Raw genomic sequence first — 56,972 nt, forward strand, 5'->3', positions numbered from 1 at the left:
CGCTCGACTTGCATGTATTAGGCACGCCGCCAGCGTTCGTCCTGAGCCAGGATCAAACTCTCCATTAAAGACCAACCGAAGCTGGTTTATCGAAAGAGCGATTAGCTCATTTTGAAACTGACGAGATAAAATATCTCAATGTTGATTTTGCGAACAAAATCATTTACTCACTCGTTGTTCAGTTTTCAAAGATCAAACCTTTATTATCTCTTACTTTGTTCCATCACCGCATCTCAGCGGCGACTTTTATAATATATCATCTCTTTTTGAATTTTGCAAGAGTTTTTTTAAGATTCTTTTTTTCGAGCAAATCCTTCAAAAAGGAACGAAAGTTAATTTACCATGAATACTAAATAGAGTCAATACTTTTTTTGATATCAGAAAGTATGTTTACTTCCTGATATCTTTGTCTGATATATTTCTTCTTCATTTTTTTCATTGCTTGGTTTGTGGGACACGCCCTCTGCGTGCATACTTGGATAATTCCTTGGCGGGTGCAAAACGGGCATACATGCGGAAAACTGTTTTATATCGAAGTGCTATAGCATAACGGATATCCTGATCCAATCGGGTATCGCTCATGTCAAGCAGCATTTCATCAAGTTCCTTACGAAGAACGTAATCAAGTTCCTTGCATTCTTTTTCGTTAAACAGCATTCCCAACATATGACCATACTCCCTTATCAGCAGATTATATAGTACTTATATTTGCTCATCTAATTGTTCCAAACTTTACCTGTTTTTAAACTCAACTGCTAAGGTTTCAAACTTACTCCGATTCATCTTTACCGCATTTCTTTACGCTCTCCCCTTTGTTATGTTCAATTTTCAAGAAATATATAAATAATTAGCCATATTATTTTAATGTGACAATAGACGATAAGTTATGCCGCTCTCAATTGCAGCTGCTATAAGCAGAAAAATGACAGACCATATGGACACGGTCAATGTTTGTTTCAAGAAAACTTTCCACGAAGGGCCAGTACCTTTGCGTTTTAGCCCTAAGCTTGTACCTAAGGTAGACATTATATTAACCCCAAACTTCAAACCAAAGGCACAGGCGACAATCAACACAGGCAATTCAATCACACCGTGAGGCAATAATCCTTTTACGACAATTTCATACATACTTCTTCCCATATCTGCCTGCAGGTGTACTACAAAGCCTAAAACCATTCCATTCACAATCAGAAATATAAACGGTACGATTCCAAAAAGAGCCCCAGCAAATATAACCAGCACACATTTGATTGCATTATTGAAAAAGATAAAGACAAAAAAACTCCATTGAGGATGCTCAGAGCTCTGTAAGCGTTGCGACACTTCCCCTAGCCCCTCCATTTGTTGTACCAACATAGCTTGAATAATACCTGTACTAAACCATCCCACAACAATACTTGCGCAGAAAAAAAGGGCAGAAATCAAAATTAACCGTCTTGCAGTGCATAAATCTTGAAAAAATGCTCTTAGTCCCATTTGTTGAATCCTCCTATGAGTCCAATGGAATAATTGACAACCCCTGGCATAGCCTTAAGTAAACAAGCACTTCTAGGATGAAAGGGGCATTAACCATGAATTCTTTTTTCTATGTTTTGAACGGCAAAAAAATCAAACGATTCCTGATTGTAATAGCTGCAGCCGTCTTTACTGCTGGAGTCATTTATGTAGAAACCGATAATGTTACGGTTTTTTCCGAGGAAGCGCCAACTGCCATTTACAGTGTGCCTACAGATAAAAAGCTGATCGCTCTCACCTTTGACATTAGTTGGGGCGATAAGCGTACTTCCCCTATTTTAAAAGTCCTCGAAGACAAAAAAGTGACCAAGTCCACCTTTTTCCTCTCTGCACCTTGGAGTAAAACACATCCAGAACTTGTGAACCAAATTAAAGACAGCGGATTTGAGATTGGCAGTCATGGCCATAAGCACGAAAATTATAGCAGCTTAAGCGATGAAGAGATTCGTAAGCAGATTTCAACAGCTCATACCACATTAACCGAGCTAACTGGTCAATCCCCGAAGCTAATCCGTATGCCTAATGGCGACTTTGATAAGAGAGTTCTCCAGGTTGCCCGTACTTTAGGCTATAAAACCATTCAATGGGATACCGACTCCCTGGACTGGAAAAACCCTGGTACGCAGGTCATAATCGATCGTGTTGTAAATAAAGCACATCCCGGGGACATTGTCCTTCTTCATGCCAGTGATTCTTGTAAACAAACTCATGAAGCGTTGCCCGTCATTATCGACAAGTTGCGCGCGAAAGGCTATGAATTCGTGACTGTATCCGAACTGCTTCAACAGGGTACAGTAAAAGGTAAAGAGGTTCGCGATCAAGCTCTGGGTCTTTAAGGAGTTATTTTACATCGTTCTCAGCTAAAAACCAAAAGTAACTCGACATATTTCTCCCCAATCATCCGCATACTATCCACATTCATGATGAAGGAGGAATACGGCCATGAATTGGACTCGTTTGCGATTTGTTAGTATGGTATGTGTACTGGGCGTTGCACTGAGCGGCTGCGGCTCGGATCAGGCACCTCCCCAGAACAGTTATAAAGAGATGAAAACGATGGTTGTCGATATCCTGAAAAGCGATGACGGGAAAAAAGCAGTAGAAGAAGCTCTTACCGGGGAAAAAGAGGGGAAATCAGGTCAAAGCGGTGAAGAAGGCGGAAGTGGAGGTGGATCTGGCGGCAGCGTGGGAATGAAAATGCTTATGACCACGCAATCGGCAGAACAGATGAAAATCGCTGTAAAAGATACCTTGGTCTCGCCTGAATATAAAAAGGAAATCGAAAAAATTATGACTGATCCACGTTTTGCCGGAGAATTTGCCAAAGCCATCAATAGTCAAAACAAACAACTTCATATGCAGCTTATAAAAGACCCTACTTACCAAAAATCAATTGAGGCGATGCTAAAGTCGCCAGAAATAACCAAGATGTACATGGAATTAACTAAAACACCCGAATATCGAAAACAATCTATGACAGTCATGCATGATGCGATGCAGAACCCCATTTTTCGGCTTGAGGTCATGAATTTACTCAAAACGGTTGTACAAGAGGAACTTCAACCTAAGGTTGAGAAAAAAGGCGGCGAGCAAGGTGGCTCTAAGGATCAAAAGCAAGGTGGTGGTGAAGGAGAACAAGGCGGTGGTGAAGGAGGGCAAGGAGCAGGTCAGTAAAAAAAGGCTGGTTAACAACCAGCCTTTTTTATTTATTCAGATTCCATGTGCAACCTCGTAATTTGAGCGGCTATATCATTATAAATCGCTCCTGTCGCTGACTCGGATTTATATACGGATGGAGAAAAATCAGGCTCTGACGGATGATTGTCTGGAATACCCAGCGGAATTTGTGCCAGAAGTTTCGTGTGAAGTGTATCAGCTAACATAGCCCCGCCTCCCCGTCCAAAAACATAGTCTTTTTCTCCGGTGGAAGACACATAATAGGACATGTTCTCCACGACTCCTATGACTTTGTGATCTGTTTGAAGAGCCATTGCCCCTGCACGTGCAGCTACAAAAGCTGCCGTCGCATGTGGAGTAGTGACAATGATTTCTTCACTCTGAGGGATCATTTGATGCACATCTAGCGCTACATCGCCAGTACCCGGAGGTAAATCGAGTATCATGTAATCCAGCTTGCCCCATTCAACATCACTAAAAAACTGCCTAAGCATTCTCCCCAGCATGGGACCTCTCCAAATGACCGGGTTGTTTTCTCTAACAAAGAAGCCCATGGACATGATTTTGATGCCAAATCGCTCCACTGGCTGAATGATACCATCTTCTACCGAAGGTACATCCTCTACCCCAATCATATCCGGCACACTGAATCCATAGATATCAGCATCAATTAAACCCACACGCTTTCCCTGTCTAGCAAGAGCTGCCGCCAAATTCACAGATACTGTCGATTTTCCGACACCACCTTTTCCGCTCGCAATAGCAATAAATCGTACGCCAGATGCTGGATCAAGTAGCTCATGTTCTTCCATGCCGACAGCATGTCCTTTGGTCAATACCGGATCAGCTATCTCCTCAGGATCCTCTCCATTGTGAATGGCTGACTTTTCAGAATCGGAAGCCTCACGAATACGAATATGGACGTGACTTATGCCCGCTTCTTCTAATGTCTGCCGGATTTCCCGATCCAGTTCTATCCTCGTCTCTTCCTGTCCATTCAGGGTAATAGCAGTCAATGATACCCGATCCTCTTTAACAACCACATCCCGAATAAAATGGAGGTCAACCAAACGGTGTCCCGTTTGAGGCTCTCGCACTTGCTGAAGCAGCTCTATAACTTGCTCTCTCGATTGCATGAATAATCAGCACCTCTGCTTTATTGATTTACGTAGTGGTAAACACTTACAGTATACCACTATCTGACTTCAGGTGCTGATGAGATCCCCTTTTCCCCGGCGCTGTAACGCAAAACCCCTTTATATATAGACGCAGCCACTTGTCTTTGATAGTTCTCATCACTGAGTCGTCTGGCTTCCTCTGGATGGGACAAAAATCCGACTTCTACAAGAACAGCTGGCATTTTGAGTGCCTTTAATAAATAGACTGTGTTCACGGTCTTAGCTACTCTATCCGTATTTTCCAAGTTGCGCTTAATTTCATCCTGAATTAAAGACGCCAAATTCGCGTTATCCGCATGATTAGGAACAAAAAAGGTCTGGGCTCCACTCCATCGGCTCGACGGGATACTGTTCATATGAATACTTAAAAAGAGGTCAGCTTTCTGTTCCTCAATCATACGTACACGTTGCTTTAGGTCCTCCGTCTTTCTTCTGGCATAGCCTTTTGTTTCTTGCTGCGCCAGATCGCGGTCATCCTCACGTGTCATGACGACAACAGCTCCTGCTTGCTGCAAATAATCACGCAAATAAAAAGCAATCGCCAGATTAATATCCTTTTCAATGACACCCTCTTTGCTAACTGCTCCTCCATCAGGCCCTCCGTGTCCAGCATCTATGGCGATTACCTTACCCGTAAGTGGTAGACTCCAATGAATCCAGGCTCTTGAAGCAGGTATCTCATACAATGTCAGCATGATAAATAGAACGGCGAGACAACAACCTAACAATATTTTTTTCAGCGTCCGATAACGAATCCATAGTGTAATCTCGGGTTTACGATTATTTTTTTGCATAACAAAACGCCTCCGTCCTATACAGATACTAATAATCTATATGGGACGAGGCGTGTAGTTAGTACAACTCAGGCATGAACAAATTCTTTCATACCTTCAATCAGCACTTGAGCGACCTCCGGTCTTGTAAATTCAGGTGGGGGACAAACCCCCGAGCGCAACAATTCGCGCACCTTGGTACCCGAAAGCGTCAAATGATGATCCTTGGGATGTGGGCATGTTTTGCTTGAGGCCATATTTCCACATCGGGTGCAGTAAAAGCTGTGTTCAAAGAACAATGGTATAATCCCCAACTCTTCAGGTGTAAATTGTCTGAAAATTTCCTGTGCTTCATAGGTGCCGTAATAGTCCCCTACACCGGCATGATCCCTTCCAACAATAAAATGGGTACAGCCATAGTTCTTTCGCACAATAGCATGGAAAATAGCCTCTCTGGGACCAGCGTATCGCATGGCAGCAGGAAACACCCCTAGAAAGGCCCGATCAGCCGGATAATAGTTGTCCAGTAACACCAGATAGCTCTTCATACGTACATCTGCTGGAACATCATCTGACTTAGTCTCTCCAACGAGTGGATTTAGAAATAAAGCATCCACAATTTCCATCGCACTCTTTTGAATGTACTCATGTGCCCGGTGCACTGGGTTTCGCGTTTGAAAACCGACCACAGTCTTCCAGCCCTTTTCGGCAAAAAGGTTGCGCGTCTCTGCTGGTGTGTAATAAAATTCGCTAAAACGGATAGGTTCAGGTCGTTTCAGCACTTGCACGCTTCCTCCTACATAAGTAGCAGGTCGGGTTAATAGTTTGTTTACACCAGGGTGGGCCGGGTCATCCGTCTTGAATACACATCTGGCTTCCTCAGTCTGGTCAACACGATAAATACTCTCAATATCGAGTACAGCATAGATAACACCATCTGCTTCTCCCACCAAGGCTACCTGCTGGCCTAATTTCAATTCACTAGCTACACTTTCTTCAATTGCAAGAGTAATGGGAATACTCCAGACCGTACCATCGGCAAGACGCATATCCGCTACCACCGATCGATAATCTGACTCATTCATAAAACCCGTCAATGGAGAGAAAGCCCCCACTCCAATTAAATCCAGATCGGAAATGGTCCAAGAGTTTACAAGGATAGGAAACAATTCACCTGCAGCCTGCAACAATGCTTCTTGCTCCGGGCCTGTAATGTTTCTATTAACCAGCGTTCCGCCGTGCGGAAGAATTGCAGTCATAATGTACTTCCTTTCTATTCATAAATAAGGATCATAGCTACCCATATACCATTTTATTGATGGAGTCCACACTCTGTTTTCTCATTGCCTGACCAGCGGCCCGCACGAGGGTCCTCACCTGGCAGGACTTCACGTGTGCACTGCTCACAGCCAATACTGGGATAATTACGATCATGCAATGGATTATACAGCACCTCATGAGTGCGAATATAGTTCCAGACATCCTCGGATGTCCAACTCGCCAAGGGGTTGAATTTAACGAGGCCAAACTTTTCATCATACTCTACTTTTTTGGCATTCGCACGTGTAGGGGCCTGATCACGGCGGATACCAGTAATCCATGCATCATACTGAGACAGAATGCGTGTCAGTGGCTCAACTTTGCGTATACCACAGCATGCATTAGGATCTGATTTCCACAGCTCCTCTCCATGCTTGGCAGCTTGCTCTTCGGGAGTGATTAAGGGAGAGACTCTAACAAAATCCAAGTTGTATCTAGCCTGCATCTGATCACGCGTATCGTAAGTTTCTTGAAAATGAAAGTCAGTATCCAAGTAAAAAATGTCGGTAGAAGGGCTAATTCTTTGAAGCATATCTACGAGTACTACATCTTCTGCTCCAAAGCTACAAGCAAAGGTAATGTTGGGGAATGTTTGAACTGCATACTGGATAATTTCTTCAGGCGTAGCCTTTTCCAGCTCACTTGCTTTGACTCGAATCAATGCTTCTTTCTCCAATAAGTTCATTATCAATGCGCCTCCACATGAAGATTCATAAATAAGTAATACTCCAATGCCGACTAAACTAATAAGAATAAGTAAAGTATAGAACTTTCATAATCATTGTCAATCCAAGAAAAAACGTCATGATGTAAACATATAACTACTCGCTATATGCAGGAACGTTGTTCTGCCAGCATTTTTAGAGGCACTTTTGCATTTCCAACCAAGTTCATTGGCTTTATATAAAATATTCTTATACCGAACATTTGAAAATTGCCTCTAGGTTGCTTAGCGTCACAAGCAACTAGTCCATAATTATTCCTTGGATTTAACCGAGGAAAGATATTTAGGAATCCGATGAACTTTTTACATTTGCTTTCATAGAAAGATGAAGTGTATATGGCCAGGATCAGTTCAAGGTAACCCGTTCTGAGCACAAAGTTTATACCCAACGAAACCCACTACCCAATCGAGAGTTCTGTTGCTAATCGTGCTTCTATTGAGGAAAAATTAAAAAGATGGCAACCACATAGAACGCATTAAGCTCCTATAGCGCTCATAGCGTCTCTGCCTGAGGGATTAATGATTGGACACCAATAAGGCCCACATCGAACTGAAGACCTGCTTAAAGTCGATCTCAGTGGCTAAAAAAGCTCACATCATTATTGTAATTTTTTTTAACCCAGGAGACAGGCAGTAGTAAGCTAAAGATGCTCTGAGCTAATAGCGCAAGCTAACTGATGTATTCCTTACTGTATCCTAGAAGTCAACAAAACCAATATATAGGATAGAATAGCCATCGATCAGCCAGAAGAGATCCATAAGTTTTTGTCAAATCGGGAATGACAACAAATTCCCCTGATTTTATTACTTAGTCACAGGTTATGAACATTAGAGGATAAAGAACGTTATCATAGCAAACTGTATTTGTGTATAACAATAACGAATTTAATTACATCGTGGATAACTTACACATCGGATAGTGCCAATAGGAATATATGTATCCACAGCGATAGATGGAGCCAGAAATTCTGGGGTAGATTTATTTATCCACATAGTAATTAGCAGCAAGTGATCTAAATAAAAAAAGAACCTTTTCCATAAGGAAAAGGTTCTTCTGCATTCGAAATATTAACGTTTCGAGAACTGTGGAGCACGACGAGCGGCTTTGAGGCCGTATTTTTTACGTTCTTTCATACGTGGGTCACGAGTCAAGAAGCCTGCTTTTTTCAAAGCTGGACGGAATTCTGGATCTGCTTTCAACAGAGCACGGGAAATACCGTGGCGAATTGCGCCTGCTTGACCAGAGATACCACCACCATGAGCGATAACGAGTACGTCATAGCTACCAAGTGTTTCTGTCAGATTCAATGGTTGTTTTACGATCAGTTTGAGAGTTTCCAAACCGAAATATTCATTAATATCACGCTTATTGATGACAATGCGTCCTTCACCCGGTACGAGACGAACACGAGCTACCGAATGTTTACGACGACCTGTCCCATAGTATTGTACTTGTGCCATGAAACTGTCCTCCCTTTTAATTATCCGCGAAGTTCGTAAACTTCAGGTTTTTGTGCTGCATGTGGATGCTCTGTACCTCTGTAAGCTTTAAGTCTCAGCTTCATTTTGTCGCCTTGACGAGTTTTAGGAAGCATACCGTGAACAGCCAACTCCAACATACGTTCAGGTTTGTTCTTAACCATATCTTGTGCAACCGTTACTTTCAGACCACCTGGATGCAGGGAGTGACGATAGTATTTCTTGTTCTCCATTTTTTTACCGGTCAATACGATTTTTTCCGCATTGATTACAACAACAAAATCACCTGTGTCCACATGTGGTGTAAACTGTGGCTTGTGTTTGCCGCGAATCAACGCAGCCGCTTCGCTTGCCAGACGGCCGAGCGTTTTGCCTTCGGCATCAATGATGTGCCAATTGCGCTCAACTTCATTTGGCTTAGCCATATACGTAGTACGCATGAAAAGTATCCTCCTTAAATTCGTTAACAGAAATCATCATTTATCTTCGTTCGTTAAGTTGCTGCATTATTGATGGATTAGTTGTTGCTTTAAAGTGATTATCTTAATTGGGGCTGTGGGAAAGCCATTAAGAAAACACAACTTTTATATTACAGGATAATCATCAATTCTGCAAGGGAAAAATCAATGTTTTTTGATGTTTTATTCGTACTCTACATTCCAGAGCGTTAAAGCGTGTCCAACGGCAGTAGGCCCCGCCTTTGAACGGTTTTTTGCTTCCAAAATGGAGGGAATATCATCCGGCGATTTTTTGCCTTCTCCCACTTCTAGCAAAGTCCCCATAATAATCCGAACCATGTGCTGCAAAAATCCGTTACCTGTAATATAAGTATGAATAATTCCCTGATCATCCGATCCTGGACGCGAAAAGGAATGGTCTACCATTATATAGGCTTCGTAAATAGTGCGAACATGATTCGTCTTTTGGGAACGTCGAGATGCGAACGAAGTATAGTCAAAGGTGCCCACTAAATGAGCCAATCCTTTTTCCATCGCTCTTATATCTAGACTCGTAGGATGATGGGCCTGTGTACGGCGGTGAAAGATGTCTGGAAACCGGTTCGCATTTATACTATACCGATACGTCTTCCGCTTCGCCATGCGGCGTGCATGAAAGGACAGTGGCACCTCTCTCGCATCCGTAACGATGATATCACGAGGCAGCCAGGCATTAAGTGCCAGACACCAGCGATGTATCGGAATCGGCGATTCAGTATGAAAATTGAATACCTGCCCGTATGCATGCACACCTGCATCTGTACGTCCTGAACCCGTAATTTTAAGACGTTCGCCCGTCAATGAGTATATAGCATTTTCAAGGCAGTCCTGAATAGTGTTGCCACTAGGCTGCGTCTGAAAGCCATCATAGTGGGTCCCATCATAGTTCACCTTCATGCACAAGTTCCGCATGCTTCTCACACCTTTGCAGGGGTATTCTCTGGTCTTGCAGGAAATAACCGAACATAACAAAGGAGAAGCCCCTCAAGGACTCCTCCAAGAGAAAAAAAGGGTTGTTCAGAATCAAGCCGATTCTGTCCACCCTTCCCTCATCTTCGCCTGTTTACGCGCGGTCAACCAATTCCAGATATACCATTGGAGCGGCGTCGCCACGACGAGGTCCCAGTTTCAAGATACGAGTGTATCCACCTGGACGCTCATTGTAACGTGTAGCCAATTCGCTAAACAGCTTTTGGATTGCATCCTGCTCACCATCCAAAGTTTCACGGCGAACGAACGCAGCCACTTGACGACGTGCGTGCAGATCTCCTTTTTTCGCTTTGGTGATCAGTTTTTCAGCAATAGAACGAACTTCTTTCGCTTTAGCCTCAGTAGTTTGGATACGCTCATACAAGAACAGATCGGTTACCAAATCACGAAACAAAGCTTTACGGGCACTGGAATTACGGCCCAATTTTTGGTATGCCATGTATTTTCCCCTCCTTCACAAAAACGTTGCTGTGCTATTCTTCCGTACGAAGTCCTAAACCAAGTTCCTCGAGCTTCTCTTGTACTTCTTCCAAAGATTTGCGACCCAAGTTGCGGACCTTCATCATATCTTCTTCAGATTTAGTCGTGAGTTCTTGTACCGTATTGATACCAGCGCGCTTAAGGCAGTTATAGGAACGGACGGAGAGATCCAGCTCTTCGATCGTCATTTCAAGAACTTTTTCTTTCTTGTCTTCTTCTTTTTCGACCATAATTTCTGCATCTTTTGCTTCATCCGTGAGACCCACGAATAACATCACATGCTCGGTCAAAATTTTGGCTCCAAGGCTCACAGCTTCTTCAGGACGAATAGTTCCGTCTGTCCAAACTTCAAGTGTCAGCTTGTCATAATTCGTAACCTGGCCGACACGCGTATTTTCTACGCCGTAGTTCACGCGTGCAATCGGAGTGTAGATGGAGTCGACGGGAATGACGCCGATCGGCTGGTCATCACGTTTATTCCGATCCTGCTTAACGTAACCGCGACCGCGATTGGCAAAAATACGCATGTGAAGTCTCGAACCCGGTCCGAGCGTTGCAATGTGAAGATCCGGATTAAGAATTTCCACATCACTATCCGCACGGATATCACCTGCCGTTACAACTCCTTCGCCTTCCGCATCGATTTCGAGTACTTTCTCTTCATCTGAGTGGATTTTAAGCGATAAAGCTTTCAAGTTCAGAATGATCTCCGTTACGTCTTCCTTCACACCGGGAACCGTTGCAAACTCGTGCAGAACCCCATCGATCTGAACCGATGTGACTGCTGCCCCCGGCAACGAGGATAACAGAATACGACGAAGCGAGTTCCCAAGCGTCGTACCGTATCCGCGTTCCAGCGGTTCTACTACGAATTTTCCATAGGTGCCATCATCATTGACGTCAACCGTCTCAATTTTCGGCTTTTCGATTTCTATCACTGCAATATCCCTCCTTCAAAACGTCGCTCCTATATGAAACATTCACCTTATCCATAGTCTATCATGTAGTACACCTAAACATCCATTCTTGGCAGTTTGTGCCGGATCTATACTACACGCAGAGGAGAAATCTCATTAGACGCGACGACGTTTTGGAGGACGGCATCCGTTATGAGGTACCGGAGTTACGTCTTTGATCAGGTTAACTTCCAGACCAGCAGCTTGCAAAGAGCGAATTGCTGCTTCACGACCTGCACCAGGTCCTTTAACCATGACTTCGACAGTCTTCATGCCGTGTTCCATAGCAGCTTTAGCAGCAGTTTCTGCGGCCATTTGAGCTGCGAATGGAGTAGATTTACGGGAACCACGGAATCCCATGCCGCCTGAGCTGGCCCAAGAGATTGCGTTACCGTGTGGATCTGTGATCGTAACGATCGTGTTGTTGAACGTGGAACGGATGTGTGCCACGCCACTCTCGATATTTTTACGGTCACGGCGTTTTGTGCGTACAACTTTTTTCGGTTTAGCCATTGAATGTTATCCTCCCTTCTTATTTCTTCTTGTTCGCTACAGTCCGACGAGGACCTTTACGGGTACGAGCATTAGTTTTAGTACGTTGTCCGCGAACAGGCAATCCACGACGGTGACGAACACCACGGTAGCAGCCAATCTCAGTCAGACGTTTAATATTTAAGGAAATTTCACGACGCAGATCGCCTTCTACTTTAACTTCTTTGTCGATCGTTTCACGTAATTTGCTCACTTCATCTTCAGTCAAATCACGAACACGCGTGTTTGCACTGATGCCTGTTTCCTTCAAAATTTTCTGAGAAGTCGTCTTACCGATTCCGAAAATGTAAGTCAAGGCGATCTCAACGCGTTTGTCACGTGGCAAATCCACACCAGCTATACGAGCCATTTTACGCTACACCCCCTTCTATTAACCTTGTTTTTGTTTGTGTTTCGGATTTTCGCAAATAACCATTACATTCCCTTTGCGGCGAATGACTTTGCATTTCTCGCAAATAGGTTTTACAGAAGGTCTTACCTTCATGTTGATTACCTCCTCCAAGCTTTACCCTGGTAAAACTCGCTTCGTGAACATTCACATCGTTTTGCCGAGCAAAACAAGTTTTTTTAAATGACGTACGTTTAATAAAAACCTGCATGAATTACTTGCGGTACGTTATACGGCCTTTGGTTAAATCGTAAGGCGATAACTGTACAACCACCTTGTCGCCTGTCAAAATACGGATAAAGTGCATCCGCAGCTTTCCGGAAACATGAGCAAGAATTTGATGACCGTTCTCCAGCTCTACCTTGAACGTAGCGTTCGGTAGTGGCTCGATTACCGTACCTTCAACCTCAATGACATCTTCTTTGGCCAAAGTCAGTCTCCTTTCTCTTCAGCTTGGTATTCGGACGATTCCAGGAAAGTTTTCACTGCATGCCGCAGTTTTCCGTTCGTCACCCGACCGCTTTCGTTTAAACTATTTACAATCTCGCTACTAATCTTTGGCTGAGGCACCAAATGAAGAATATTTTTCTTCTTCGCTTGATCAAACTTTCGTTTATCCCCATCCGCAATATACACAAACCTGCTATCTGCTATTGAAACGACAACCGCAATCTGTCCGGCACCTCTGCCCTTCAGAATCTTCACCAGCTGACCGATTTGCAGGTTTCCTTGCTGATTCATTCCAATCACCTACGCACTCAGTTTCGTGAAAATGTCCATGTCGTCCGCTTCATCCGCCACCACTTGCTCAAAACAAGCACAAGAGATTACGTTCATCGTAACGACCGTCCAGTTGTCTTCCAGCGTCCCTACAAGGTGAGCGCCTATTGGAATCATTGATTCAATAGCCAGCACAATGCCGGTTTTCAGCCTCGGCCCCTGCTCGGAAATACCACGGTTTGGATTCTCAATATATTGCCGAATGGCATGCGACATTGTAAACTGGCGAGTTTTTGTAATGACATCGCCTTTGTTTAACTTGCGTTTGCCGGGAAATCCGTGCACCAGTTTTTCGTTGACTGAAGCGCAAATGCTAGCAGGAAAACCGTTATAACCTTTAAAAGACGGCACAGCTCCCTGACTGCGAATATACCGATCAGCTAAATGATCAAGTTCACCGGTCGTAATACCGGGCTCGATGTGTCCAGCCAAGAAATGATTCGTTGCCGTATTCATTTCCCTAGCTTTCCTCATAAAGCTTGATTCCGTCCCCGACTTGCAAATGATCATTACAGCTAACCCCGCAACAAGGACACGATATTTTGGGAAACCACATCAATATCCTGTTCTCCGTCAATATGACGCAGAAGATTCTGGTTCTCATAAAACGTGAGGAGTGGTGCTGTTTTATTACTATATTCGTCAAGTCGTGTTCTTACGCTATCTTCGTTATCGTCAGGACGCTGATAGAGTTCACCACCGTCTTTATCGCAAATGCCTTCAACCTTAGGAGGGTTAAAGACAATATGATAGCTAGCTCCGCAGCTTTTACAAACTCGCCGTCCTGTGATTCGTGCCAACAAGTTGTCACGATCCACTTTCAGGTTGATGACATCATCCAGCTTCGTGTTCAAGCGACCCAGAATTTGGTCCAAGGCTTCAGCTTGAGCTAAAGTTCTTGGAAAACCGTCTAGCAAGAAACCTTTCTTGCAATCCGGTTGCTGTAGTCGTTCTTCAACTATACCGATTGTTACATCATCCGGAACAAGTTCACCCTTGTCAATATACTCTTTGGCTTTAATGCCAATAGGTGTTCCCTGTTTCATCGCTAGGCGAAACGCATCACCTGTCGAGATATGAGGAATGCCGAACTCCTTCACAATGACATCTGCTTGTGTACCTTTACCAGCCCCCGGAGGGCCCATGATTAAAATATTCACAATCTGTCACTCCTCAAGACGACCCCTACACAAGAAACAGCACAAAAGGTGCCGGTAAGCATGCGAACATCCTATGCCGGTACCTATTGCCTATTTGTTGATGAAGCCTTTGTAATGGCGTTTGATCAGTTGGCTTTCGATTTGCTTCATTGTATCCAATGCTACACCAATAATGATGAGCAATGAAGTACCGCCAATTTGCACGGAACGAGGCAAGCCCGAAAGCGAACCGAAGAATACCGGCAAAACGGATATGACTGCCAGGAACAAAGCTCCTGTCATTGTCAAACGTGACATCACTCGTGTCAAGTATTTCTCCGTGGCTTTACCAGGGCGAATACCCGGAATATAGCCGCCGTTTTTCTTCATATTGTCGGCCATTTGCTGCGGATTCATCTGTACAAAGGTATAGAAGAATGTGAAACCGATAATCATTACGACATACAAAACCATGCCCAGCGGCTTGTCATAATACAAGTAAGTGGTAATCCACTTAGCCCAAGCATGATCTGCCCAGAAACTCGCAATAATTGTCGGGAATTGCAGCAATGATACCGCAAAGATTACCGGAATGACGCCTGCCGCATTAATTTTCATCGGAATATGCGTATTCTGGCCACCGTACATTTTGTTGCCAACTACACGTTTTGCGTATTGTACTGGAATCTTCCGAATACCTTGTTGGATGTAGATAACACCAACAATAATCAGAACAACCACCAAGGCAATAATAATTGCCTTCAGAATATTCATAAACAGCTGATCTGCTTGAATAAACTGAGATTCTACAATCGTCCGAATATGTCTTGGAATACCTGCCGCGATCCCTGCGAAGATTACAATAGAGATACCATTACCGATTCCCTTTTCGGTAATTTGCTCACCGAGCCACATAAGGAACGTAGTTCCTGCAGTAAGCACAATGGCAATAACCAGATAATCAGCAAAAGTAGCACCTGGAATCATCGCTGCACCGTACAGTCGATTGAAACCAATCGACGTTCCGAATGCTTGGATTAAGCCCAGTATTACAGTGCCATACCGTGTAATTTGAGCCAATTTCTTTTTACCATGCTCTCCTTGTTTAGCCCATTCCGCAAGTTTCGGAATCACGTCCATTGACAGCAACTGTACAATGATGGACGCTGTAATATATGGCATAATCCCGAGGGCGAAGATCGAAAACTGATACAACGCGCCCCCTGAGAAGGTGTTAAGGAGTCCAAACAACTCGCTTCCTGCCTGATCCTGAGAAGTAAAGACTTGCTTATTCACACCGGGAACCGGCACGAAGGAGCCAATACGATATACAAAGAGTATAAACAGGGTAAACAGGATTCGGGTTCTAAGATCCTCAACCCGCCATATATTTTTCAGGGTCTTGAACATTAGATCACCTCGGTTTTACCGCCGGCAGCTTCAATTTTCTCTACCGCAGATTGAGAGAACTTGTTCGCTTTAACTGTCAATTTCACAGTGATTTCACCGTTACCCAGAATTTTAATTCCGGATTTCGCGTTCTTCACAATACCATTGTTCAGCAAAAACTCAGGGCTTACTTCTGTACCCGCTGCAAAACTGTTCAAATCTTCGATATTCAAAACCGCATACTCTTTACGAGTAGGATTTACGAAACCGCGTTTAGGCAAGCGACGATACAGTGGGTTTTGACCACCCTCGAAGCCCGGACGTACACCACCGCCGGAACGAGCGTTTTGACCCTTATGACCACGACCAGAAGTTTTACCCGTACCGCTACTAGGACCACGACCCAAACGTTTACGTTCTTTGCGGGAGCCTGGAGCTGGGGAAAGCTCATGTAACTTCATCGTTCGTTGCACCTCCTTGATTATTGTTTAAAAACTTTATTTCTTATGCCTCGATTTCTTTAACAGAAACCAAATGGCTAACTTGATTAATCATCCCGCGAATTGCTGCATTGTCGGGTTGAACTACTTTATGGTTGATTTTACGCAAGCCGAGCGTTTTAACAGTCGTTCTCTGAGTACCAGGACGACCGATCAACGAACGAACGAGGGTAATTTCTAATTTCGCCATGATATTCCCTCCTTAGCCCAGCAGCTCTTCGATAGATTTGCCGCGCAATTTAGCAACATCTTCAGCGCGTTTCAAGCGGGACAAACCTTCCAAAGTCGCATTGACCATGTTCATGGAATTCGAAGAACCCAAAGATTTTGTCAAGATATCACCTACACCAGCAAGCTCCAGAACAGCACGAACTGGACCACCAGCGATAACCCCAGTACCTTCCGATGCCGGTTTCAAGAGAACCCGGCCAGCACCGAACTTACCTGTAACAAGGTGAGGAATTGTTGTGCCTACGAGTGGAACGTGAACCAGGTTTTTCTTAGCATCTTCAATACCTTTGCGAATCGCATCAGGTACTTCGCCCGCTTTACCGATTCCAGCGCCTACCCAGCCGTTGCCGTCGCCCACTACTACCAGAGCACTGAAGCTAAAACGGCGTCCGCCTTTGACAACTTTAGCTACACGATTAATATTTACTACTCTTTCAGTCAGTTCCAAAGTATTCGGATCTACACGCAAGTCGTTAACCTCCTTTTGAGAAATGTCTTAGAATTCAAGGCCTGCTTCGCGAGCTGCATCAGCCAAAGCTTGAATCCGTCCATGATACAAGTATCCACCACGATCAAATACGATGTTAGCATGGCCTTTTTCTTTCGCACGTTTAGCAACGAGTTCGCCAACCTTACGAGCTGCTTCTACACTACCACCGTTTTTGATTTCGCTGCTCAGTTCTTTATCCATAGTTGATGCAGAAACCAATGTTACACCAGCAACATCATCAATCAGTTGTGCGTAGATATGCTTGGAAGAGCGGAATACGTTCAAACGAGGACGTACAGCCGTACCTTCGATTTTCTTACGTACACGCAGATGTCTTCTGACACGTGCTTTATTTTTATCTTGTTTTGTAATCATCTCAAGTTTTCACTCCCTTCAGTTTGCCTTTTAAAACTTTATACTAAGACGCACTGGGTAAAAAAGAGTACAAGTCTTTCCAGTAGAAAGACCGCACAAAGTCGGTAAGAAACTTATTTCTTCTTACCGGCTTTACCTTCTTTACGGATGATGCGCTCGCCTTCGTATTTAATCCCTTTACCTTTGTACGGTTCAGGTTCACGAACGGAACGAATCTTAGCAGCATAGGCACCTACACGCTCTTTATCAATACCGTGAACGATAATTTTAGTGTTCGAAGGAACTTCGAACTCGATGCCCGCTTCCGGTGTAATTTCAACCGGGTGAGAGTATCCAACGTTCAGAACGATTTTATCTCCGGATTTGCTTGCACGATATCCGACCCCAACCAGCTCCAGAGATTTTGAAAAGCCTTCAGTTACACCACTTACCATGTTGCTGACAACGCTGCGGGTTGTTCCATGCAAAGAGCGGTGAAGTTTGTTGTCCGAAGGACGAACTACACTAATTTCATTATTTTCCACAGTAACGGACATGTCTTTATGAAGTTCACGAGTCAATGTTCCTTTAGGACCTTTAACTGTGATCACTGTGTTGTTCAAAGTCACGTCAACACCACTTGGTACTGTGATTGGTTTACGACCAATACGGGACATATCTGTTGCACCTCCTATCTTTTAAACATTAAATTACCAAACGTAGCAAACCACTTCTCCGCCGGCTTTGGACTGACGTGCTTCTTTGTCGGTCATGATACCTTTGGATGTTGAAATGATTGCGATCCCGAGTCCACCCAATACACGTGGAATCTCATTGCTCTTCGTGTAAACGCGAAGACCTGGCTTACTGATTCTTTTCAAACCTGTGATAACACGCTCGTTGTTCGCACCGTATTTCAAGAAAATACGGATGATCCCTTGTTTGCTATCTTCAACAAATTCCGCATCACGAATGAATCCTTCACGTTTCAGGATGTCGGCGATTTGTTTTTTCATTGTAGATGCAGGCATTTCTACTGTTTCGTGGCGAACAGTGTTCGCGTTACGAATACGAGTAAGCATATCTGCAATTGGATCAGACATAGTCATTGTGTATAAACCTCCTTCCCAAACAGGACTTTTTACCAGCTTGCTTTTTTCACGCCAGGAATCTGGCCTTTATAAGCTAATTCACGGAAGCAAATTCTGCAGATCTTAAACTTTTGCAGCACCGAATGTGGACGACCACAACGTTCGCAACGAGTATAAGCACGAACTTTAAACTTTGGTGCGCGTTGTTGTTTGACTTTCATTGAAGTTTTTGCCACTTAGCCTGACACCTCCTAAATAGTTTCGGAGAACAGGGTGTCTTTAAATCAGACGCCCGAAACGTTATGCCAACATTATTTCGCGAAAGGCATGCCCAGCTGAGTCAGAAGCTCACGGGACTCTTCGTCAGTCTTGGCAGTCGTTACGATAACGATATCCATACCACGAACTTTATCAACTTGATCGTACTCAATTTCCGGGAAGATCAACTGTTCTTTCAAACCAAGCGTGTAGTTACCACGTCCGTCAAAAGCTTTTGTTGATACACCATGGAAGTCACGTACGCGAGGGAGTGTAATGTTGAACAATTTGTCCAAGAAGTAATACATACGCTCACCACGAAGTGTTACCTTTACACCGATCGGCATGTTTTCACGCAATTTAAAACCTGCAATAGATTTTTTTGCGCGAGTGATAACTGGTTTTTGACCAGCGATCAGCTGCATGTCGTTGAGAGCAGAATCAAGTACTTTGGAGTTTTGGACTGCGTCGCCAACACCCATGTTGATTACTACTTTCTCGATTTTAGGCACTTGCATCACTGTTGTATAGTTGAACTTCTGCATCAAAGCAGGAGTGATTTCTTTCAAGAAACGTTCTTTCATTCTTGTTGTTGCCATGAATCATAGTCCTCCTTTCTTCAAAAAATAATTAGTCGATCACTTCGCCTGAACGTTTTGCAATACGTACTTTTTTCCCATTGTCCAAAACCTTGTAACCAACACGAGTTACTTTTCCGCTCTTCGGATCAATGTGCATAACGTTGGAAACGTGAATCGGAGCTTCTTTCTCGATGATGCCGCCTTGTGGATTCAGCTGATTAGGCTTTTGGTGTTTTTTAATCATGTTAACACCTTCCACAAGCACACGGTTTTGACGAGGATAAGCAGCGATAACGCGACCTTTTTTACCTTTATCTTTACCTGTAATCACCAGAACAGTGTCGTCTTTTTTGACGTGCAGCTTGTTGTTGTGGGATTCCAGAACTTTTTTCACTTTTGGCATTTCGTACACCTCCTACGGGCACATTTTAAGGTGAATTTAGATCACTTCCGGAGCCAAGGAAACGATTTTCATGAAATCTTTGTCACGAAGTTCGCGAGCAACTGGTCCGAAAATACGAGTACCGCGTGGGCTCTTGTCTTCTTTAACGACCACTGCTGCGTTCTCATCAAATCCGATGTAGGAACCGTCTTTACGGCGGATAGAACGTTTAGTGCGAACGACAACCGCTCTTACTACATCACCCTTTTTGACAACGCCGCCTGGTGTTGCTTGTTTTACGGAACAAACGATCAGGTCACCAATTTGAGCTGTACGACGTCCCGTACCACCGAGCACACGGATACACATCAGTTCCTTCGCGCCGGAATTGTCAGCTACAGTCAAACGTGTAAATGGTTGAATCATTTATTTATCCTCCTTTCGGAAAAACTACACTACATTAGATTATAACAGCTTTTTCAACGATTTCGACCAGTCTCCAGTTTTTGTCTTTGGACAAAGGACGAGTTTCCATGATTTTAACAGTATCACCGATTTGTGCAGTGTTGTTTTCATCATGAGCTTTGAATTTTTTAGTCACTTTAATGCGTTTATGGTAGAGATCATGTTTTTTGTAAGTTTCTACAGCAATCACAATCGTTTTATCCATTTTGTCGCTGACTACTTTACCGACTAATACTTTACGGGCATTACGTTCGCTCATTGTTGGCCTCCTTCCTAATTACAGGCGGAATTTCCACCCGGTCTAATATCTTAGCTAATCCCAAGTTCTCTTTCACGGATCACAGTTTTAGCACGAGCAATTTCCTTACGCACAGCACCGATCCGAGTCGGGTTATCAAGCTGACCGGTAGCGAGTTGAAAACGAAGGTTAAAAAGTTCTTCTTTAAAACCAGAGATCTTTTGTTCGATTTCAGCAGTGGTAAGGTTGCGGAATTCACTAGCCTTCATTTGCTTCACCACCCAATTCTTCACGTTTCACAAACTTAGTTTTGATTGGCAGTTTGTGAGCGGCAAGACGCATTGCTTCACGAGCAATCTCTTCCGGTACACCAGCAAGTTCAAACATGATCTTACCTGGCTTCACTACTGCAACCCATTTTTCTACGTTACCTTTACCACTACCCATACGAACCTCAAGAGGCTTTTGAGTAATTGGTTTGTCAGGGAAAATTTTAATCCAAACCTTACCACCACGTTTGATGTAACGAGTCATCGCAATACGAGCAGCTTCGATTTGACGGTTAGTGATCCATGCTGGTTCAGTAGCTTGCAAACCGTACTCACCAAAATTCAGTGTAGTACCGCCTTTTGCACGACCCTTCATGTGACCACGTTGTTGTTTACGATGTTTTACGCGTTTAGGTACCAACATGATTAGTTGCCTCCTTCCTGAGGAGCTTGTTTCTTAGCTGGAGGAAGAACCTCTCCACGATAGATCCATACTTTTACGCCAAGACGGCCATAAGTAGTATGAGCCTCTGCTGTACCATAGTCGATGTCAGCACGAAGCGTATGCAGTGGAACAGTTCCTTCGCTGTATCCTTCGGAACGAGCGATTTCGGCACCGCCAAGACGTCCGCCTACTTGAGTTTTAATTCCTTTTGCACCGGAACGCATAGTTCTTTGAATTGCTTGTTTCAACGCACGACGGAAAGAAACACGACGTTCCAATTGTTGTGCAATGCTTTCAGCAACGAGAATTGCATCCAGTTCAGGATTTTTAATTTCAGAGATATTGATGTGTACCTTTTTACCGCCTGCGATTTTAGTGATTTCATTACGCAGATTTTCAACTTCGGAACCACCCTTACCGATAACCATACCTGGTTTCGCAGTGTGAATCGTCACGTTGACACGGTTAGCTGCTCTCTCGATTTCAACACGGGATACAGCGGAGTCTTTCAATCTTTTCTTCAGATGCTCACGAATCTTAACGTCTTCCAGCAAAAGATCACCGAAATCTTTGCCTGCATACCATTTGGATTCCCAATCACGGATAATACCGATTCGGAGTCCGACGGGATTTACCTTTTGGCCCACACGTTTTCCCTCCTTATTTTTCAGATACCACCAGAGTAATATGACTGGTGCGTTTATTGATGCGGCTTGCACGACCCATTGCACGCGGGCGGAACCGTTTCATTGTAGGACCTTGGTTTACAAAAACCTCAGACACTACCAATTTATTTACGTCCATGGAGTAGTTGTGATCTGCATTTGCGATAGCAGAATTCAGCAATTTCTCAACGACTGGAGAAGCGGATTTCGGAGTGTGACGAAGAATTGCAATCGCCTCACCTACCTGCTTGCCACGAATCAAATCGATAACAAGTTTCACTTTACGAGCGGAAATCCGCACGGATTTAGCATGTGCTTTTGCTTCCATTGAGTTACCTCCTCTCAAACACTACGCTGTGTTGATTATCTTCTTGTTTTCTTATCGTCATCCGTATGGCCTTTGTACGTACGCGTTGGAGCGAATTCGCCCAATTTGTGTCCAACCATATCTTCCGTTACGTATACAGGTACGTGTTTACGACCATCATATACACCAAACGTGTGTCCGATAAATTGCGGGAAAATTGTAGAGCGACGGGACCAAGTTTTGATCACGACTTTTTTGTCAGACTCGTTCAAAACCTCTACTTTTTTCAACAGGTAACCATCAATAAATGGTCCTTTTTTGAGACTGCGACCCATTTGTGAATCCTCCCTTCGTTAAAACGTAGTCGTTCTTTAATATGTTAACGTGCGACTTAAGCGCACGTTTTATTACTTAGTACGACGACGAACGATGTACTTATCAGATGCTTTACCTTTTTTACGTGTTTTGTAACCAAGGGTTGGTTTGCCCCATGGAGACATTGGAGATTTACGTCCGATTGGAGCGCGACCTTCACCACCACCGTGAGGGTGATCGTTAGGGTTCATAACAACACCGCGAACTTCAGGACGTTGTCCCAACCAACGACTACGACCAGCTTTACCGATCTTAACAAGCTCGTGGTCTTCGTTACCTACAGATCCGATTGTAGCGCGGCAAACTTTCAGAATGCGACGCACTTCACCAGAGGTCAAACGAATTGTTACATACTTCTCTTCTTTACCAAGAAGTTGGGCTTCCGTACCAGCAGCGCGAACAAGTTGGCCACCTTTACCCGGTTTCAATTCGATATTGTGGATAACCGTACCTACTGGAATGTTTTCCAACGGCAAGGAGTTACCGATTTTAATATCGGAGTCCGGACCGGATACCACTACATCTCCTACTTTCAAACCTTTAGGAGCGATGATGTAACGTTTTTCACCATCCACATAGTGGATAAGTGCGATGTTGGACGTACGGTTTGGATCATATTCGATCGTAGCAACGCGGCCCGGTATTCCATCTTTGTTACGTTTGAAGTCAATAATACGGTATTTACGTTTGTGTCCGCCGCCATGATGACGAACTGTAATTTTACCTTGGTTATTACGTCCAGCTTGCTTGCTCAGAGGTGCCAGCAACGATTTCTCGGGCTGATTTGTTGTGATCTCTTCGAAAGTAGATACAGACATTGCACGTCTGGCCGGGGACGTCGGTTTATACTTTTTAATTGGCACTGAGTTTCCCTCCTTACTTTACAGATTCAATTATACTGTTTCAAAAAACTCAAGCGGCTTACTGTCTTTGCTCAGCGTTACGAACGCTTTTTTCCACTCGCTCGTATAGCCGGAATGACGTCCGTAGCGTTTTGGTTTTGCAGGAACACGAAGTGTATTAACGTTACTTACTTTCACGTTAAAAATTGCTTCGATTGCTTTCTTAACTTCGACTTTGTTGGAACGAATGTCAACTTCGAAAACATATTTCAAGTCATTCATCATACCAGCCGTACGTTCGGTGATAATCGGACGCTTGATAATATCACGAGGATCCTTCATTACGCGAGCACCTCCTCTACCTTCTGAACTGCTTCCTTCGTAATGATCAGTTTGTCGTGTCCGAGCACATCAAGAACATTAATGCCGTCTGCGGCTACAAACTTCACACCAGGAATATTACGAGCGGAAAGTGCTACATTATCATCATAGCTAGGAGCTACAATCAATGCTTTACGATCTGCTTTAAGGTTATTCAAAATGGCTGCGAATTCTTTCGTTTTAGGTCCGTTCAGTGTAAGAGCGTCCAACACGATGATTTCATTCTCAATCACTTTGGATGACAGTGCCGATTTGATCGCCAGACGACGAACTTTTTTAGGCAATTTGTAAGCATAGCTACGTGGAGTCGGACCAAATACAGTACCGCCACCAACCCATTGTGGTGCACGAATCGAACCTTGACGAGCGCGGCCAGTACCTTTTTGTTTCCAAGGTTTACGTCCGCCGCCACGTACTTCAGAACGTCCTTTTACTTTGTGAGTACCTTGACGCAAGGAAGCCAATTGCATAACAACAGCGTCATGAAGAACGTGTTTATTCGGCTCGATACCGAACACTGCATCGTTCAATTCAATTTCGCCAACTTGGCTGCCGCTAATATTAAATAGTGCTACTTTTGGCATTTTGTGTTCCTCCTTTCTTCAGTTGATTATTTTTTCACCGTTTCTAATACTTTAACGAAGCTGTTTTTAGGCCCTGGAATGGAACCTTTCACGAGCAACACATTACGTTCTGTATCGATCTTAACAACTTCAAGACGTTGGATCGTTACCGTTTCATGCCCCATGTGTCCTGGCAAGTGTTTACCTTTAGGAACGCGGTTAGCTTGAATGGAACCCATGGAACCTGGACCTCTGTGGTAACGCGAGCCGTGTGCCATTGGTCCGCGGCTTTGTCCCCAACGTTTAATAACGCCGGCAAAACCTTTACCTTTAGAAATACCTGTTACGTCAACGAATTCGCCTTCTGTGAAGACATCAGCCTTCAGTTCTTGGCCAACCTCGTACGCAGCAAGGTCGATGCCACGAAGTTCACGAACGTAGCGCTTAGGTGCAGTATTTGCTTTTTTAGCATGTCCTGCTTCAGGTTTATTGGATCTTTTTTCTTTTTTATCAGAGAATCCGAGTTGGATAGCTTCGTATCCATCGTTTTCCAGATCTTTCTTTTGCAGAACAACACAAGGACCAGCTTCGATAACCGTAACAGCAAGTACGTTACCTTCAGGGGTAAACACTTGAGTCATTCCGAGTTTTTTTCCTAAGATACCTTTCATGTTGACACCTCTTTTCTTTTCCTAATTACATATTACAATTTAATTTCGATATCTACACCGGACGGCAGGTCCAAGCGCATCAAGGCATCCACAGTTTGTGGAGTCGGATTAACAATGTCGATCAAACGCTTGTGTGTGCGCATTTCGAATTGTTCCCGAGAATCCTTGTACTTGTGTACCGCACGGAGAATAGTAATGATTTGTTTTTCAGTTGGCAGCGGAATTGGTCCGGAAACACCTGCACCCGAACGTTTAGCTGTTTCAACAATTTTCTCAGCGGATTGATCAAGAATTCTGTGATCGTAAGCTTTCAAACGAATACGAATTTTTTGCTTTGCCATTTTAGTCCCTCCTTCTATCGCCCAATTTGGTATCGGACATACTCCGTGAAAATTTTCCGACAGCCCTCCCATGGCAAAGGGGCCGGGTGTGTCAGTAACCTCTCACATCATCGCACAGTCACAAACAACATTAGTTATTATATCGAATACTTCTGCCTATTGCAAGCAATAACGAAAAAAACAATGCATCTTTTTTTCAAAGATAACAATTGTGTTCGCAGCTCGCGATTTTCCTCAAGAGAAAAGCCCCCGCACCATGGCAGGGGCTCGTTTTACTTCGTTCCAATACAATGTTACTCGTTCCAGTACAATGTTGCTATATCCAAGGCTCGAAGCCCTATTATTTGGAGATTGTTGCTACAGCACCTGCACCAACTGTACGTCCACCTTCACGAATGGAGAACTTAGTTCCTTCTTCAATCGCGATTGGGCTGATCAGTTGAACAGTAACCGTAATGTTGTCACCAGGCATTACCATTTCGGAACCTTCTGGCAAAGTAATGATTCCAGTTACGTCAGTTGTACGGAAGTAGAACTGTGGACGGTAACCAGTGAAGAAAGGTTTGTGACGTCCGCCTTCTTCTTTAGTCAAAACGTAGATTTGAGCAGAGAATTCTGTATGTGGGTTAACAGAACCTGGTTTAGCCAATACTTGCCCACGCTCGATTTGTGCACGATCTACACCGCGAAGCAGTGCGCCGATGTTGTCCCCAGCTTGAGCGGAGTCAAGCAATTTACGGAACATTTCTACGCCTGTTACTACGGATTTACGGGATTCTTCTTGAATACCGATGATTTCGATTTCGTCGCCCACTTTAACTGTACCACGCTCTACACGGCCTGTAGCAACTGTACCACGACCAGTGATGGAGAATACGTCCTCGACAGGCATAAGGAAAGGCTTGTCAGTGTCGCGTTCTGGAGTTGGGATGTAAGTGTCGATTGTTTCGAACATTTCAACGATTTTCTTAGCCCAGTCGCCATCTGGGTTTTGCAGTGCTTCACGAGCGGAACCACGAGTGATTGGAGTGTCGTCGCCTGGGAAGTCGTATTCGCTCAGCAAATCGCGAACTTCCATTTCAACCAATTCCAGCAACTCTTCGTCTTCAACCATGTCGCATTTGTTCAGGAATACAACGATGTATGGAACACCTACTTGACGGGACAAGAGGATGTGTTCGCGAGTTTGTGGCATAGGACCGTCAGCTGCGGATACAACCAGAATCGCTCCGTCCATTTGTGCAGCGCCAGTGATCATGTTTTTAACATAGTCGGCGTGACCTGGGCAGTCAACGTGTGCATAGTGACGGTTAGGTGTTTCATATTCCACGTGTGCAGTGGAGATTGTGATACCGCGTTCGCGCTCTTCTGGAGCTTTATCGATTTGATCGAATGCTACAGCAGCACCACCGTAAGTTTTGGAAAGTACAGTTGTGATTGCAGCAGTCAAAGTTGTTTTACCATGATCGACGTGACCAATTGTACCGATATTAACGTGCGGTTTGTTACGTTCAAACTTAGCCTTTGCCATTTGAACAATTCCTCCTCAATAACATGTTTTATTTTTAGGCTGTCGGAAACCCCTTGGAAAACCTAGAGTATCCGATCAGCTAATACATTGTATTACTCGCCGCCTTTGGTTTTGGCAACGATCTCTTCAGCAATGCTCTTCGGAACTTCTTCATAGTGATGAAGCTCCATGGAGAACACACCGCGTCCTTGTGTACCGGAACGAAGTGTAGTGGAATATCCAAACATTTCGGACAATGGAACCATTGCACGAATAATTTGGGCACCGCCACGGGAATCCATACCTTCAATCCGTCCACGACGGGAGTTCAGCATACCCATTACGTCTCCCATGTATTCCTCTGGAACCGTTACTTCAACTTTCATAATCGGCTCAAGCAATACAGGTTTACATTTGTCTTTCGCTGCTTTCAGCGCCATTGAACCGGCAATTTTAAATGCCATTTCATTGGAATCGACATCATGGTATGATCCATCCACAATTGTAGCTTTAACGTCCACAAGCGGGAAGCCTGCAAGGACACCGTTTTTCATTTGCTCTTCGATACCAGCAAGTGCAGGTCCGATGTATTCTCTTGGAACAGAACCACCGACAACCTTGCTTTCAAACTGGCTACCAGTACCTGCTTCGAGTGGTTCGAACTCAACCCATACGTGACCATATTGACCACGACCACCGGATTGACGAACAAACTTACCTTCAACACGAGCTGGAGCACGGAATGTTTCACGGTATGCTACCTGTGGTTTACCAACATTGGTTTCCACTTTGAACTCACGACGCATGCGGTCAATGATAATGTCCAAGTGAAGCTCACCCATACCTGCCAAGATAGTTTGGCCAGTTTCTTCGTTAGTCGAAGCACGAAGAGTTGGATCTTCTTCGGTCAACTTACCGAGTGCAACTGCCATTTTGTCTTGGTCAGCTTTGGTTTTAGGCTCAACCGCGATTTCGATAACCGGATCAGGGAAGTTCATGGATTCGAGAATAACAGGATTCTTCTCATCACACAGTGTATCACCTGTACCTGTATCTTTCAAACCTACGGCTGCCGCAATGTCACCGGAGTAAACTTCAGTGATTTCTTGACGGCTGTTCGCATGCATTTGAAGAATACGTCCGATACGTTCGCGTTTGCCTTTTGTTGCATTCAATACGTAAGAACCGGATTGAAGAACACCGGAGTATACGCGGAAGAATGTCAATTTACCAACGTAAGGATCCGTCATAATTTTGAAAGCCAATGCGGAGAAAGGCTCTTCATCAGAAGAATGACGTTCAACTTCCGTTCCATCTTCCAGATGACCTTGAATACTAGGTACATCAATAGGAGCTGGCAGGTAATCAACAACAGCGTCCAGCATCAACTGAACACCTTTGTTACGGTAAGAAGATCCACAGATAACTGGGAAGATTTTAACTTCTACAACACCTTTACGGAGAGCGGCTTTAATTTCTTCAACCGTGATCTCTTCGCCTTCAAGGTATTTCATAGTCAAATCTTCATCCAGTTCAGCAACCTTCTCGATCAATTCGTTGCGGAGTTCTTCGACTTTGTCTTTGTATTCCGCAGGAATTTCAGCTTCTTCGATATTTTGACCAAGGTCATCTTTGTACATATGAGCCTTTTGTTCAACAATATCGATGATACCTAAAAAGTCATTTTCTGCACCGATCGGAAGTTGAATTGCAACTGCGTTCGCTTGAAGGCGATCACGCATATCAGCTACAACGTTCAAGAAGTCGGCACCAATAATATCCATTTTGTTTACATATGCGATCCGTGGAACGCCATAGCGATCAGCCTGTCTCCATACGGTTTCAGACTGAGGCTCAACGCCTTCTTTCGCACTGAAAACACCAACTGCTCCGTCCAATACACGAAGGGAACGTTCAACTTCAACAGTGAAGTCAACGTGCCCCGGGGTGTCGATGATATTGACGCGGTGACCTTTCCAGGCAGCGGTCGTCGCAGCGGAAGTAATCGTGATTCCGCGCTCTTGTTCTTGTTCCATCCAGTCCATTGTCGCAGCGCCTTCGTGAACTTCACCGATTTTGTGCGTACGGCCTGTGTAGAACAAGATCCGCTCTGTTGTTGTGGTTTTACCCGCGTCAATATGAGCCATGATCCCGATATTACGTGTATTTTTCAAGGAGAACTCTCTTGCCATGAAATGGGTCTCCCTTCAAAATTGAAGTTATTTTTTTAAGCTGAATCCTACCAACGATAGTGAGCAAACGCTTTGTTCGCTTCAGCCATTTTGTGTGTGTCTTCACGTTTTTTCACGGAAGCGCCTGTGTTGTTGGAAGCATCGATAATCTCAGCCGCCAAACGCTCTTCCATAGTTTTCTCGCCGCGGTTGCGGGAGTAGTTTACGAGCCAACGTAATCCCAGGGACGTACGTCTTTCTGGTTTTACCTCGATTGGTACTTGGTAGTTGGCACCGCCGACACGGCGTGCTTTAACTTCCAGGACTGGCATGATATTCTTGATAGCTGCTTCAAATACTTCCATCGGGTCATTACCCGTACGTTCTTGGATAAGCTTGAACGCATTATACAGAATGCTTTGAGCAACGCCTCGTTTTCCGTCGAGCATGATGCGGTTGATCAAGCGAGTAACCAACTTGCTGTTGTATACCGGATCTGGCAACACGTCTCTTTTGGTAACTGGACCTTTGCGTGGCATGGATATCCCCCTTTCTTACATGTTAAACCTGCATATGCGGTTTATATTCATTAGGATTTTTTAGCTTTAGGGCGTTTTGCGCCGTATTTGGAACGAGCTTGCATGCGGTTGTTTACGCCTGCAGTATCCAAAGCACCGCGAACGATGTGGTAACGCACACCCGGAAGGTCTTTTACACGACCGCCACGAATCAGCACTACGCTGTGTTCTTGAAGGTTATGTCCAATACCTGGAATGTAAGCAGTCACCTCTACACGGTTCGTCAAGCGAACACGAGCATATTTACGAAGTGCGGAGTTTGGTTTTTTCGGAGTCATAGTACCTACACGAGTGCAAACTCCGCGTTTTTGCGGGGCACTGATGTCGGTAGCTTCACGTTTCAAGGCATTAAAACCTTTTTGCAAAGCCGGTGATTTCGATTTCTCGATTTTGGCTTGACGTCCTTTACGAACCAGTTGGTTAATAGTTGGCATGTTGGTTGCCACCCCCTTCCTCAATTTTTGCTGTTACTTTACAAACCTTTTCTAAGCCCACAGACCCAGGCGGTTCATAAAAGAACAAATGAAAAGTCTTTGCCGCCAAGAATAACGATTCTCTAGACAAAAACGTTCCTTACCCTATTGTTTTACGATAGCAGCCATCGCGGCTCCCACTTCAATCCCGCATGCAGCTCCGAGATTTTTCATTGTGTCAACAAGAGTCACTTTGACTCCTTGCTTATTGCACAAATCAATGATGTTGGAAGTGAGACGCTGATCTGCGTCTTCTGCCACATATACTTCCGAGGCAAAGCCCAACTCTACCATGCGAATGGTTTGTTTGGTACCGATTTTGACATGAGCATCTTGCAGTCCCTGTTCTTTAGACATATCTCATTCCTCCGAAAAGACCCAATAGCATATAGGCTGCTCACGCACCTTTGCTATATTAGCATTGACTATGGACAATGTCAAGATAAATATCAACTATAGTTCATTCAATCAAGTAATACATTACATTTTTATAAGAAGCACCGGAGCACCGCTTCTATAGCCTTTATCAAAGGTCATTTCTACGGTGTTCCGGGCTAATACTATTTTATATTACTCAGCCGAAATGGGTTCAAGCTCTTCAGATGAGGTTTGCCCCTCTTCAGGCTGGGCAAATTTCACGCTACGGTAGCGGTTCATACCTGTTCCCGCAGGGATCAATTTACCGATAATTACATTCTCCTTCAATCCAAGTAGCTGATCGACTTTTCCTTTAATAGCTGCATCTGTCAAGACACGAGTAGTTTCCTGGAAGGATGCTGCTGACAAGAAGGAATCAGTTTCCAAAGACGCCTTGGTAATACCGAGGAGAACCGGTTTGGCTACCGCTGGTTCTTGACCACTAAGAATCGCTATCTTGTTTGCATTTTCATACTCATGCACATCAACAAATGAACCTGGAAGCAGTGTCGTGTCACCTGCGTCAATGATGCGAATTTTACGCAACATTTGACGAATCATAACTTCTACGTGCTTGTCGTTGATTTCTACACCTTGGTTCCGGTATACACGTTGAACTTCCTGAAGGATATAGTTCTGCACCCCGCGAATACCTTTAATACGCAGCATTTCTTTAGGGTCGATCGAACCATCCGTCAGTTCATCCCCGGCTTCAACAGTCATACCTTCGCTTACGCGCAGACGTGAACCATAAGTGACGGAATAGGTTTTTGTTTCAGCTTCACCTTGAATGTCGATTTCGCGACGGTCTTTCCCTTCACGAACCTCTTTAACTACACCGTCAATTTCACTGATGGTTGCCTGACCTTTAGGATTACGTGCTTCAAAAAGCTCCTGGATACGAGGCAAACCTTGTGTAATATCGTCGCCCGCTACACCACCTGTGTGGAACGTACGCATGGTGAGCTGTGTCCCTGGTTCACCGATGGATTGAGCCGCGATAATACCAACTGCTTCACCAATCTCAACGTGTTTACCAGTAGCCAGATTACGACCGTAGCATTTTTTGCAGACGCCATGTTTTGCACGGCAGCTTAGCACGGAACGAATTTGAACTTTATCCACGCCAGCTTTAACAATCGCCTCAGCTTTGTTGGAGTCAATCAATTCGTTGCGTCTAGCCAAGATCTCACCCGTCTCAGGATGACGTACGGTTTCGAAGCAATAACGACCTTCCAGACGATCGTACAGGTCCTCAATGACTTCTTTACCGTCCTGGATGCGGCTTACTGTAAAGCCTTTATCCGTTCCGCAGTCATCTTCGCGCACGATAACATCTTGTGCCACATCAACGAGACGACGAGTCAGGTAACCGGAGTCAGCCGTACGTAACGCTGTATCCGCCAAACCTTTACGCGCTCCGTGAGTGGAGATGAAGTACTCGAGTACTGTCAGACCTTCACGGAAATTCGATTTAATTGGGAGCTCGATAATACGACCCGATGGATTCGCCATCAGTCCACGCATACCGCCAAGCTGGGTAATCTGCGATTTGTTACCACGCGCTTTGGAGTCAACCATCATCATGATAGAGTTGTAGCGATCCATGGATTTCATCAAAATGTCTGTAATATCGTCTTTGGCCTTGGACCAAATATCAATAATCCGGTCATAGCGTTCCTCGTTCGTAATCAGACCACGACGGTACTGATTGGTTACGACTTGCGCCTTATCGTCAGACGCTTTAAGGATATCCTGTTTCTCTTGAGGTACAACTACGTCTGCCACAGCAACCGTCACACCTGCACGAGTAGAATACGTAAAGCCAAGCTGTTTGATTTTATCCAAAATCACAGCAGTTTCTGTCGTATGGTAGATTTCAAAGCAACGGGCGATGATATTACCAAGGTAATCCTTGCCCACTCCACTAGCTTGCGGAGCGTTCTGGATGGCTTCAGTAAGGTTTACACCCTTCTCGTAAACAAAGAACTCTTCAGCAGTACCATAGAGCAGGTTGGCACGAGTAGCGTCATTGATGTACGGGAAGCTTGCCGGGAAAATCTCATTAAAGATGATTTTACCCACAGTTGTAATCAACATTGCATCCTGTTGCTTCTCTGTAAAGCTCGTTTTATTCAAAGCCTTAACCGGAATAGCTACACGAGCATGAAGACCCGCTGTTCCACGTTGATAAGCCGAGATAGCCTCATTCGGGTTGCGAAGGATCATGTTGCTTCCCTCTTCTTCCTTGTTGTCCATAGTCAAATAGAATGAACCAAGGACCATATCCTGGGAAGGGGTAACAACAGGCTTGCCGTCTTTTGGATTCAAAATGTTGCCGGATGCCAGCATGAGCAAACGAGCTTCCGCTTGAGCTTCTGCAGACAACGGAACGTGAACCGCCATTTGGTCACCGTCAAAGTCGGCATTATATGCCGTACATACGAGTGGATGCAAACGAATCGCACGACCTTCAACCAAGATCGGTTCAAACGCTTGAATACCCAATCTATGCAGCGTAGGGGCACGGTTTAGAAGAACTGGATGCTCTTTGATTACTTCTTCGAGCACATCCCATACTTCAGCACTCACACGCTCTACTTTGCGCTTCGCGCTCTTAATGTTGTGTGCCAAACCTTTGTTAACAAGCTCTTTCATAACAAAAGGCTTGAACAGTTCCAGTGCCATTTCTTTCGGCAGACCGCATTGATACATCTTCAAGTACGGACCTACTACGATAACGGAACGACCGGAGTAGTCAACACGTTTACCGAGCAAGTTTTGACGGAAACGTCCTTGTTTACCTTTCAGCATGTGGCTGAGGGATTTCAAAGGACGATTACCTGGACCTGTAACAGGACGACCACGACGACCATTATCAATCAGAGCGTCAACAGCTTCCTGCAGCATCCGTTTTTCATTCTGCACGATAATATCTGGCGCACCCAAATCTAACAAGCGTTTCAGACGGTTATTACGGTTAATAACACGACGATACAAATCATTCAGGTCAGAAGTAGCAAAACGTCCGCCATCCAGCTGTACCATTGGACGAAGCTCAGGAGGAATTACAGGCAGTACGTCCATGATCATCCAATCCGGCTGGTTGCCGGAGTTACGGAATGCCTCAATAACTTCAAGGCGCTTGATTGCACGGTTTCGACGTTGCCCTTGAGCTGTACGCAGCTCTTCTTTCAAAAATTCCAATTCTTTATCTATATCTAAATCTTGAAGAAGCTTTTTAACCGCTTCAGCACCCATTCCCGCCTGGAATCCGTAGCCGTATTTCTCACGGTAGCTGCGATATTCTTTCTCGGACAGGAGTTGCTTTTTCTCCAAAGGCGTATCTCCTGGATCAGTTACAACATAAGATGCGAAGTAAATGATCTCTTCCAAAGATCTTGGAGACATATCAAGAGCAAGACCCATACGACTCGGAATGCCTTTGAAGTACCAAATGTGCGATACAGGAGCAGCCAACTCAATGTGGCCCATACGTTCACGGCGAACCTTAGCGCGGGTAACTTCTACTCCACAGCGGTCGCAGACAACACCTTTATAGCGTACACGTTTGTACTTACCACAGTGACATTCCCAGTCTTTCGTAGGTCCGAAAATTTTCTCGCAAAATAGTCCTTCTTTTTCCGGTTTAAGCGTACGATAGTTAATCGTCTCCGGTTTTTTGACTTCTCCGCGGGACCAAGAACGAATCTTTTCGGGGGAAGCAAGCCCGATTTTCATATATTCGAAATTGTTAACGTCCAACAAGGAGCAACCCTCCTTAACCAAATCCTGAGTTTTTAGGTTTGATACCGCCCGGCAGCACCGGGCGGTATCAAGAAGCCTGATCCATCCAAAAATGAACCAAGGCATATAACAAAGCTGATATGAGTCAGTCAGCAATCAAACTACTCTACGCCAACCTCAGAGCCTTCCAGATTCAAACTCAGCTTATCGCCGGTTGTATCATCTTCATCATCAAGCTCTCTCATTTCGATTTCTTGTTCGTCTTCGGACAGAATCTTCACGTCCATACCCAAGCTTTGCAGCTCTTTGATCAAGACCTTGAATGATTCAGGAACACCAGGTTCAGGGACATTTTCACCTTTGACGATGGATTCGTAAGTTTTAACACGTCCAACCACATCATCGGATTTCACAGTCAAAATTTCCTGAAGCGTATATGCTGCACCGTAGGCTTCCAGCGCCCATACTTCCATCTCCCCGAAACGTTGACCACCGAATTGGGCTTTACCACCCAACGGCTGTTGCGTAACGAGAGAGTAAGGACCTGTAGAACGGGCATGGATTTTATCGTCGACCATGTGCGCCAGCTTGATCATGTGCATGACACCAACTGTAACTTCACGTTCAAAACGATCTCCTGTACGGCCATCATACAACACCGTCTTACCGTTGCGTTGCATACCCGCTTCTTCCATCGTATCAAATACGTCATATTCCTTGGCACCATCGAATACTGGAGTTGCCACATGAATACCAAGACGCATTGCAGCCATACCCAGATGCACTTCAAGCACCTGTCCGATGTTCATCCGTGAAGGTACACCCAGCGGATTCAGTACGACTTGTACTGGTGTGCCATCTGGCAAGAACGGCATATCTTCTTCAGGCAGGATACGGGCAACGACACCCTTGTTACCGTGACGTCCGGCCATTTTATCGCCTTCAGAAATTTTACGTTTTTGAGCAATATATACGCGTACCAGCTGATTTACACCCGGTGGCAGCTCATCGCCATTTTCACGTGTAAACACTTTAACGTCTACAACGATCCCGTCCGTTCCGTGAGGAACTCTCAAGGAAGTATCGCGAACTTCGCGCGCCTTCTCACCAAAGATCGCATGCAAGAGACGTTCCTCAGCTGTCAGCTCAGTCACACCCTTAGGTGTTACTTTACCAACAAGAATGTCACCTGCGGCGATTTCAGCACCGATACGAATGATGCCGCGCTCATCTAGATTGCGAAGCGCTTCTTCACCAACATTCGGAATATCACGTGTGATTTCTTCTGGTCCAAGCTTCGTATCACGGGCCTCAGATTCGTATTCCTCGATATGGATCGAGGTATATACATCCTCTTTAACCAGTTTCTCGCTCAGCAAGATCGCATCCTCGTAGTTGTAACCTTCCCAAGTCATGAACGCTACGACAACGTTACGTCCCAATGCCAATTCGCCCATTTCCGTGGATGGACCATCCGCTAGAATATCGCCAACTTTGACAATATCGCCTCTGTTTACGATTGGACGCTGGTTGATGCATGTTCCTTGGTTAGAACGCATAAATTTGTGTAATTTATATTTAACAATATCGCCTTTGACTTCAGCGCCATCTACAGTCTCAATACGACGCAACCAAATCTCGTTAGCCGTAGAACGTTCAATTACCCCGTTGTACTTGGAAACAACGCAAACACCAGAATCTTTTGCAGACTTATGTTCCATGCCTGTTCCTACCAAAGGCGCTTTCGGAATCAGCAATGGGACAGCCTGCCGCTGCATGTTGGAACCCATCAATGCGCGGTTCGAGTCATCATTCTCCAGGAACGGAATCAGCGCAGTTGCGACCGATACGACCTGTTTAGGCGATACGTCCATGTAATCAACACGGCTACTTGCCATTGGAATAATGTTATCAGACTGCTTGTTATAGCGGACAATAACGATTTCATCCTTAAAGGTGTTTTCTTCTGTCAGTTCCGCATTTGCCTGAGCAACGATGTAGTTATCTTCTTCATCAGCAGTCAGGTAATCAATCTGTTCTGTAACTTTTCCAGTTTTCGGGTCTACCCAGCGATAAGGAGCTTCGATAAATCCGTACTCGTTGATACGTGCAAAAGTAGACAAAGAGTTGATCAAACCAATGTTTGGTCCCTCTGGTGTCTCGATAGGACACATACGGCCGTAGTGACTCGGATGGACGTCACGTACTTCCATGCCCGCGCGTTCGCGCGTCAAGCCGCCGGGTCCGAGTGCAGACAGACGACGTTTGTGTGTTAGTTCAGCCAGCGGGTTTGTCTGATCCATAAACTGCGACAACTGAGAGCTACCAAAGAACTCTTTTATCGATGCAATGACCGGACGTATGTTGATCAGCGCCTGCGGCGTGATTACATTAGCATCCTGAATTGACATTCTTTCACGCACCACGCGTTCCATACGGGACAGACCAATACGGAACTGATTTTGGAGCAACTCACCTACAGAACGCAAACGACGGTTACCCAAATGGTCAATGTCGTCTGTACTTCCGATTCCGTGAAGCAAGTTAATAAAATAACTGATGGAGGAAATAATATCGGCAGGCGTAATGTTCTTAACCGATTTATCGATATTTCCATTGGCGATCAGTTTTACTACTTTTCCGTCTTCAATTGGTGAGAATACATCAATCGTTTGAAGTGGAATATCATTGCTTTCCAATACACCGCTAGCAACATGATACGTACGGTGTCCAACCGACTCTTCCAATTGAGCCAAAATCTCGTCCAACAGGCGACGGTCTACCATTTGTCCTGCTTCAGCGATGATTTCACCAGTTGTTGTATCAATCAAAGTCTCAGCAAGGCGCTGATTGAACAGACGGTTTTTGATGTGCAGCTTTTTATTGATTTTGTAACGGCCTACGTTGGCCAGATCATAACGTTTTGGATCAAAGAAACGTGCAACAAGCAAGCTCTTTGCGTTATCCAATGTTGGTGGCTCACCCGGACGAAGACGCTCATAGATTTCGATCAGCGCTTTCTCCGTGGAATCCGTGTTGTCTTTATCAAGTGTGTTGCGGATATATTCGTCATTGCCGAGCAAATCCAGAATCTCAGCATCAGTGCCAAAGCCAAGCGCACGCAGCAACACCGTAACCGGAATTTTACGGGTACGGTCAATCCGGACATAGATAATATCCTTCGCATCCATCTCCAGTTCGAGCCAAGCCCCCCGGTTAGGAATTACCGTTGCGGTGTATGTTGTTTTCGCATTCTTGTCGACTTTTGTGCTGAAATAGACGCTGGGAGAGCGAACCAACTGGCTGACAATAACCCGTTCCGCACCGTTAATAATAAACGTACCCGTTTCAGTCATCAGCGGGAAGTCTCCCATGAATACTTCCTGCTCTTTCACTTCCCCGGTTTCTTTATTAATAAGCCGGACTTTTACCCGAAGCGGTGCTGCATACGTAACGTCGCGTTCCTTTGCGTCGTCAACGGTATATTTGGGTTCTCCGAGAGAGTAATCGATAAACTCCAAAATCAGATTTCCTGTGAAATCTTGAATTGGAGAAATATCCCGAAACATTTCCCGTAATCCTTCCTCCAAAAACCAATCATATGATTTTTGTTGGATCTCAATCAGGTTGGGAACCTCGAGTACCTCATTAATACGTGCATAACTGCGCCGAGTGCGTCGACCATATTGAACAAGATGTCCTGCCAACTTAAACTCACCCCTCATGTCTACTCACTTTAAAAATACATTGCGAACCTCTGTTTGTGACCTTATAATAAGACACATACAGAAAATTCGATCTTACAAATACAGAAAAGCCCTTACTCGAATGCATTCGAAAAAAGAGCGACGTATCTGCGGAATCCTCTTGCCGGAAGATCTTCATCACTTGTAGATTTGCCCAAAATGGTTATATTATACGTAGTAGATATAAATACTATACCCTGCTGCGCATAAATCTATTGACATTTCAACAAACTAAAGCCATGGAGGGCATCCTAATACTGACATTTTATAATGATATCACAGACCAGGATTCAAGTCAATGGTCCTATTGCATTTTTCTAAAACTTTTTTCAGCCTTCAAAATCCGATAACCTTTGTCCTTCGTAACTTCCTCCACATGACCGAAAAGACTCTCTATTTTAGCACTTGCCGAAGGAGCACCCTGCTTTTTCTGAATGACCACCCACAAAGCCCCACCCTCGTTTAAATGCTCGTATGCAAGTTCAAAAATGGTATGCACCGTTTCCTTCCCTGCACGTATAGGAGGATTCGTTAAAATCACGTCAAAGCGCTCATGTTGTACTTCTGCAAACAAATCGCTTTGTTTAATGGTGACGTTTTTAATCCCATTACGATCCGCATTCTCTATCGCTAGTTGGACGGCACGCTCATTAATATCAATCATTGTAACATGTCCGTCTGGGACAAGCGTTGCCGCTGTCAAACCAATCGGTCCATAACCACATCCTACATCCAATACCGAGGCGTTAGTAGGAAGCTGCATAGCTTCAATTAGCACCCGACTCCCATAATCAATCCCCTGCTTTGAAAAAACGCCTGAATCGCTGGCAAATCGATAGGAACGTCCACGCAGCACCGTCTCTAGACTTCGTCGTTCATGTGCCGTCTCTGGCCGCTTGGAGTAATAATGATCAGCCATTCACGCCCACCTCTTTCGGTTGTACGGTCGTACTAACATCATAGCCTTTAGAATAATAATTCAGACCCGTTAGTAATACCGCTTTACAGCAACAAACCCCTTGAAGATCACCTCAAGGGGTTTGTTTTAATTCATTGTCTGCAAAGAGCAGTCAATTATTTTACTTCTACAGAAGCGCCTGCTTCTTCCAATTTTGCTTTAACGGATTCAGCTTCTTCTTTTGCAACTTTTTCTTTCAATGGTTTTGGAGCGTTGTCAACCAGTTCTTTTGCTTCTTTCAGGCCAAGACCTGTAATTTCGCGAACTGCTTTGATAACGTTGATTTTGGAAGCGCCAGCGCTTGTCAAGATTACGTCGAACTCGGATTGCTCAGCTTCTGCTGCGCCACCTGCTGCGCCACCTGCTACAGCTACTGGAGCTGCTGCAGTTACGCCGAATTCTTCTTCGATTGCTTTCACGAGATCGTTCAGTTCCAATACGGACATACCTTTAATTGCTTCCAAGATTTGCTCTTTACTCATGGTTGAACCTCCATTTAAATTCCTATTTTTTTGTTCTCAACTGCTATACAGCAGGTTTAATCCCTAAATTATGCGCTTTGCTCTTCTTTTTCTGCAACAGCCTTAACTGCAAGCGCGAAGTTGCGCATAGGAGCTTGAAGCACGCTGAGGAGCATGGAAAGGAGACCTTCGCGGGATGGCAGTTCTGCCAGTGCTTTGATTTCCTCAACACCGATCACGCGACCTTCTACAACTGCACCTTTCAGTTCCAATGCATTGTTTTTCTTAGCGAAATCGTTCAAGATTTTAGCCGCAGACACTGCATCATCTTTACCGAACGCAATTGCAGTAGGACCTGTCAATACTGCGTCCAGTTCAGTCAATTCTGCTGCCGCAGTTGCGCGACGTAGCAGCGTGTTTTTCAGCACTTGAAATTCGATTCCGGCTTCGCGAAGCTGCTTACGCAGCTCAGTTACTTGGGCAACATTCAGACCGCGATAGTCTGCAACTACAGTTGTTACGCTCTCGCGCAATTTTGCAGCTACAACTTCAACAGCTTCTTGTTTTGCTTGAATCACCTTTGCATTTGCCAAACTGTACACCTCCTGATCAATTTATCTACTTTGTTCGAAACACTCATTCTGGCGTTCTACCAAAGTCGTTTTCATGAGCATGAAAAAAGCCTCCGTAGAGTACGAAGGCTTGATAAATCTACATGGACGGGACAAGCCCGTCACATGAAACGTTCTATCATAACACCTCGGTAGGAAATTAAGCTCGAAAGCACCTACTGTCTACGGTAAGCATATTCAACTTTAACGGTCAGTCACAAGGACTCACAACTTTTACAGAATAACAAATTCAATTGAACCTGTCAATAAAAATATTATCTGTAAACAGATGCGTTCACACGTGCGCTTGGTCCCATAGTCGAAGAAATAGCGATGTTTTTCAGGTATACACCTTTAGCAGCCGCTGGTTTCGCACGGTTCAAGGCTTCAATCAAGGCTTTAAGGTTTTCGTTCAGTTGTTCAGCACTGAAAGATGCCTTGCCGATTGGTGCGTGAATTTGACCTGCTTTGTCGAGACGGTATTCGATTTTACCGGCTTTAATTTCTTGAACAGCCTTGGCAACGTCGAAAGTAACTGTGCCTGCTTTAGGGTTAGGCATCAAACCTTTACCACCGAGCAAACGACCCAGTTTACCAACCTCACTCATCATATCAGGTGTCGCAACGCAGACGTCGAATTCGAACCAGCCTTGTTGGATTTTGTTGATCATGTCTTGATCGCCAACAAAATCAGCGCCAGCCGCTTCCGCTTCTTTCACTTTGTCACCTTTTGCAAATACCAGAACGCGTTGTGTTTTACCCGTACCATGTGGCAGGACAACAACACCACGAACAGCCTGGTCTTGTTTACGAGCATCTACGCCCAGACGAACTGCAGCTTCAACGGTTTCGTCGAATTTAGCAGTTGCAGCCTTTTTCACCAGTTCAACGGCTTCCAAAGGCTCATAAGTTGCTTCGCTGTCAATCAGCTTAGCAGCTTCCAGGTATTTTTTACCATGTTTAGCCATTATCTTTTCCTCCTTATGTGGTATTAGCGGATATTCCTCCCACACTTGCCGGACAGTCAAGCTGCCGGCACACGTAGATTAATAAAATTAATCTACGATGGTGATACCCATGCTGCGAGCAGTACCTTCAACCATACGCATTGCCGATTCTACGGAAGCTGCGTTAAGGTCAGGCATTTTTTGTTCTGCAATTTGACGAACAGCAGCGCGATTTACAGTTGCAACTTTCGTTTTATTCGGTTCACCGGAACCTTTTTCGATTTTAGCAGCAACTTTCAACAGAACAGCAGCCGGTGGAGTTTTGGTGATGAACGTAAAAGAACGATCTTCAAATACCGAAATTTCAACCGGAATAATCAGGCCTGCTTGATCAGCAGTACGAGCATTGAACTCTTTACAGAATGCCATAATGTTGACACCTGCTTGACCCAAAGCTGGACCTACTGGAGGCGCTGGATTAGCTTTCCCTGCAGGAATCTGCAGTTTTACCATTTTAATTACCTTTTTTGCCATGGATGACACCTCCTTGACTCAATAGTGGTAGACGGACCTATCGATCCTCCCACAAGAAACCTGTAAGAAAAATCTATATTTTCTCCACTTGAGTATAATCCAACTCAAGCGGGGTTTCCCGTCCAAACATGTTGACGTGAACCTTAAGCTTGCTCTTCTCAACCAAAATTTCTTCCACGGAGCCCACAAAATTCGCAAAAGGACCAACTTTAATTCGCACGGATTCCTTAACATCGAATTCAATCTTCGGTTTCGGCTCTACCATGCCCATATGCTTCAGAATCTGTTCAACTTCTTCCGGAAGCAAAGGCGTCGGCTTGGAACCCGAGCCTGTCGACCCTACAAATCCCGTAACACCTGGTGTGTTGCGTACAACATACCAAGAATCATCGGTTTGGACCATTTCGACCAAGACATAACCAGGGTAGACTTTACGCATAACGGTTTTTTTCTTACCGTCCTTGGTTACCAGTTCTTCTTCCATAGGAACAAGAACACGGAATATCTTGTCTTCCATGCCCATGGACTCAACGCGTTTTTCCAAATTGGCTTTGACTTTGTTCTCATACCCTGAATAGGTATGAACGACGTACCATCTTTTTTCCATATCAAGCCACCTGGAACCCTTCCTAGATAATCGCTTCGATCACAGCGGAAATGCCGATATCGAGAACCCAAAAATAAATCGTGACGAACGCAATCGTCCCTACGACAATCAGCGTATAGTTGGTCAGTTCTTTACGATTGGGCCAGCGAACTTTCTTGAGTTCAGCCCAGCTTTCAGAGAAAAAGGAAAACAGAGACTTGAAACTGCGTTTCACGCCGACTACACCTCCAAAAACTATCTGGTTTCCCGATGAGAAGTCTGTTCGTTACAGGACTTACAGAATTTCTTCATCTCCATGCGGTCGGGGTGATTACGCTTGTTTTTCGTCGTTGTGTAATTTCTTTGTTTGCAATTTGTACAAGCCAAAGTAATAATTACCCGCATGATGTGCACCTCCCGAAGACATCCAACACCGGAAGTCTCATAATTGATCCTAAAAAAAACCGCGAATTTAGGCCTACCTAAAACACTTTATCACACGGGGTTTTCCATGTCAACGAATGTTTGCATACATTTCGCAGTCTCGGTTGTGGTGCATTTTAACATCTGTCCATCCTTTGAAGCTGTTCTCTGAAATACTGCTTCATAATCAAAGCGATATCTATTATTCATCTTTTTTAGTATAAATCATTTACAACACTTATAAACCTGCACAGCTTACCCAAAACGAATAAAAAAAGACTCAAACTCGAGCCTTTTCCATGTCAGCCTCTACTGTCAACTATCCCTTACTTCCAGATACTTTTCAAGTTTACGCTTGACCCGTTGCAGCGCGTTATCAATGGATTTTACATGGCGGTCCAGGTCTTCAGCAATCTCCTGATACGAACGACCGTCCAGATACAACATAAGTACCTTACGTTCTAGCTCGCTCAGAATCTCAGACATTTTGTCCTCAAGACCCACAAACTCTTCCTGATTGATAATCAGCTCTTCAGGGTCACTTACTTGTGTCCCGCAAATCACATCGAGCAATGTCCGGTCTGACTCTTCATCATAGATGGGCTTGTCCAGAGATACGTAAGAGTTCAGAGGAATGTGCTTTTGTCGTGTAGCCGTCTTAATTGCCGTAATAATCTGTCGTGTTATACACAACTCGGCGAAAGCCTTGAACGAAGCAAGCTTGTCTCCCTTAAAATCACGGATGGATTTGTAGAGACCAATCATGCCCTCCTGAATAATATCCTCGCGATCAGCACCAATCAGGAAGTAGGATCTGGCCTTGGCCCGCACAAAGTTCCGATATTTGTTAATCAGAAACTCCAGCGCTTCCCCATCACCTTCATGGACTGCTCCGACAATGTCTTCATCATTTTTGTAATCAAACTTTGACAACATGATATCCTTGAGGTCCACACTCACTAACAATCCCTCCGGCTGCAACGCAAGGTACCCGTTACTCTCTCAAATATACGACAAGTATACGCGATGTAACCTGATACCGTCAACCACAACAACCTAAAAAAGAAGAGCGCTAACAAAATTGTCAATGGTTTCAAAATGGAGAGTATCCCAATTACTGGATCACTCTCTTCTCCATCGTTCGAACAGCTTTCGAAGCTCTGGACTCAGCTTGGCATCCAGCGAATTTCGGGACAATTTGGCGTTATCCTGCTGAATTCGCTTCTGGACTTCTCTTTCAGATTCCTCAATCTCGATCAGCAATTCTCGTGCCGATACCCTGAGTGCTCCCTGACCAAAGGCAACATGCTGTTCTACCTGATCACTTGTCGCTACGTAAATACTTCTCCTCTTGCTGCTCAACTCACGAACCAATCGCTCGATGCACTCGTCAGCTGTCTCTTTTTCTCTCGTAAAATAAATCTGGACTTTGCTCTGGGCAAAGGTCTTACCTAATCCTGGCACCCTGTAAGCATCAAATACGACGATGACTCTTCTGCCGGAATACGCCTGATGATCCGCCAGTCGTTCTAGCAGTCTGTCCCTCGCTTCCTGCATACCAGATTGTACCAGTGCGGAAAGTTCGGGCCAGGCTCCAATCATGTTGTAACCGTCCACAAGCAGAACATCCCGCGTGTCAGCCATATCGTCAGCCCCGTGCCTGTCGTCCGCGCAAGACTTCGTACATAACGACACCTGCAGCTACAGAAGCATTGAGGGAATTAATTTGTCCCGCCATTGGCAGCTTGACGAGTACATCACATTTTTCACGGATCAAACGGCCCATTCCTTTATTTTCGTTACCAATGACAATCGCTACGGGACCCGTGAATACTCCATTCCCAAAGACAGGATCGGTCGCCGTAACATCCGTGCCAACTACCCATACACCTTCTTCTTTAAGACGGTCAATGGTTTGTCCGAGATTGCTTACCCGTGCCACCGGCACATACTCTACAGCACCTGCTGATGTTTTAGACACCGTTGCAGTCACTGCGGCTGAACGCCTTTTGGGTACTATAATACCATGTGCTCCGGTGCAATCTGCTGTACGAAGGATGGAGCCCAAGTTATGAGGGTCTTCAATCTCATCCAGCAAAATCAAAAACGGCTCTTCTCCCTTAGCACGAGCACTAGCAAGCAAGTCCTCTACTTCAGCGTAGGCAAAAGGTGCAGCTTGCGCAACCACTCCCTGATGCTGAATGCCTGGAACCATTTGATCAAGCTTACGCTTGTCCACCTGCAAAACAATGATTCCTGCTTTTTTCGCCTCAGCCGTAATCGGCAGTGTCAAATGCTTTTGTGCATTATCCGCAATCCATATTTTATTTATCGTCCTACCCGAACGCAGCGCCTCTATTACCGAGTGTTTACCGGCAATCCATTCATCTTCCATCTCTAGCTTCCTCCCGGGAAACGGTCGATTCTCAACCTATCCAATCCGTTCCCAATTTATGATTTTTCGGTATTTTCCATTTGTGCAATTCCGTACGTAACCAACTCTCTCAATCTGTCCAAATGTCCATCACAATAAAGATAACCAATCAACCCTTCCAGTGCCGTGGCGTGTCGATACTCAAGCACATCAGCATTTTTGGGCAGGCTCCCTGATTTGGCATTTCTCCCTTGTCGGACAATATCACGCTCTTCATCCGTCAGCACTGTTTCTAGCAGCCCCAACATACGGCTCTGTGCTTTGGCGGAGACAAGCCTTGTAGCTCGTCGATGTAAATGATTGGGACGCAGGTTGAGCTGTGCCAACAGATATTGCCGGACAGCCACCTCATACACTGCATCACCAATGTAAGCTAACGCAATGGGGGGCATCAAGCGAGCCGGCTTGGACGCAGGATACGGAAACCAGTTTCCTGCGCCTTCCACAGCTCCTGAGTTCAGTGGGTTATCACTCATTTCCGCCGCCACCGCATCCCCTGCGCCGTGTCTTCCAGCACAATGCCCTTAGCAGCTAATAGATCGCGGATTTCGTCAGCTCTCCCCCAGTTTTTCGTTTTACGAGCTTCGACACGTTCTGCAATTAACTGCTCAATTTCGTCATCCAGCAGTTCTTCACTCGGCTCTGAATAAATGCGAAGTACACTATTCATCGAGTGGAAGGTTTGCAATACAGCCTGTAGTTCCGCCTGACTGACAACATCACGCTGCAACAACAGATTGGCTTCGCTAACCCACTCGAATACCGCAGTAATCGCATCAGGTGTATTAAAATCATCATTCATTTTTTCCTCGAATTGCTGCAATATCCCGTCAAGCTTCATTTGCAGCTCAGCAGATACTTCTCCGTTACCTTTTAAAGCAATGGCTAAACGATGCTTTACGTTGGCAACTGCATTAGCTATCCGTTCGACACTATTCTCCGCCTGACTCATCGTCTCTTGGTTGTAGTTTAAAGGATTGCGGTAATGTGTCGACAGCATAAAATAACGTAAAGCCTCAGGCTTGTGGTGAGCCCGCAGATCTTTAACCAGAATACCGTTACCGAGTGATTTCGACATTTTTTCATTATCTATGCGAATATATCCGTTATGCATCCAATAGCGTGATAATGGTTTACCTGTGACGACTTCGGATTGTGCGCATTCACATTCATGATGCGGAAATTGCAAATCCTGTCCGCCTCCATGAATGTCCAATGTATCCCCCAAATAGTGACGAGCCATAGCAGAGCATTCGATATGCCAGCCTGGGCGTCCATCCCCCCAAGGACTTGACCAGTAAATTTCTCCCGGTTTGGCCGCTTTCCAGAGCACAAAATCCTCGGCATTCTCCTTGCGTTCATCCACATTGATGCGAATCCCAAACTGGAGCTCCTCCAAATTTTGACCTGACAGCTGTCCGTAGTCTTTGAACTTTTTGGTACGGTAGAAGACATCACCAGCATTCTCATAGGCATAGCCTTTGTCTACCAGATCCTTGATAAAATCAATAATCAGATCCATACTCTCGGTTACACGGGGATTTATGCTAGCAGCAGGAACATTTAATCCTGCTAAATCCTCATGATAGGCACCAATAAATTTCTCAGCAACTGCCGGAACCTCCATATCAAGTTCCCGAGCTTTGCGGATCAACTTATCATCGACGTCCGTAAAATTCACCACATAGTTTACATCGTAGCCCAAATACTCCAAGTAGCTGCGTACCACGTCAAACACAATTACAGGTCGAGCATTACCAATATGAATGTAATCATACACTGTCGGTCCACATACATACATTTTAACCTTTCCAGGCTCCAGTGGCACAAAAGGCTCCCGGCTCCTCGTCATTGTATTATAAATTTGAAGCGGCATCGTTATGTTCCTCCCTCATGAAAATTATCCTTGTAATTTATTCTCTTGGGTCACCTGATGTTTTTGAGCAGATTGAATATCCTTCAAATCAGACAATTCTGCTCGTAATCGTTCTATCTCCAATTGAAGAGCCCGTATAGAATCGACGACCGGATCAGGCAGCTGGTGACTAAGTCGATCTGGACGTCTGCCATCCTGTCTGACCACTCGTCCCGGGATGCCCACTACCGTACTGTTTGGCGGAACTTCTTTCAACACCACCGAGTTGGAGCCAATGTTGGATTGCGCTCCAATCGTAAATGAACCCAATATTTTTGCACCGGAGCCTATAACGACATTATTCCCAATGGTGGGGTGGCGCTTCCCTTTCTCTTTTCCAGTCCCTCCGAGGGTAACCCCCTGATACAACACGACATCGTCGCCAATTTCACAGGTCTCACCAATGACAATCCCCATGCCATGGTCAATGAACAACCGATTTCCGATACGAGCGCCAGGATGAATCTCAATTCCTGTCATAAACCTCGATACCTGAGATATAACACGGGCTAGAGTGCACCACTTTCGCAAATAAAACCAGTGTGCGATTCGGTGTGCCCAAAGGGCATGAACGCCAGAATACGTAAAAATGACTTCCAGCTTACTCCGGGCGGCCGGATCATTATCCAAAACAGTTTGAATATCGGATTTGAAATGTCTGAACATGTCGCCCTCCTATTCCCTCCATATCCTTGCCGCATCACACTTCACATTTCGCCAATTCTCGTAGTCACCAGCAATCTTCGACATTTTTCAGCCTACAGCGACTCTAAATCTGATAAAAATGAAAAAGCGCCTCCGCAGCCTAAGCTGCAGAGACGCATATACGTGGTCCCACTCTGCTTCGAACATATCTACTGCATAAAAAGCAGACAAGTCCGTCTTTGGCGTCCTGTAACGGGAACGAATCGGCATGCCCTTGCCACATCAGCACTTGAGGCTAATGAGGGTTCGGGCGCACGGCTCCCAGGCGCATTTCCTCCGCAGGCCACCTAGACGGCTCCCAGCCCGGGGTTTCCCCACGGCCGTCCTCTCTGGTAGATGCCCTTATGCAGTGTACTTCTCCTGTTCGCAGCCTTTACACGTAAGTATCAATCCATATCAATGGAGTCATTATAGCGAAAAGACAACAAATTGACAAGAAATATCAGCCTTTAATTTGTGCCTTAAGACGGTCCAATACCTTGTCACGCCCAAGTAAGTAGATCGTTTCGTTCAGATCCCGCCCATGAGTTTGACCTGTAAGGGCCACACGAATCGGCATAAACAGTTGTTTTCCCTTAAAGCCAGTTTCCTTTTGGACTTCCTTGATCAGCTTGGCCATTTGTGGAGCTGTAAATTCCTCGCTCGTTTCAACCTTAGCTGCAAAGGCTCTAAGCACATCAGGAACCTGCTCTTCGGCCAGAACAGCCGCCGCATCGGCGTCCAACTCCAGATGTGAGCGGAAAAACAACTCAGACAACGCCACAATATCAGACGCTGAAGTCATTTGTTCTTGGTATAAGCGGACAAGAGCTTTAGCCCAATCCTGTTGTTCAGCCGATAAATCATTCGGCAACAGCCCTGCTGCCTGCAAATGTGGAATTGCCATGCTGGCAATCCGCTCAGGATCAGCCTTTTTAATATAATGATTGTTCAGATAAGCAAGCTTGTTCGTATCAAATACAGCTGGGCTTTTGGACAAACGATTCGGATCGAAAATAGAAATCAGTTGTTCCCGATCATAGATCTCTTCCTCGCCTTCTGGAGACCAGCCCAACAGTGCAATAAAGTTGAAAATAGCTTCCGGCAGATAGCCTAGCTTATCGTACTGCTCCATGAACTGAATAATGGATTCATTTCGTTTACTGAGCTTTTTATGATCCTCGCCTACGATCAGCGTCATATGACCAAAGCGTGGCGGCTCCCAGCCGAGAGCTTCAAAAATCATCAGTTGTCGCGGTGTATTGGACACATGATCTTCGCCGCGCAGTACATGCGATATTTTCATCAAATAGTCGTCAACTGCTACCGCGAAGTTATATGTCGGAATACCGTCTTTTTTGACGATAACAAAATCGCCGCTTTCCTTGGAATTGAACGTAATTTGACCTTTAACCATATCATCAAACGTATATTCACGATCCTCTGGCACGCGAAAACGAATACTTGGTACACGGCCCTCTACTTCAAAAGCTTGGCACTGTTCTTCTGTTAAATCGCGATGTTTGCCTGAATAACGCGGAGTCTCCCCACGCGCCATCTGTTCTTCTCGCTCTCGCTCCAGCTCTTCTTCCGTGCAGTAACAACGGTAGGCCAGACCACGATCCAGCAAATCCTGCCAGTATGTTTTGTAAATGTCCAAGCGTTCAGTCTGGCGATAAGGTCCAAACTCGCCGCCCACATCTATACTTTCATCCCAATCCATGCCCAACCATTTCAAATATTTAAGCTGGCTTTCTTCTCCGCCCTCAATATTGCGCTTCACATCTGTATCTTCGATGCGAATAATAAATTTTCCGCCTTGATTGCGGGCAAACAAATAATTAAATAATGCCGTTCTGGCATTTCCAATATGCAGATGCCCTGTAGGACTTGGTGCATAGCGTACACGAACTTCCGTGCTCATATAATCTCCTCCAAATAGAATTACTCAAGATGATAGCATTTACTTGATTAGACAGACAACCGATTGAGCCGCAATTCCCTCGCCCCGCCCGGTAAACCCGAGCTGCTCCGTCGTCGTCGCCTTGACATTTACCTGGGACGACTCCTCTGCTTCCAGTACTCGGGCGATAATTTCATTCATCTGCGGGATGTATGAAATCATCTTGGGCTTCTGCGCAATGATCGTAGAATCGATGTTCCCCAATCGATATCCCCGCTCTTTAGCCAGCCCCCACACATGCTCCAGTAGCTTAAGACTATCCGCGTCCTTAAATTCAGGGTCGTTATCTGGAAAATGCTTTCCGATGTCTCCCAAGCCAAGCGCGCCCAGGATCGCATCGCTAATGGCATGCAGCAGCACGTCTGCATCGGAATGACCCAGTAAACCTTTTTCATACGGAATATTTACGCCTCCGATGATGCATGGCCTTCCTTCCACCAGCTGATGGACGTCAAATCCTTGCCCCACTCTGATCATTTATATCCTCTCCCTCTGTCTTTACCCATAACGCCGCCATCTCCAAATCCTCAGGCGTAGTAATTTTGATGTTCTTGTAGCTGCCTTGAACGACAGTAACCGGAATGCCTATCCGCTCCACCAGCATAGAATCATCTGTCCCTAAAAATCCTGCCTGCTCCGCTTCCTCATAGGCCCGCAGCAGATCGGAAAGACGAAAAGTCTGTGGCGTTTGAATACTCCACAGACTTCGGCGATCCGGCGTTGCTGTAATGATACCATCTCCGTTCACTTGCTTGATTGTATCCTTCACAGGTACTGCCGCAACAGAAGCACCCGCACGCTGAGCAGCCTCCAGGCATGAACGTACAAGCTCAGGCTGAATCAATGGACGCACGCCATCATGCACCATCACCCAATCTGTTTGCAAGTGGCGCAAACCGCGATAAACCGAATGCTGGCGTTCACTGCCACCAGCCACCACCCGTACATTTTTACCGATCTTGTATTGATGAATCCAGTCTCTGCAGCGTTCCACATCTCCAGCGCCAGTAACCATCACCATTTCATCCACTTCGGGCATTGCTGCGAATATTTCAAGTGTATGTATGAAGATGGGCTTGTCCCGCAAAAGCAGAAATTGCTTGCTCTCCTGCGTTCCCATACGGGAGCCGCGCCCGGCCGCCACAATCACGACTCCTACCTGATTGTTCATTCAAATAACTCCTGCCCTGATCGCACTTGGACGATCCGTATGATAACACATCTACTTCATCATACCTCGTTTATTGAGCTTTTTCCAATAATTTCGGTTTGGCAAAGATCATGCGGCCCGCAGAGGTCTGAAGTACGCTTGTGACCAGCACTTCCATGAGAGAGCCAATATAGTCACGTCCACCCTCGACGACAATCATCGTACCATCATCCAGATAGGCTACACCCTGCCCATGCTCCTTACCGTCCTTGATAATCTGCACCATAATCTCCTCACCGGGCAGTACTACAGGCTTCACTGCGTTCGCCAAATCATTAATGTTCAGCACAGACACACCTTGAAGTTCACATACTTTATTCAGATTAAAATCATTAGTTACAACCTTACCCTGCAACACCTTTGCAAGCTTAACCAGCTTACTGTCGACCTCTGAGATTTCCTCAAAATCTCCCTCATAAATCAGCACATTCACATCTAGCTCTTTTTGGATTTTATTCAATATATCCAGGCCCCGCCGCCCACGGTTACGCTTAAGTAAATCTGAAGAATCTGCGATATGCTGAAGCTCCTCCAACACAAATTCAGGAATCACAATAGTTCCCTCGATAAACCCTGTCTTGCAAATATCCGCAATACGTCCATCTATAATAACGCTGGTGTCCAAAATTTTATGCTCCTCCAGCTTGCGTTCCTCAATATCCGTTCCCCGACCAAAAAAGCCTGAACTCCAAAAGGATGACAACTCGTCCCGCTTTTCTAGCCCAACCATCAATCCCACATATCCGCATAGCAAGGTAACCGCGGTCTGGATAAGTAAACCAGGTGCTCCCAACCCTGAAAGGAGTGGGTAAACTGCTAAGGAAAGGATCAACCCTACCGCTAACCCCATCACACCTGCCATCATCTCATTCATCGGAATTCGTACCAGGCCTTCAATCCCCTTCTGCAATCGATTCGCTACGGTTGCCCCTGCGAATGAGCAGCCAACTATAAACAGCACCGCTCCCGCAATCATCCAAACAGCCATTCCTGGTAAAGAACCATCACTCAACCATTGTGGCATCCACGATACAAAGCCTCCTATCCGCTGGTATAACGTATAGCCAAACCACGCGCCGCACAATCCTGTAAAAGTTAAAATAGCCTTTCTCCACATCGAGTCTCTATACCTCCTTTATTTTCTTTTCAATAGACTGCTATTTATTGGATACATAGCACTTCCCTTACCAGTATGATCCATTTTCCACATAACTAACCCTGTGTTTTCACTTTTTATCCATAAAAAAAAGCATTTATCTCCCTGAATAAATCGAGGAAATAAATGCTTATTCTAATTCTAATCTGGCACTAACGCTGTGAATGACGATATTGGTCGTCCTGTTCTTCCTGGTTAGTACGATCCCGTTCACGCCCACGTCTGCGCGATAGCTTCCGAATGTTCAGCTTCATACCGTACAATGCATACAGCACCAGCGGGACAAAAATCAGCTTCGACAACTGGTCAGGGAATTTCACAGCCAGAACCACCGCTGCAAGTACGACCCATGGAGCAACCCAGATCGCTTTCTTCGGAAGGCCTACCTTTTTGAAATTCGGATATCTCATGGAGCTAACCATCAAATAAGATACCAACAACATGGCGATCGACATGTATAACAATGAAATCTCGTTATGGAATAAGGACAACGTGGCTAATACGCCACCTGCTGCCGGAATGGGCAAACCTGTAAAATAACCTGGTACACCAGGACGTACGTTAAAACGAGCCAATCGCAATGCTCCACACATCGGAAAAATGGCTGTAACTGTCCAGGCTAGAGCCGAATTCGCATCATGAAAAGCAACCATGTACATAATAACTGCAGGAGCAACGCCAAAAGATATCATATCTGATAAGGAGTCCAGTTCTTTACCGAATTCGCTCTGGGCATTCAGGGCCCGGGCCATCCTTCCATCCAGTCCGTCCAACAACATGGCGACAATGACCATAATAGCGGCAAGACTGTATTTTCCGTCTACGGCCAATAAAATGGCGATCATTCCGAGAAACAAGTTACCCAAGGTACACATGTTCGGAATTGATTTGGTAATCATCTCTTCACCTCAATGTATGAATTGTTCCATTATAATCCTTTCACTGTATTACATTTACATTTGTCTGTCAATGAAAACTTGTTCCTGCAATCGTTTAAGGCCTTCTTTTATCGTACGCGCTCGCACCTCTCCAATACCATCCACTTCATCCAATTCTTCAATCGTTGCTGTTATGACATGTGGAAAACGTCCAAAACGTTCCACCAGGTTATGGATAATTACATTTGGCAAACGAGGGATTTTGTTCAGCACCCGATAGCCGCGTGCAGCAATATATTCTTCTGAGGTCGCTGCTGAAGAAGGGTAGCCTAATAAACGCACAATATGATTCGCATCCAGTAATTCGTCATCCGTAGAACGCTTGAGCCCTAATATAATTTCACGAATCTTCTCGTCGCTGTCGTCTTTGGCATAATCCTTATACAGCAACCAAGCCTCTTCCTCAATATTGCTGACAAGCTCCTCCATCTGCATGCTAATCAGCCTGCCCTCATTTCCAAGCTCGTTAATAAATCGTTTGATCTCCATTTTGATACGCAGCACCATTTCAATCCGTTGAATGACATTAACGACCTCAGGCATGGTAACCAGCTCTTCGAACTCAGATGCAGTTAAATTGGTTGAGGCTTGCCCCAACACGGATCTATACTTCTCCAACGTCTGAATAGCCTGATTAGCTTTCGTTAAAATAACTCCGATTTCCTTGAGCGCATATCGTAAAGTCCCCTGATACAACGTAATAATATTACGACGCTGGGAAATAGACACAACCAGTTTGCCAGTCTGCTTCGCCACTCTTTCCGCCGTCCGGTGCCGAATCCCTGTTTCTATGGACGAAATGGAGGAGTCAGGAATCAATTGCGTATTAGCATATAAAATTCGTTTTAAATCCTCGCTCAATATGATTGCGCCGTCCATTTTCGCCAGCTCATACAAATAGTTCGGTGAAAAATCACAATTAATAGAGAAACCGCCGTCCACGACTTCCATTACTTCCGGGCTATAGCCAACGACCAGAAGAGCACCCGTTTTGGCACGCAAAACGTTTTCCAATCCGTCGCGAAAGGGAGTTCCCGGTGCCACAAGCCGCAGCAAATCATTCATTTTATCCAGTTGGCTCGCTTCCTTCATTCTCAATGCCCCCTAATCTAATGCAGCTGCCAGTGCATCTGCCACCGTTCCAACTCCTATAATTTGTATCCCTTTCGGATGTGTCCAGCCCTTCAAGCTTTTCTCGGGCATGATCACCCGCTTGAAACCTAATTTCTCCGCTTCTCGCACTCGTTGTTCGGCTCGGGATACAGCGCGCACTTCACCTGTCAGTCCCACCTCACCAAAAATTACATCGTACGGCTTGGTAGCAGCATCCCTAAAGCTGGAAGCAATGCTCACCGCTATAGCTAAATCCACCGCCGGTTCGTCCAGTTTTACGCCTCCGGCAACGTTGAGATAAGCGTCCTGGTTTTGTAGAAACATGCCCATCCGCTTTTCTAGGACGGCAATGATTAATCCCATCCGATGATGGTCGATCCCCGTACCCATTCGGCGTGGAGATGGGAAATGCGTAGCCGCAATGAGTGCTTGCAGTTCAACCAACACTGGTCGGGTTCCCTCCATACTGGCAACCACAGTGGAACCAGCCACTCCCAGTGGCCGTTCGGACAGGAAAAGCTCAGAAGGATTCGCAACCTCACGCAAACCGCTTTCGGCCATTTCAAAAATGCCAATTTCATTCGTCGAACCGAAGCGGTTCTTAACCGCACGCAACAGCCGATACGTATGATGGCGCTCTCCCTCAAAATAAAGCACACAATCGACCATATGCTCCAACAACCGAGGACCTGCAATAGCGCCTTCCTTGGTCACATGTCCTACCAGTACTGTTGCAATGCCTAATCCCTTGGCGATTCGCATAAATCGTGAAGTACACTCGCGCACTTGCGCTACACTACCAGGCGCACTTGTCACTTCAGGCAAATATACAGTCTGTATCGAGTCGATGACCAAAAACTCTGGCTTCAAGCTGTCCACCGCTTCTTCAATCGTCTCCAAATTTGTCTCACATAATACGTACAGATTGGGAGACAAGGCACCGAGTCGATCTGCACGTAACTTCGTTTGGCGAACTGATTCCTCACCAGACACGTATAGTACCTTTAATCCAGTTAACGCCAGCTCGTTAGAGGTTTGCAGCATGAGCGTAGACTTACCGATGCCCGGATCACCACCCACTAGAATAAGTGAGCCTGGCACCACACCTCCACCGAGTACACGATTTAATTCACCAATACCCGTCAAAATTCGTGCTTCTCTGCCACTCTCCACTTCAATAATAGGAAGCGGTTTGTCTTTTGTGCTATGAGTAAGAAGGGAAGATCCCATTCCTTGAGTTTTTACAACGCTTTCCGTTTCTTCAACCATGGAATTCCATGCCTGGCATCCAGGACATTTTCCGTACCATTTGGGCGATTCATAGCCACATTCTGTACAGGAAAATTTAGTTTTCACTTTAGCCATACTTTATTCCCTGGCTCCTTCTTGACGACGATGATGTCAAATTTATTTCACACAGCACCTGAAAGAGCTGTAACAATAAAAGTTTACCATTGAAGCTTGGCGGACGTAAAGCAATATCACAAACTTTCCCAAAGCTTTTACTCTGCCCTTTCACAGTCTTCTACGCACAAAAAGGGTGCCTTCGCAATAGCTTTCCAGCCTGCGAGACACCCTTTTCTAATGTTTTATTTACTAAACTGCTTTAGGACTTCGCGGATACATTATCCTTTTTTGTTACTGTCAATGCACCGTTCTCCTCATCAATGTAGAGAGAATCGCCTTTAGAAATGTTTCCAGTCAACAATTCCTCGGACAGGCGATCTTCAATATGCTTCTGGATTGCACGACGCAATGGACGCGCACCATACGCTGGATCGAAGCCTTCCTTGGCAAGGAAATTTTTGGCCTTGTCTGTCAACTCGAAGTCCACCTCATACTCATTCAGACGCTTACGCAGTTCCTCAGACATGAGTGAAACAATTTCGGCAATATGTTTTTCTTCGAGAGAATGGAAAACGATAATTTCATCTATCCGGTTCAAGAACTCAGGACGGAAGCTTTTCTTCAGCTCATCCATCACTTTGCCCTTCATGTTATCGTAATCCGCCCCAGCGTCCACCACAGCCGTAAAGCCAAGCGTGGAGTTACGTTTAATCGCCTGTGCACCAACGTTAGAAGTTAGGATGATCAGTGTGTTGCGGAAGTCAACAACACGACCTTTGGAATCCGTCAGACGTCCATCCTCCAACACTTGCAGCAGAATATTAAACACTTCTGGGTGTGCCTTTTCAATTTCATCCAGCAGCACAACAGAGTAAGGCTTACGACGTACCTTCTCAGTCAGTTGACCGCCTTCTTCATATCCAACGTACCCTGGAGGCGCTCCTACCAGACGGGATGTGGAGTGCTTCTCCATATATTCGGACATATCAATACGGATGACCGCATTTTCATCACCAAACATAGATTCGGCCAAGGCGCGTGCCAGCTCTGTTTTACCAACCCCAGTTGGGCCAAGGAAAATAAAAGAGCCAATTGGACGCTTCGGATCTTTCAGACCAGCACGTGCACGGCGAATCGCCCGGCTTACTGCCTTAACAGCTTCGTCCTGCCCAATCACCCGTTCATGCAACAGTTGTTCCATATTCAGCAAACGATGTGTTTCTTCCTCTTTCAGCTTGCTGACTGGAACACCAGTCCAGATGGCTACAACCTGAGCGATATCCTCTGGTGTAACTTCGGAATCTGTACGCCCTTGTTGTTCTTTCCATTGATTCTTCGTGACATCCAGCTCTTCACGGATTTTTTGCTCTGTATCACGCAGCGCAGCTGCCTTTTCAAACTCCTGGCTTTGTACCGCCGAATCTTTTTCCTTGCGGATATCTTCAAGACGGTTTTCCAGCTGTTTCAGATTTGGCGGTACTGTATACGAATTCAGCCTTACCTTGGAACCTGCTTCGTCAATAAGGTCAATAGCCTTATCCGGTAGGAAGCGATCCGTAATATAACGATCTGACAATCTTACCGCAGCTTCAATAGCCTCATCAGTAATTTTCACGCGGTGATGCGCTTCGTAACGGTCGCGCAGACCGTACAAGATTTGAATTGCTTCTTCTGGAGATGGCTGATCCACTGTAATAGGTTGAAAACGGCGCTCCAAAGCAGCATCTTTCTCAATATATTTGCGATATTCATCCAGCGTAGTGG

71 protein-coding genes, 1 rRNA gene and 1 other annotated feature (1 of these 73 running past the window's edge) are annotated in these 56,972 nt (G+C 45.2%); of the genes, 2 read left to right on the forward strand and 70 right to left on the reverse strand.

The features are described 5' to 3' along the window. From ABEW32_RS14880 to ABEW32_RS14890, 3 genes are all read right to left on the reverse strand, one after another. Window positions 1–68 (reverse strand): 16S ribosomal RNA (locus ABEW32_RS14880); the annotation flags it as partial. Window positions 69–435: 367 nt separating this feature from the next. Next, window positions 436–666, reverse strand: a complete 231-nt coding sequence (locus ABEW32_RS14885) for a hypothetical protein (RefSeq protein ID WP_013312131.1) — start codon at window positions 664–666, stop codon at window positions 436–438. Between the two features lie 195 nt (window positions 667–861). After that, entirely contained in the window at window positions 862–1,476 is a 615-nt protein-coding gene (locus tag ABEW32_RS14890; RefSeq protein WP_430188798.1) for a stage II sporulation protein M, read from the reverse strand. A 95-nt stretch (window positions 1,477–1,571) separates the two neighbouring features. Between ABEW32_RS14890 and pdaB the strand changes: the two genes are divergently transcribed. Continuing rightward, on the forward strand, window positions 1,572–2,351 hold the full coding sequence (gene pdaB / locus ABEW32_RS14895) for a polysaccharide deacetylase family sporulation protein PdaB (protein ID WP_430188801.1): 780 nt from the start codon (window positions 1,572–1,574) through the stop codon (window positions 2,349–2,351). Window positions 2,352–2,457: 106 nt separating this feature from the next. After that, a complete protein-coding gene (gerD, locus tag ABEW32_RS14900) occupies window positions 2,458–3,189 on the forward strand; it encodes a spore germination lipoprotein GerD (RefSeq protein WP_430188804.1) in 732 nt (243 codons plus the stop codon). A 32-nt stretch (window positions 3,190–3,221) separates the two neighbouring features. On the opposite strand, the gene ABEW32_RS14905 is transcribed toward gerD, so the two are convergent. The 67 genes from ABEW32_RS14905 to clpC form a co-directional block, all read right to left on the reverse strand. Then, entirely contained in the window at window positions 3,222–4,328 is a 1,107-nt protein-coding gene (locus tag ABEW32_RS14905; protein ID WP_430188806.1) for an Mrp/NBP35 family ATP-binding protein, read from the reverse strand. A gap of 59 nt (window positions 4,329–4,387) precedes the next feature. After that, entirely contained in the window at window positions 4,388–5,164 is a 777-nt protein-coding gene (gene cwlD, locus ABEW32_RS14910; protein WP_430188809.1) for an N-acetylmuramoyl-L-alanine amidase CwlD, read from the reverse strand. A 68-nt stretch (window positions 5,165–5,232) separates the two neighbouring features. Beyond that, window positions 5,233–6,402: a sulfate adenylyltransferase gene (gene sat, locus ABEW32_RS14915; protein ID WP_430188811.1), complete on the reverse strand. Its 1,170-nt coding sequence runs from the start codon at window positions 6,400–6,402 to the stop codon at window positions 5,233–5,235. Between the two features lie 53 nt (window positions 6,403–6,455). Beyond that, window positions 6,456–7,148, reverse strand: a complete 693-nt coding sequence (locus ABEW32_RS14920; protein WP_430188814.1) for a phosphoadenylyl-sulfate reductase — start codon at window positions 7,146–7,148, stop codon at window positions 6,456–6,458. A 1,107-nt stretch (window positions 7,149–8,255) separates the two neighbouring features. Further along, window positions 8,256–8,648 carry a 30S ribosomal protein S9 gene (gene rpsI / locus ABEW32_RS14925; RefSeq protein ID WP_013373250.1) on the reverse strand — a complete coding sequence of 131 codons (393 nt, stop codon included), beginning with the start codon at window positions 8,646–8,648 and terminating at the stop codon, window positions 8,256–8,258. A gap of 20 nt (window positions 8,649–8,668) precedes the next feature. Further along, a complete protein-coding gene (rplM, locus tag ABEW32_RS14930; protein ID WP_013373251.1) occupies window positions 8,669–9,106 on the reverse strand; it encodes a 50S ribosomal protein L13 in 438 nt (145 codons plus the stop codon). A gap of 201 nt (window positions 9,107–9,307) precedes the next feature. Continuing rightward, complete coding sequence (gene truA, locus ABEW32_RS14935; protein ID WP_430188817.1) at window positions 9,308–10,075, reverse strand: tRNA pseudouridine(38-40) synthase TruA; 768 nt, start codon at window positions 10,073–10,075, stop codon at window positions 9,308–9,310. Window positions 10,076–10,226: 151 nt separating this feature from the next. Then, window positions 10,227–10,592: a 50S ribosomal protein L17 gene (gene rplQ / locus ABEW32_RS14940; protein ID WP_013373253.1), complete on the reverse strand. Its 366-nt coding sequence runs from the start codon at window positions 10,590–10,592 to the stop codon at window positions 10,227–10,229. 34 nt (window positions 10,593–10,626) lie between these two features. Continuing rightward, a complete protein-coding gene (locus tag ABEW32_RS14945; protein ID WP_013373254.1) occupies window positions 10,627–11,571 on the reverse strand; it encodes a DNA-directed RNA polymerase subunit alpha in 945 nt (314 codons plus the stop codon). Between the two features lie 135 nt (window positions 11,572–11,706). Continuing rightward, on the reverse strand, window positions 11,707–12,102 hold the full coding sequence (rpsK, locus tag ABEW32_RS14950; RefSeq protein ID WP_007432559.1) for a 30S ribosomal protein S11: 396 nt from the start codon (window positions 12,100–12,102) through the stop codon (window positions 11,707–11,709). Window positions 12,103–12,121: 19 nt separating this feature from the next. Further along, the gene (gene rpsM / locus ABEW32_RS14955; RefSeq protein WP_007432560.1) at window positions 12,122–12,490 is read right to left on the reverse strand and encodes a 30S ribosomal protein S13; all 369 of its coding nucleotides are present in this window, start codon (window positions 12,488–12,490) and stop codon (window positions 12,122–12,124) included. Window positions 12,491–12,511: 21 nt separating this feature from the next. Further along, on the reverse strand, window positions 12,512–12,625 hold the full coding sequence (gene rpmJ / locus ABEW32_RS14960; protein WP_003333770.1) for a 50S ribosomal protein L36: 114 nt from the start codon (window positions 12,623–12,625) through the stop codon (window positions 12,512–12,514). 118 nt (window positions 12,626–12,743) lie between these two features. Then, window positions 12,744–12,959: a translation initiation factor IF-1 gene (infA, locus tag ABEW32_RS14965; RefSeq protein ID WP_006212898.1), complete on the reverse strand. Its 216-nt coding sequence runs from the start codon at window positions 12,957–12,959 to the stop codon at window positions 12,744–12,746. Between the two features lie 2 nt (window positions 12,960–12,961). Further along, a complete protein-coding gene (locus ABEW32_RS14970; protein ID WP_430188820.1) occupies window positions 12,962–13,270 on the reverse strand; it encodes a hypothetical protein in 309 nt (102 codons plus the stop codon). A 9-nt stretch (window positions 13,271–13,279) separates the two neighbouring features. Beyond that, complete coding sequence (locus ABEW32_RS14975) at window positions 13,280–13,819, reverse strand: M24 family metallopeptidase (protein WP_430188823.1); 540 nt, start codon at window positions 13,817–13,819, stop codon at window positions 13,280–13,282. 5 nt (window positions 13,820–13,824) lie between these two features. Next, a complete protein-coding gene (locus ABEW32_RS14980) occupies window positions 13,825–14,469 on the reverse strand; it encodes an adenylate kinase (protein WP_013373258.1) in 645 nt (214 codons plus the stop codon). A gap of 90 nt (window positions 14,470–14,559) precedes the next feature. Next, complete coding sequence (secY, locus tag ABEW32_RS14985; RefSeq protein WP_013373259.1) at window positions 14,560–15,858, reverse strand: preprotein translocase subunit SecY; 1,299 nt, start codon at window positions 15,856–15,858, stop codon at window positions 14,560–14,562. Continuing rightward, the gene (rplO, locus tag ABEW32_RS14990) at window positions 15,858–16,298 is read right to left on the reverse strand and encodes a 50S ribosomal protein L15 (RefSeq protein WP_013312149.1); all 441 of its coding nucleotides are present in this window, start codon (window positions 16,296–16,298) and stop codon (window positions 15,858–15,860) included. The genes secY and rplO overlap by 1 nt, the downstream gene beginning before the upstream one ends. Window positions 16,299–16,341: 43 nt before the next feature. Continuing rightward, the gene (gene rpmD, locus ABEW32_RS14995; RefSeq protein WP_013373260.1) at window positions 16,342–16,527 is read right to left on the reverse strand and encodes a 50S ribosomal protein L30; all 186 of its coding nucleotides are present in this window, start codon (window positions 16,525–16,527) and stop codon (window positions 16,342–16,344) included. Window positions 16,528–16,539: 12 nt separating this feature from the next. Continuing rightward, window positions 16,540–17,037, reverse strand: a complete 498-nt coding sequence (gene rpsE / locus ABEW32_RS15000; RefSeq protein WP_013373261.1) for a 30S ribosomal protein S5 — start codon at window positions 17,035–17,037, stop codon at window positions 16,540–16,542. 27 nt (window positions 17,038–17,064) lie between these two features. Further along, the gene (gene rplR / locus ABEW32_RS15005) at window positions 17,065–17,433 is read right to left on the reverse strand and encodes a 50S ribosomal protein L18 (RefSeq protein ID WP_007432568.1); all 369 of its coding nucleotides are present in this window, start codon (window positions 17,431–17,433) and stop codon (window positions 17,065–17,067) included. A 113-nt stretch (window positions 17,434–17,546) separates the two neighbouring features. Next, a complete protein-coding gene (rplF, locus tag ABEW32_RS15010; protein ID WP_430188827.1) occupies window positions 17,547–18,089 on the reverse strand; it encodes a 50S ribosomal protein L6 in 543 nt (180 codons plus the stop codon). Window positions 18,090–18,122: 33 nt separating this feature from the next. Next, window positions 18,123–18,521, reverse strand: coding sequence for a 30S ribosomal protein S8 (gene rpsH, locus ABEW32_RS15015; RefSeq protein ID WP_007432570.1), 399 nt, complete (start codon window positions 18,519–18,521; stop codon window positions 18,123–18,125). 32 nt (window positions 18,522–18,553) lie between these two features. After that, the gene (locus ABEW32_RS15020) at window positions 18,554–18,739 is read right to left on the reverse strand and encodes a type Z 30S ribosomal protein S14 (RefSeq protein WP_010348808.1); all 186 of its coding nucleotides are present in this window, start codon (window positions 18,737–18,739) and stop codon (window positions 18,554–18,556) included. A 75-nt stretch (window positions 18,740–18,814) separates the two neighbouring features. Continuing rightward, window positions 18,815–19,360, reverse strand: a complete 546-nt coding sequence (rplE, locus tag ABEW32_RS15025) for a 50S ribosomal protein L5 (protein WP_007432571.1) — start codon at window positions 19,358–19,360, stop codon at window positions 18,815–18,817. Window positions 19,361–19,391: 31 nt separating this feature from the next. After that, the gene (rplX, locus tag ABEW32_RS15030) at window positions 19,392–19,745 is read right to left on the reverse strand and encodes a 50S ribosomal protein L24 (RefSeq protein WP_013312155.1); all 354 of its coding nucleotides are present in this window, start codon (window positions 19,743–19,745) and stop codon (window positions 19,392–19,394) included. Between the two features lie 36 nt (window positions 19,746–19,781). After that, window positions 19,782–20,150, reverse strand: a complete 369-nt coding sequence (gene rplN / locus ABEW32_RS15035) for a 50S ribosomal protein L14 (protein WP_007432573.1) — start codon at window positions 20,148–20,150, stop codon at window positions 19,782–19,784. Between the two features lie 34 nt (window positions 20,151–20,184). Continuing rightward, window positions 20,185–20,448, reverse strand: coding sequence for a 30S ribosomal protein S17 (rpsQ, locus tag ABEW32_RS15040; protein WP_007432574.1), 264 nt, complete (start codon window positions 20,446–20,448; stop codon window positions 20,185–20,187). A gap of 50 nt (window positions 20,449–20,498) precedes the next feature. Continuing rightward, entirely contained in the window at window positions 20,499–20,696 is a 198-nt protein-coding gene (rpmC, locus tag ABEW32_RS15045) for a 50S ribosomal protein L29 (RefSeq protein WP_007432575.1), read from the reverse strand. Beyond that, window positions 20,686–21,120 carry a 50S ribosomal protein L16 gene (gene rplP / locus ABEW32_RS15050; RefSeq protein WP_007432576.1) on the reverse strand — a complete coding sequence of 145 codons (435 nt, stop codon included), beginning with the start codon at window positions 21,118–21,120 and terminating at the stop codon, window positions 20,686–20,688. The genes rpmC and rplP overlap by 11 nt, the downstream gene beginning before the upstream one ends. A 2-nt stretch (window positions 21,121–21,122) precedes the next feature. Beyond that, window positions 21,123–21,788 (reverse strand): 30S ribosomal protein S3, encoded by a 666-nt coding sequence (rpsC, locus tag ABEW32_RS15055; RefSeq protein ID WP_007432577.1) that lies wholly within the window; start codon window positions 21,786–21,788, stop codon window positions 21,123–21,125. A gap of 13 nt (window positions 21,789–21,801) precedes the next feature. Next, complete coding sequence (gene rplV / locus ABEW32_RS15060; RefSeq protein ID WP_007432578.1) at window positions 21,802–22,134, reverse strand: 50S ribosomal protein L22; 333 nt, start codon at window positions 22,132–22,134, stop codon at window positions 21,802–21,804. Between the two features lie 35 nt (window positions 22,135–22,169). After that, on the reverse strand, window positions 22,170–22,448 hold the full coding sequence (gene rpsS, locus ABEW32_RS15065) for a 30S ribosomal protein S19 (RefSeq protein ID WP_007432579.1): 279 nt from the start codon (window positions 22,446–22,448) through the stop codon (window positions 22,170–22,172). Between the two features lie 72 nt (window positions 22,449–22,520). Continuing rightward, entirely contained in the window at window positions 22,521–23,351 is an 831-nt protein-coding gene (rplB, locus tag ABEW32_RS15070) for a 50S ribosomal protein L2 (RefSeq protein WP_016818651.1), read from the reverse strand. A 30-nt stretch (window positions 23,352–23,381) separates the two neighbouring features. Then, on the reverse strand, window positions 23,382–23,672 hold the full coding sequence (rplW, locus tag ABEW32_RS15075) for a 50S ribosomal protein L23 (RefSeq protein ID WP_013373266.1): 291 nt from the start codon (window positions 23,670–23,672) through the stop codon (window positions 23,382–23,384). Further along, window positions 23,672–24,295, reverse strand: a complete 624-nt coding sequence (gene rplD / locus ABEW32_RS15080; protein ID WP_013312160.1) for a 50S ribosomal protein L4 — start codon at window positions 24,293–24,295, stop codon at window positions 23,672–23,674. The genes rplW and rplD overlap by 1 nt, the downstream gene beginning before the upstream one ends. Before the next feature lie 26 nt (window positions 24,296–24,321). Further along, window positions 24,322–24,945, reverse strand: coding sequence for a 50S ribosomal protein L3 (gene rplC, locus ABEW32_RS15085; protein ID WP_013312161.1), 624 nt, complete (start codon window positions 24,943–24,945; stop codon window positions 24,322–24,324). 32 nt (window positions 24,946–24,977) lie between these two features. Next, window positions 24,978–25,286, reverse strand: a complete 309-nt coding sequence (rpsJ, locus tag ABEW32_RS15090) for a 30S ribosomal protein S10 (protein WP_005544556.1) — start codon at window positions 25,284–25,286, stop codon at window positions 24,978–24,980. A gap of 340 nt (window positions 25,287–25,626) precedes the next feature. Next, window positions 25,627–26,817: an elongation factor Tu gene (gene tuf / locus ABEW32_RS15095; protein ID WP_013373267.1), complete on the reverse strand. Its 1,191-nt coding sequence runs from the start codon at window positions 26,815–26,817 to the stop codon at window positions 25,627–25,629. Window positions 26,818–26,909: 92 nt separating this feature from the next. Continuing rightward, window positions 26,910–28,988, reverse strand: a complete 2,079-nt coding sequence (gene fusA, locus ABEW32_RS15100; protein ID WP_430188830.1) for an elongation factor G — start codon at window positions 28,986–28,988, stop codon at window positions 26,910–26,912. A gap of 47 nt (window positions 28,989–29,035) precedes the next feature. Further along, window positions 29,036–29,506 (reverse strand): 30S ribosomal protein S7, encoded by a 471-nt coding sequence (gene rpsG, locus ABEW32_RS15105; protein WP_007432586.1) that lies wholly within the window; start codon window positions 29,504–29,506, stop codon window positions 29,036–29,038. Window positions 29,507–29,556: 50 nt separating this feature from the next. Continuing rightward, entirely contained in the window at window positions 29,557–29,979 is a 423-nt protein-coding gene (gene rpsL / locus ABEW32_RS15110; protein WP_007432587.1) for a 30S ribosomal protein S12, read from the reverse strand. A 144-nt stretch (window positions 29,980–30,123) separates the two neighbouring features. Then, window positions 30,124–30,375 carry a ribosomal L7Ae/L30e/S12e/Gadd45 family protein gene (locus ABEW32_RS15115; RefSeq protein WP_149034436.1) on the reverse strand — a complete coding sequence of 84 codons (252 nt, stop codon included), beginning with the start codon at window positions 30,373–30,375 and terminating at the stop codon, window positions 30,124–30,126. Window positions 30,376–30,588: 213 nt separating this feature from the next. Beyond that, window positions 30,589–34,203, reverse strand: a complete 3,615-nt coding sequence (gene rpoC, locus ABEW32_RS15120) for a DNA-directed RNA polymerase subunit beta' (RefSeq protein ID WP_430188833.1) — start codon at window positions 34,201–34,203, stop codon at window positions 30,589–30,591. A gap of 140 nt (window positions 34,204–34,343) precedes the next feature. Then, window positions 34,344–37,889, reverse strand: a complete 3,546-nt coding sequence (gene rpoB / locus ABEW32_RS15125) for a DNA-directed RNA polymerase subunit beta (RefSeq protein ID WP_430188836.1) — start codon at window positions 37,887–37,889, stop codon at window positions 34,344–34,346. A gap of 343 nt (window positions 37,890–38,232) precedes the next feature. Further along, window positions 38,233–38,847, reverse strand: coding sequence for a class I SAM-dependent methyltransferase (locus ABEW32_RS15130; RefSeq protein WP_430188839.1), 615 nt, complete (start codon window positions 38,845–38,847; stop codon window positions 38,233–38,235). Between the two features lie 155 nt (window positions 38,848–39,002). Further along, entirely contained in the window at window positions 39,003–39,368 is a 366-nt protein-coding gene (gene rplL / locus ABEW32_RS15135; RefSeq protein WP_013373275.1) for a 50S ribosomal protein L7/L12, read from the reverse strand. Between the two features lie 68 nt (window positions 39,369–39,436). Continuing rightward, entirely contained in the window at window positions 39,437–39,940 is a 504-nt protein-coding gene (gene rplJ / locus ABEW32_RS15140) for a 50S ribosomal protein L10 (protein ID WP_025715687.1), read from the reverse strand. A 73-nt stretch (window positions 39,941–40,013) separates the two neighbouring features. Beyond that, window positions 40,014–40,165, reverse strand: a sequence feature (ribosomal protein L10 leader region). 68 nt (window positions 40,166–40,233) lie between these two features. Next, window positions 40,234–40,926, reverse strand: a complete 693-nt coding sequence (gene rplA / locus ABEW32_RS15145; protein WP_063211173.1) for a 50S ribosomal protein L1 — start codon at window positions 40,924–40,926, stop codon at window positions 40,234–40,236. Window positions 40,927–41,013: 87 nt separating this feature from the next. Next, window positions 41,014–41,439 (reverse strand): 50S ribosomal protein L11, encoded by a 426-nt coding sequence (rplK, locus tag ABEW32_RS15150; RefSeq protein WP_007432595.1) that lies wholly within the window; start codon window positions 41,437–41,439, stop codon window positions 41,014–41,016. Between the two features lie 73 nt (window positions 41,440–41,512). Next, window positions 41,513–42,046: a transcription termination/antitermination protein NusG gene (gene nusG / locus ABEW32_RS15155; RefSeq protein WP_007432596.1), complete on the reverse strand. Its 534-nt coding sequence runs from the start codon at window positions 42,044–42,046 to the stop codon at window positions 41,513–41,515. Between the two features lie 22 nt (window positions 42,047–42,068). Then, the gene (secE, locus tag ABEW32_RS15160) at window positions 42,069–42,260 is read right to left on the reverse strand and encodes a preprotein translocase subunit SecE (RefSeq protein ID WP_063211175.1); all 192 of its coding nucleotides are present in this window, start codon (window positions 42,258–42,260) and stop codon (window positions 42,069–42,071) included. A 20-nt stretch (window positions 42,261–42,280) separates the two neighbouring features. Then, on the reverse strand, window positions 42,281–42,430 hold the full coding sequence (gene rpmG, locus ABEW32_RS15165) for a 50S ribosomal protein L33 (protein ID WP_013373278.1): 150 nt from the start codon (window positions 42,428–42,430) through the stop codon (window positions 42,281–42,283). Between the two features lie 333 nt (window positions 42,431–42,763). Beyond that, window positions 42,764–43,408, reverse strand: coding sequence for an RNA polymerase sporulation sigma factor SigH (gene sigH / locus ABEW32_RS15170; protein WP_016324748.1), 645 nt, complete (start codon window positions 43,406–43,408; stop codon window positions 42,764–42,766). Between the two features lie 162 nt (window positions 43,409–43,570). After that, window positions 43,571–44,092 (reverse strand): NYN domain-containing protein, encoded by a 522-nt coding sequence (locus tag ABEW32_RS15175; protein WP_013373280.1) that lies wholly within the window; start codon window positions 44,090–44,092, stop codon window positions 43,571–43,573. 4 nt (window positions 44,093–44,096) lie between these two features. Beyond that, window positions 44,097–44,843, reverse strand: coding sequence for a 23S rRNA (guanosine(2251)-2'-O)-methyltransferase RlmB (rlmB, locus tag ABEW32_RS15180; protein WP_430188844.1), 747 nt, complete (start codon window positions 44,841–44,843; stop codon window positions 44,097–44,099). A gap of 56 nt (window positions 44,844–44,899) precedes the next feature. Next, window positions 44,900–45,358, reverse strand: coding sequence for a Mini-ribonuclease 3 (locus ABEW32_RS15185; RefSeq protein WP_430188847.1), 459 nt, complete (start codon window positions 45,356–45,358; stop codon window positions 44,900–44,902). Next, window positions 45,355–46,758, reverse strand: a complete 1,404-nt coding sequence (gene cysS / locus ABEW32_RS15190) for a cysteine--tRNA ligase (protein ID WP_430188849.1) — start codon at window positions 46,756–46,758, stop codon at window positions 45,355–45,357. The genes ABEW32_RS15185 and cysS overlap by 4 nt, the downstream gene beginning before the upstream one ends. A 24-nt stretch (window positions 46,759–46,782) precedes the next feature. Then, a complete protein-coding gene (gene cysE, locus ABEW32_RS15195; protein WP_430188852.1) occupies window positions 46,783–47,463 on the reverse strand; it encodes a serine O-acetyltransferase in 681 nt (226 codons plus the stop codon). 481 nt (window positions 47,464–47,944) lie between these two features. Continuing rightward, window positions 47,945–49,405, reverse strand: a complete 1,461-nt coding sequence (gltX, locus tag ABEW32_RS15200; RefSeq protein ID WP_430188855.1) for a glutamate--tRNA ligase — start codon at window positions 49,403–49,405, stop codon at window positions 47,945–47,947. 39 nt (window positions 49,406–49,444) lie between these two features. Next, a complete protein-coding gene (gene ispF / locus ABEW32_RS15205) occupies window positions 49,445–49,921 on the reverse strand; it encodes a 2-C-methyl-D-erythritol 2,4-cyclodiphosphate synthase (RefSeq protein WP_430188858.1) in 477 nt (158 codons plus the stop codon). Then, window positions 49,896–50,615 (reverse strand): 2-C-methyl-D-erythritol 4-phosphate cytidylyltransferase, encoded by a 720-nt coding sequence (gene ispD, locus ABEW32_RS15210; protein WP_430188860.1) that lies wholly within the window; start codon window positions 50,613–50,615, stop codon window positions 49,896–49,898. The genes ispF and ispD overlap by 26 nt, the downstream gene beginning before the upstream one ends. A gap of 70 nt (window positions 50,616–50,685) precedes the next feature. Then, window positions 50,686–51,771, reverse strand: a complete 1,086-nt coding sequence (locus ABEW32_RS15215) for a PIN/TRAM domain-containing protein (protein WP_430188863.1) — start codon at window positions 51,769–51,771, stop codon at window positions 50,686–50,688. 191 nt (window positions 51,772–51,962) lie between these two features. Next, complete coding sequence (pssA, locus tag ABEW32_RS15220) at window positions 51,963–52,709, reverse strand: CDP-diacylglycerol--serine O-phosphatidyltransferase (RefSeq protein ID WP_430188865.1); 747 nt, start codon at window positions 52,707–52,709, stop codon at window positions 51,963–51,965. A gap of 54 nt (window positions 52,710–52,763) precedes the next feature. Further along, entirely contained in the window at window positions 52,764–53,840 is a 1,077-nt protein-coding gene (gene disA / locus ABEW32_RS15225; RefSeq protein ID WP_430188868.1) for a DNA integrity scanning diadenylate cyclase DisA, read from the reverse strand. A gap of 12 nt (window positions 53,841–53,852) precedes the next feature. Next, on the reverse strand, window positions 53,853–55,226 hold the full coding sequence (radA, locus tag ABEW32_RS15230) for a DNA repair protein RadA (protein ID WP_430188871.1): 1,374 nt from the start codon (window positions 55,224–55,226) through the stop codon (window positions 53,853–53,855). 241 nt (window positions 55,227–55,467) lie between these two features. After that, on the reverse strand, window positions 55,468–56,972 hold the 3' portion of the coding sequence (gene clpC / locus ABEW32_RS15235; protein WP_016818634.1) for an ATP-dependent protease ATP-binding subunit ClpC. Its footprint extends 940 nt past the window's final position; the window shows 1,505 of its 2,445 coding nt (coding positions 941–2,445); its start codon lies off the right edge, out of view; it ends in the stop codon at window positions 55,468–55,470.

Source organism: Paenibacillus jamilae, from assembly GCF_050482105.1.
GTDB classification, from domain to species: Bacteria; Bacillota; Bacilli; order Paenibacillales; family Paenibacillaceae; genus Paenibacillus; species Paenibacillus jamilae_B.

Coding starts and splice junctions, on each gene's coding strand:
- rplL (WP_013373275.1), bottom strand. CDS start 39,368: ATGAGTAAAGAGCAAATCTTGGAAGCAATTAAAGGTATGTCCGTATTG.
- secY (WP_013373259.1), bottom strand. CDS start 15,858: ATGTTCAAGACCCTGAAAAATATATGGCGGGTTGAGGATCTTAGAACC.
- truA (WP_430188817.1), bottom strand. CDS start 10,075: ATGCGGAACTTGTGCATGAAGGTGAACTATGATGGGACCCACTATGAT.
- ABEW32_RS14885 (WP_013312131.1), bottom strand. CDS start 666: ATGTTGGGAATGCTGTTTAACGAAAAAGAATGCAAGGAACTTGATTAC.
- rpmJ (WP_003333770.1), bottom strand. CDS start 12,625: ATGAAGGTAAGACCTTCTGTAAAACCTATTTGCGAGAAATGCAAAGTC.
- ABEW32_RS15115 (WP_149034436.1), bottom strand. CDS start 30,375: ATGTCTAAAGAACAGGGACTGCAAGATGCTCATGTCAAAATCGGTACC.
- gerD (WP_430188804.1), top strand. CDS start 2,458: ATGAATTGGACTCGTTTGCGATTTGTTAGTATGGTATGTGTACTGGGC.
- ABEW32_RS15175 (WP_013373280.1), bottom strand. CDS start 44,092: ATGGCTGACACGCGGGATGTTCTGCTTGTGGACGGTTACAACATGATT.
- rpsI (WP_013373250.1), bottom strand. CDS start 8,648: ATGGCACAAGTACAATACTATGGGACAGGTCGTCGTAAACATTCGGTA.
- rpsH (WP_007432570.1), bottom strand. CDS start 18,521: ATGACTATGTCTGATCCAATTGCAGATATGCTTACTCGTATTCGTAAC.
- rplP (WP_007432576.1), bottom strand. CDS start 21,120: ATGTTGGTACCTAAACGCGTAAAACATCGTAAACAACAACGTGGTCAC.
- rplA (WP_063211173.1), bottom strand. CDS start 40,926: ATGGCTAAACATGGTAAAAAATACCTGGAAGCTGCTAAGCTGATTGAC.
- ABEW32_RS15185 (WP_430188847.1), bottom strand. CDS start 45,358: ATGAGTGATAACCCACTGAACTCAGGAGCTGTGGAAGGCGCAGGAAAC.
- rpsG (WP_007432586.1), bottom strand. CDS start 29,506: ATGCCACGCAAAGGTCCAGTTACCAAAAGAGACGTGTTGCCAGATCCG.
- rplW (WP_013373266.1), bottom strand. CDS start 23,672: ATGAAGGATCCTCGTGATATTATCAAGCGTCCGATTATCACCGAACGT.
- ABEW32_RS15130 (WP_430188839.1), bottom strand. CDS start 38,847: ATGGCTGATCATTATTACTCCAAGCGGCCAGAGACGGCACATGAACGA.
- rlmB (WP_430188844.1), bottom strand. CDS start 44,843: ATGGAAGATGAATGGATTGCCGGTAAACACTCGGTAATAGAGGCGCTG.
- ABEW32_RS14975 (WP_430188823.1), bottom strand. CDS start 13,819: ATGATCATTTGCAAGTCGGGGACGGAATCAAGCTTTATGAGGAAAGCT.
- cwlD (WP_430188809.1), bottom strand. CDS start 5,164: ATGCAAAAAAATAATCGTAAACCCGAGATTACACTATGGATTCGTTAT.
- ispD (WP_430188860.1), bottom strand. CDS start 50,615: ATGAACAATCAGGTAGGAGTCGTGATTGTGGCGGCCGGGCGCGGCTCC.
- rpmD (WP_013373260.1), bottom strand. CDS start 16,527: ATGGCGAAATTAGAAATTACCCTCGTTCGTTCGTTGATCGGTCGTCCT.
- sat (WP_430188811.1), bottom strand. CDS start 6,402: ATGACTGCAATTCTTCCGCACGGCGGAACGCTGGTTAATAGAAACATT.
- ABEW32_RS14920 (WP_430188814.1), bottom strand. CDS start 7,148: ATGAACTTATTGGAGAAAGAAGCATTGATTCGAGTCAAAGCAAGTGAG.
- cysS (WP_430188849.1), bottom strand. CDS start 46,758: ATGCCGCTTCAAATTTATAATACAATGACGAGGAGCCGGGAGCCTTTT.
- rplM (WP_013373251.1), bottom strand. CDS start 9,106: ATGCGTACTACGTATATGGCTAAGCCAAATGAAGTTGAGCGCAATTGG.
- rplN (WP_007432573.1), bottom strand. CDS start 20,150: ATGATTCAACCATTTACACGTTTGACTGTAGCTGACAATTCCGGCGCG.
- rplX (WP_013312155.1), bottom strand. CDS start 19,745: ATGCCAAAAGTGAAAAAAGTTCTGGAATCCCACAACAACAAGCTGCAC.
- cysE (WP_430188852.1), bottom strand. CDS start 47,463: ATGTTCAGACATTTCAAATCCGATATTCAAACTGTTTTGGATAATGAT.
- pssA (WP_430188865.1), bottom strand. CDS start 52,709: ATGATTACCAAATCAATTCCGAACATGTGTACCTTGGGTAACTTGTTT.
- rpsK (WP_007432559.1), bottom strand. CDS start 12,102: ATGGCTAAACCGAAAAAAGTTGTACGCACAAAACGCCGTGACCGTAAA.
- gltX (WP_430188855.1), bottom strand. CDS start 49,405: ATGAGCACGGAAGTTCGTGTACGCTATGCACCAAGTCCTACAGGGCAT.
- rpmC (WP_007432575.1), bottom strand. CDS start 20,696: ATGAAGGCTAGTGAATTCCGCAACCTTACCACTGCTGAAATCGAACAA.
- ABEW32_RS14970 (WP_430188820.1), bottom strand. CDS start 13,270: ATGAATCAGCAAGGAAACCTGCAAATCGGTCAGCTGGTGAAGATTCTG.
- ABEW32_RS14905 (WP_430188806.1), bottom strand. CDS start 4,328: ATGCAATCGAGAGAGCAAGTTATAGAGCTGCTTCAGCAAGTGCGAGAG.
- ispF (WP_430188858.1), bottom strand. CDS start 49,921: ATGATCAGAGTGGGGCAAGGATTTGACGTCCATCAGCTGGTGGAAGGA.
- rpsL (WP_007432587.1), bottom strand. CDS start 29,979: ATGCCAACTATTAACCAACTGGTTCGTAAAGGACGTCAAGCCAAAATC.
- rpmG (WP_013373278.1), bottom strand. CDS start 42,430: ATGCGGGTAATTATTACTTTGGCTTGTACAAATTGCAAACAAAGAAAT.
- rplD (WP_013312160.1), bottom strand. CDS start 24,295: ATGCCAAAAGTAGCACTATTTAATATTAGCGGCAGCCAAGTTGGCGAA.
- rplQ (WP_013373253.1), bottom strand. CDS start 10,592: ATGGCATACCAAAAATTGGGCCGTAATTCCAGTGCCCGTAAAGCTTTG.
- ABEW32_RS15215 (WP_430188863.1), bottom strand. CDS start 51,771: ATGTGGAGAAAGGCTATTTTAACTTTTACAGGATTGTGCGGCGCGTGG.
- rplC (WP_013312161.1), bottom strand. CDS start 24,945: ATGAAAGGTATCTTAGGAAAAAAACTCGGAATGACTCAAGTGTTTACC.
- fusA (WP_430188830.1), bottom strand. CDS start 28,988: ATGGCAAGAGAGTTCTCCTTGAAAAATACACGTAATATCGGGATCATG.
- tuf (WP_013373267.1), bottom strand. CDS start 26,817: ATGGCAAAGGCTAAGTTTGAACGTAACAAACCGCACGTTAATATCGGT.
- rpsQ (WP_007432574.1), bottom strand. CDS start 20,448: ATGAGCGAACGTAATGCCCGTAAAGTATTAGTCGGTAAAGTAGTCAGC.
- radA (WP_430188871.1), bottom strand. CDS start 55,226: ATGGCTAAAGTGAAAACTAAATTTTCCTGTACAGAATGTGGCTATGAA.
- rplO (WP_013312149.1), bottom strand. CDS start 16,298: ATGAAGTTACATGAGCTTTCCCCAGCTCCAGGCTCCCGCAAAGAACGT.
- rplK (WP_007432595.1), bottom strand. CDS start 41,439: ATGGCAAAAAAGGTAATTAAAATGGTAAAACTGCAGATTCCTGCAGGG.
- rpsM (WP_007432560.1), bottom strand. CDS start 12,490: ATGGCTCGTATAGCTGGTGTGGATTTGCCACGTGACAAACGCGTTGAG.
- rplV (WP_007432578.1), bottom strand. CDS start 22,134: ATGGAAGCAAAAGCACATGCTAAATCCGTGCGGATTTCCGCTCGTAAA.
- disA (WP_430188868.1), bottom strand. CDS start 53,840: ATGAAGGAAGCGAGCCAACTGGATAAAATGAATGATTTGCTGCGGCTT.
- rplR (WP_007432568.1), bottom strand. CDS start 17,433: ATGATTACAAAACAAGATAAAAATAAAGCACGTGTCAGAAGACATCTG.
- pdaB (WP_430188801.1), top strand. CDS start 1,572: ATGAATTCTTTTTTCTATGTTTTGAACGGCAAAAAAATCAAACGATTC.
- rplE (WP_007432571.1), bottom strand. CDS start 19,360: ATGGCAACAACAAGAATGAAAGAACGTTTCTTGAAAGAAATCACTCCT.
- nusG (WP_007432596.1), bottom strand. CDS start 42,046: ATGGAAAAAAGATGGTACGTCGTTCATACCTATTCAGGGTATGAGAAC.
- rpsS (WP_007432579.1), bottom strand. CDS start 22,448: ATGGGTCGCAGTCTCAAAAAAGGACCATTTATTGATGGTTACCTGTTG.
- rplF (WP_430188827.1), bottom strand. CDS start 18,089: ATGTCCCGTATTGGTCGTAAACCAATCACAGTACCAAGTGGTGTTGAC.
- rpsJ (WP_005544556.1), bottom strand. CDS start 25,286: ATGGCAAAGCAAAAAATTCGTATTCGTTTGAAAGCTTACGATCACAGA.
- ABEW32_RS14890 (WP_430188798.1), bottom strand. CDS start 1,476: ATGGGACTAAGAGCATTTTTTCAAGATTTATGCACTGCAAGACGGTTA.